This window comes from Arsenophonus endosymbiont of Aleurodicus floccissimus (genome assembly GCF_900343025.1).
Classification (GTDB): Bacteria; Pseudomonadota; Gammaproteobacteria; order Enterobacterales; family Enterobacteriaceae; genus Arsenophonus.
The window spans coordinates 1,209,849-1,267,519 of the sequence record NZ_OUND01000001.1 but is presented as its reverse complement, the minus strand read 5'-3'; the positions used below and the strand labels follow the sequence as shown (position 1 = coordinate 1,267,519).

57 protein-coding genes and 18 pseudogenes (2 of these 75 cut by a window edge) are annotated in these 57,671 nt (G+C 40.1%); 60 read left to right on the top strand and 15 right to left on the bottom strand.

The window, feature by feature from the left end:
• The 5 genes and pseudogenes from ARADI_RS07135 to ARADI_RS19575 all read right to left on the bottom strand — a co-directional run.
• On the bottom strand, positions 1-376 hold the 5' portion of the coding sequence (locus ARADI_RS07135) for a DUF2815 family protein (protein WP_119711565.1). The gene continues 179 nt to the left of window position 1, outside the view; the window shows 376 of its 555 coding nt (coding positions 1-376); it begins with the start codon at positions 374-376; the stop codon falls past the left edge of the window.
• Between the two features lie 15 nt (positions 377-391).
• Positions 392-1,714 (bottom strand): annotated as a pseudogene (locus ARADI_RS22150) (DUF2800 domain-containing protein).
• Complete coding sequence (locus ARADI_RS17655) at positions 1,686-2,168, bottom strand: hypothetical protein (RefSeq protein ID WP_238149197.1); 483 nt, start codon at positions 2,166-2,168, stop codon at positions 1,686-1,688. The pseudogene ARADI_RS22150 and the gene ARADI_RS17655 overlap by 29 nt, the downstream one beginning before the upstream one ends.
• 67 nt (positions 2,169-2,235) lie before the next feature.
• On the bottom strand, positions 2,236-2,562 hold the full coding sequence (locus ARADI_RS17650) for a hypothetical protein (RefSeq protein ID WP_238149196.1): 327 nt from the start codon (positions 2,560-2,562) through the stop codon (positions 2,236-2,238).
• A 31-nt stretch (positions 2,563-2,593) separates the two neighbouring features.
• Positions 2,594-2,728, bottom strand: a complete 135-nt coding sequence (locus ARADI_RS19575; RefSeq protein WP_255420625.1) for a hypothetical protein — start codon at positions 2,726-2,728, stop codon at positions 2,594-2,596.
• A 105-nt stretch (positions 2,729-2,833) separates the two neighbouring features.
• Between ARADI_RS19575 and ARADI_RS07120 the strand changes: the two genes are divergently transcribed.
• Positions 2,834-2,980, top strand: coding sequence for a hypothetical protein (locus ARADI_RS07120; protein ID WP_182853139.1), 147 nt, complete (start codon positions 2,834-2,836; stop codon positions 2,978-2,980).
• Between the two features lie 359 nt (positions 2,981-3,339).
• Complete coding sequence (locus ARADI_RS07115; protein WP_147392385.1) at positions 3,340-3,639, top strand: hypothetical protein; 300 nt, start codon at positions 3,340-3,342, stop codon at positions 3,637-3,639.
• A gap of 142 nt (positions 3,640-3,781) precedes the next feature.
• Here ARADI_RS07115 and ARADI_RS07110 read toward each other — a convergent pair whose 3' ends face one another.
• Positions 3,782-4,069, bottom strand: a complete 288-nt coding sequence (locus tag ARADI_RS07110; protein WP_119711563.1) for a hypothetical protein — start codon at positions 4,067-4,069, stop codon at positions 3,782-3,784.
• A 224-nt stretch (positions 4,070-4,293) separates the two neighbouring features.
• Here ARADI_RS07110 and ARADI_RS07105 point away from each other — a divergent pair, with 224 nt between their 5' ends.
• Positions 4,294-4,503 (top strand): hypothetical protein, encoded by a 210-nt coding sequence (locus ARADI_RS07105; RefSeq protein WP_119711562.1) that lies wholly within the window; start codon positions 4,294-4,296, stop codon positions 4,501-4,503.
• Here the strand turns inward: ARADI_RS07105 and ARADI_RS07100 are convergent.
• Both ARADI_RS07100 and ARADI_RS07095 read right to left on the bottom strand, forming a co-directional pair.
• A complete protein-coding gene (locus tag ARADI_RS07100) occupies positions 4,500-4,712 on the bottom strand; it encodes a hypothetical protein (protein ID WP_119711561.1) in 213 nt (70 codons plus the stop codon). The genes ARADI_RS07105 and ARADI_RS07100 overlap by 4 nt on opposite strands.
• Before the next feature lie 763 nt (positions 4,713-5,475).
• Positions 5,476-5,874 (bottom strand): helix-turn-helix domain-containing protein, encoded by a 399-nt coding sequence (locus ARADI_RS07095; RefSeq protein ID WP_182853138.1) that lies wholly within the window; start codon positions 5,872-5,874, stop codon positions 5,476-5,478.
• 75 nt (positions 5,875-5,949) lie between these two features.
• Here ARADI_RS07095 and ARADI_RS07090 point away from each other — a divergent pair, with 75 nt between their 5' ends.
• From ARADI_RS07090 to ARADI_RS06945, 35 genes and pseudogenes are all read left to right on the top strand, one after another.
• Positions 5,950-6,165 carry a Cro/CI family transcriptional regulator gene (locus tag ARADI_RS07090; RefSeq protein WP_119711558.1) on the top strand — a complete coding sequence of 72 codons (216 nt, stop codon included), beginning with the start codon at positions 5,950-5,952 and terminating at the stop codon, positions 6,163-6,165.
• A 139-nt stretch (positions 6,166-6,304) separates the two neighbouring features.
• Positions 6,305-6,691: a hypothetical protein gene (locus ARADI_RS07085; RefSeq protein WP_238149195.1), complete on the top strand. Its 387-nt coding sequence runs from the start codon at positions 6,305-6,307 to the stop codon at positions 6,689-6,691.
• A 13-nt stretch (positions 6,692-6,704) separates the two neighbouring features.
• Positions 6,705-7,457, top strand: a complete 753-nt coding sequence (locus tag ARADI_RS07080; protein WP_182853136.1) for a hypothetical protein — start codon at positions 6,705-6,707, stop codon at positions 7,455-7,457.
• Positions 7,447-7,833: a hypothetical protein gene (locus tag ARADI_RS07075; protein WP_182853135.1), complete on the top strand. Its 387-nt coding sequence runs from the start codon at positions 7,447-7,449 to the stop codon at positions 7,831-7,833. The genes ARADI_RS07080 and ARADI_RS07075 overlap by 11 nt, the downstream gene beginning before the upstream one ends.
• Complete coding sequence (locus ARADI_RS07070; protein ID WP_238149194.1) at positions 7,802-8,611, top strand: primase-helicase family protein; 810 nt, start codon at positions 7,802-7,804, stop codon at positions 8,609-8,611. The genes ARADI_RS07075 and ARADI_RS07070 overlap by 32 nt, the downstream gene beginning before the upstream one ends.
• 132 nt (positions 8,612-8,743) lie before the next feature.
• The gene (locus tag ARADI_RS07065; RefSeq protein WP_182853133.1) at positions 8,744-9,178 is read left to right on the top strand and encodes an antiterminator Q family protein; all 435 of its coding nucleotides are present in this window, start codon (positions 8,744-8,746) and stop codon (positions 9,176-9,178) included.
• An 82-nt stretch (positions 9,179-9,260) separates the two neighbouring features.
• A complete protein-coding gene (locus tag ARADI_RS07060; protein ID WP_238149193.1) occupies positions 9,261-9,587 on the top strand; it encodes a phage holin family protein in 327 nt (108 codons plus the stop codon).
• A 69-nt stretch (positions 9,588-9,656) separates the two neighbouring features.
• Positions 9,657-10,023 (top strand): annotated as a pseudogene (locus ARADI_RS07055) (lysozyme).
• On the top strand, positions 9,951-10,385 hold the full coding sequence (locus ARADI_RS07050) for a lysis system spanin subunit (RefSeq protein ID WP_238149263.1): 435 nt from the start codon (positions 9,951-9,953) through the stop codon (positions 10,383-10,385). Before ARADI_RS07055 ends, ARADI_RS07050 begins: the two are co-directional and overlap by 73 nt.
• Positions 10,382-10,450, top strand: coding sequence for a hypothetical protein (locus tag ARADI_RS20840; RefSeq protein ID WP_439647092.1), 69 nt, complete (start codon positions 10,382-10,384; stop codon positions 10,448-10,450). Before ARADI_RS07050 ends, ARADI_RS20840 begins: the two co-directional genes overlap by 4 nt.
• Positions 10,451-10,607: 157 nt before the next feature.
• Positions 10,608-10,907, top strand: coding sequence for a hypothetical protein (locus ARADI_RS07040; protein WP_119711555.1), 300 nt, complete (start codon positions 10,608-10,610; stop codon positions 10,905-10,907).
• A 606-nt stretch (positions 10,908-11,513) separates the two neighbouring features.
• Positions 11,514-12,058 (top strand): annotated as a pseudogene (locus tag ARADI_RS07035) (terminase small subunit).
• 382 nt (positions 12,059-12,440) lie between these two features.
• Positions 12,441-13,900, top strand: a pseudogene (locus tag ARADI_RS07030) (terminase large subunit).
• 70 nt (positions 13,901-13,970) lie between these two features.
• Positions 13,971-15,297, top strand: a pseudogene (locus tag ARADI_RS07025) (DUF1073 domain-containing protein).
• The gene (locus ARADI_RS20835) at positions 15,287-15,622 is read left to right on the top strand and encodes a hypothetical protein (protein ID WP_369406955.1); all 336 of its coding nucleotides are present in this window, start codon (positions 15,287-15,289) and stop codon (positions 15,620-15,622) included. Before ARADI_RS07025 ends, ARADI_RS20835 begins: the two are co-directional and overlap by 11 nt.
• Positions 15,583-15,804, top strand: coding sequence for a putative phage head morphogenesis protein (locus ARADI_RS20830; RefSeq protein WP_369406954.1), 222 nt, complete (start codon positions 15,583-15,585; stop codon positions 15,802-15,804). The genes ARADI_RS20835 and ARADI_RS20830 overlap by 40 nt, the downstream gene beginning before the upstream one ends.
• A gap of 163 nt (positions 15,805-15,967) precedes the next feature.
• Positions 15,968-17,173: pseudogene (locus ARADI_RS07015) on the top strand (DUF2213 domain-containing protein).
• A 3-nt stretch (positions 17,174-17,176) separates the two neighbouring features.
• A complete protein-coding gene (locus ARADI_RS07010; RefSeq protein WP_439647083.1) occupies positions 17,177-17,698 on the top strand; it encodes a structural cement protein Gp24 in 522 nt (173 codons plus the stop codon).
• Between the two features lie 9 nt (positions 17,699-17,707).
• Positions 17,708-18,650 (top strand): annotated as a pseudogene (locus ARADI_RS07005) (DUF2184 domain-containing protein).
• A 95-nt stretch (positions 18,651-18,745) separates the two neighbouring features.
• Positions 18,746-19,009, top strand: coding sequence for a hypothetical protein (locus ARADI_RS07000; protein WP_147392383.1), 264 nt, complete (start codon positions 18,746-18,748; stop codon positions 19,007-19,009).
• Positions 18,960-19,337: a DUF4054 domain-containing protein gene (locus tag ARADI_RS06995; protein WP_119711644.1), complete on the top strand. Its 378-nt coding sequence runs from the start codon at positions 18,960-18,962 to the stop codon at positions 19,335-19,337. The genes ARADI_RS07000 and ARADI_RS06995 overlap by 50 nt, the downstream gene beginning before the upstream one ends.
• A 74-nt stretch (positions 19,338-19,411) precedes the next feature.
• Positions 19,412-19,880 (top strand): annotated as a pseudogene (locus ARADI_RS06990) (hypothetical protein).
• A pseudogene (locus ARADI_RS06985) lies at positions 19,867-20,238 on the top strand (head-tail adaptor); the annotation flags it as partial. The pseudogenes ARADI_RS06990 and ARADI_RS06985, both read left to right, overlap by 14 nt.
• Positions 20,239-20,473: 235 nt before the next feature.
• On the top strand, positions 20,474-20,791 hold the full coding sequence (locus ARADI_RS21630; RefSeq protein ID WP_439647082.1) for a phage neck terminator protein: 318 nt from the start codon (positions 20,474-20,476) through the stop codon (positions 20,789-20,791).
• Positions 20,791-22,267: pseudogene (locus ARADI_RS06970) on the top strand (DUF3383 domain-containing protein). Before ARADI_RS21630 ends, ARADI_RS06970 begins: the two are co-directional and overlap by 1 nt.
• Positions 22,268-22,276: 9 nt before the next feature.
• Positions 22,277-22,714, top strand: a pseudogene (locus tag ARADI_RS06965) (tail tube family protein); the annotation flags it as partial.
• Positions 22,715-22,858: 144 nt separating this feature from the next.
• Positions 22,859-22,993 (top strand): phage tail assembly chaperone, encoded by a 135-nt coding sequence (locus tag ARADI_RS19570; RefSeq protein WP_255420624.1) that lies wholly within the window; start codon positions 22,859-22,861, stop codon positions 22,991-22,993.
• A gap of 36 nt (positions 22,994-23,029) precedes the next feature.
• Positions 23,030-23,251: a DUF6889 family protein gene (locus ARADI_RS17645; protein ID WP_238149192.1), complete on the top strand. Its 222-nt coding sequence runs from the start codon at positions 23,030-23,032 to the stop codon at positions 23,249-23,251.
• A 48-nt stretch (positions 23,252-23,299) separates the two neighbouring features.
• Positions 23,300-23,446 carry a hypothetical protein gene (locus ARADI_RS20825; protein ID WP_369406953.1) on the top strand — a complete coding sequence of 49 codons (147 nt, stop codon included), beginning with the start codon at positions 23,300-23,302 and terminating at the stop codon, positions 23,444-23,446.
• 125 nt (positions 23,447-23,571) lie between these two features.
• Entirely contained in the window at positions 23,572-23,775 is a 204-nt protein-coding gene (locus ARADI_RS20820) for a hypothetical protein (protein WP_369406952.1), read from the top strand.
• Between the two features lie 309 nt (positions 23,776-24,084).
• Positions 24,085-24,447 carry a hypothetical protein gene (locus ARADI_RS20815; RefSeq protein ID WP_369406951.1) on the top strand — a complete coding sequence of 121 codons (363 nt, stop codon included), beginning with the start codon at positions 24,085-24,087 and terminating at the stop codon, positions 24,445-24,447.
• Positions 24,383-24,778 carry a hypothetical protein gene (locus ARADI_RS20810; protein WP_369406950.1) on the top strand — a complete coding sequence of 132 codons (396 nt, stop codon included), beginning with the start codon at positions 24,383-24,385 and terminating at the stop codon, positions 24,776-24,778. Before ARADI_RS20815 ends, ARADI_RS20810 begins: the two co-directional genes overlap by 65 nt.
• A 220-nt stretch (positions 24,779-24,998) precedes the next feature.
• Complete coding sequence (locus ARADI_RS20805) at positions 24,999-25,139, top strand: hypothetical protein (RefSeq protein ID WP_369406949.1); 141 nt, start codon at positions 24,999-25,001, stop codon at positions 25,137-25,139.
• Positions 25,139-25,723 (top strand): phage baseplate protein, encoded by a 585-nt coding sequence (locus tag ARADI_RS06950; RefSeq protein ID WP_119711554.1) that lies wholly within the window; start codon positions 25,139-25,141, stop codon positions 25,721-25,723. The genes ARADI_RS20805 and ARADI_RS06950 overlap by 1 nt, the downstream gene beginning before the upstream one ends.
• 107 nt (positions 25,724-25,830) lie before the next feature.
• The gene (locus ARADI_RS06945; RefSeq protein WP_119711643.1) at positions 25,831-26,010 is read left to right on the top strand and encodes a phage baseplate plug family protein; all 180 of its coding nucleotides are present in this window, start codon (positions 25,831-25,833) and stop codon (positions 26,008-26,010) included.
• Here ARADI_RS06945 and ARADI_RS06940 read toward each other — a convergent pair.
• Positions 25,993-26,400, bottom strand: a complete 408-nt coding sequence (locus tag ARADI_RS06940) for a type II toxin-antitoxin system HicB family antitoxin (protein WP_119711553.1) — start codon at positions 26,398-26,400, stop codon at positions 25,993-25,995. The two genes, ARADI_RS06945 and ARADI_RS06940, sit on opposite strands and share 18 nt — an antisense overlap.
• Positions 26,401-26,419: 19 nt before the next feature.
• Entirely contained in the window at positions 26,420-26,599 is a 180-nt protein-coding gene (locus ARADI_RS06935; protein WP_202864182.1) for a type II toxin-antitoxin system HicA family toxin, read from the bottom strand.
• An 81-nt stretch (positions 26,600-26,680) separates the two neighbouring features.
• On the opposite strand from ARADI_RS06935, the pseudogene ARADI_RS06930 reads away from it, so the two are divergent.
• From ARADI_RS06930 to ARADI_RS06890, 10 genes and pseudogenes are all read left to right on the top strand, one after another.
• Positions 26,681-27,616, top strand: a pseudogene (locus tag ARADI_RS06930) (phage protein).
• 38 nt (positions 27,617-27,654) lie between these two features.
• The gene (locus ARADI_RS06925; protein ID WP_119711552.1) at positions 27,655-28,407 is read left to right on the top strand and encodes a Gp138 family membrane-puncturing spike protein; all 753 of its coding nucleotides are present in this window, start codon (positions 27,655-27,657) and stop codon (positions 28,405-28,407) included.
• Positions 28,408-28,513: 106 nt separating this feature from the next.
• Complete coding sequence (locus ARADI_RS06920; protein ID WP_439647081.1) at positions 28,514-28,759, top strand: contractile injection system sheath initiator; 246 nt, start codon at positions 28,514-28,516, stop codon at positions 28,757-28,759.
• A pseudogene (locus tag ARADI_RS06915) lies at positions 28,759-29,958 on the top strand (baseplate J/gp47 family protein). Before ARADI_RS06920 ends, ARADI_RS06915 begins: the two are co-directional and overlap by 1 nt.
• Complete coding sequence (locus ARADI_RS19565) at positions 29,955-30,200, top strand: baseplate wedge 1 family protein (protein WP_255420623.1); 246 nt, start codon at positions 29,955-29,957, stop codon at positions 30,198-30,200. Before ARADI_RS06915 ends, ARADI_RS19565 begins: the two are co-directional and overlap by 4 nt.
• Positions 30,201-30,280: 80 nt before the next feature.
• Entirely contained in the window at positions 30,281-30,607 is a 327-nt protein-coding gene (locus ARADI_RS19560; RefSeq protein WP_369406981.1) for a baseplate wedge 1 family protein, read from the top strand.
• 163 nt (positions 30,608-30,770) lie between these two features.
• A complete protein-coding gene (locus ARADI_RS06905) occupies positions 30,771-31,265 on the top strand; it encodes a tail fiber protein (protein ID WP_119711551.1) in 495 nt (164 codons plus the stop codon).
• Complete coding sequence (locus tag ARADI_RS06900) at positions 31,226-31,657, top strand: phage tail protein (protein ID WP_119711550.1); 432 nt, start codon at positions 31,226-31,228, stop codon at positions 31,655-31,657. The genes ARADI_RS06905 and ARADI_RS06900 overlap by 40 nt, the downstream gene beginning before the upstream one ends.
• Positions 31,657-31,872 (top strand): hypothetical protein, encoded by a 216-nt coding sequence (locus ARADI_RS06895; protein ID WP_119711549.1) that lies wholly within the window; start codon positions 31,657-31,659, stop codon positions 31,870-31,872. The genes ARADI_RS06900 and ARADI_RS06895 overlap by 1 nt, the downstream gene beginning before the upstream one ends.
• A gap of 27 nt (positions 31,873-31,899) precedes the next feature.
• Positions 31,900-32,277, top strand: coding sequence for a tail fiber assembly protein (locus ARADI_RS06890; RefSeq protein WP_119711548.1), 378 nt, complete (start codon positions 31,900-31,902; stop codon positions 32,275-32,277).
• Positions 32,278-33,696: 1,419 nt separating this feature from the next.
• Here the strand turns inward: ARADI_RS06890 and ARADI_RS06885 are convergent.
• Positions 33,697-34,344, bottom strand: a complete 648-nt coding sequence (locus ARADI_RS06885; protein ID WP_238149258.1) for a sulfatase-like hydrolase/transferase — start codon at positions 34,342-34,344, stop codon at positions 33,697-33,699.
• Positions 34,345-36,133: 1,789 nt separating this feature from the next.
• Complete coding sequence (locus tag ARADI_RS06880; protein WP_182853130.1) at positions 36,134-37,027, bottom strand: sulfatase-like hydrolase/transferase; 894 nt, start codon at positions 37,025-37,027, stop codon at positions 36,134-36,136.
• A gap of 224 nt (positions 37,028-37,251) precedes the next feature.
• On the opposite strand from ARADI_RS06880, the gene tadA reads away from it, so the two are divergent.
• Positions 37,252-37,752, top strand: coding sequence for a tRNA adenosine(34) deaminase TadA (tadA, locus tag ARADI_RS06875; protein WP_119711542.1), 501 nt, complete (start codon positions 37,252-37,254; stop codon positions 37,750-37,752).
• A gap of 74 nt (positions 37,753-37,826) precedes the next feature.
• Here the strand turns inward: tadA and mltF are convergent, their stop codons facing one another.
• Complete coding sequence (mltF, locus tag ARADI_RS06870; protein ID WP_119711541.1) at positions 37,827-39,278, bottom strand: membrane-bound lytic murein transglycosylase MltF; 1,452 nt, start codon at positions 39,276-39,278, stop codon at positions 37,827-37,829.
• A gap of 266 nt (positions 39,279-39,544) precedes the next feature.
• Between mltF and purL the strand changes: the two genes are divergently transcribed.
• The 6 genes and pseudogenes from purL (at position 39,545) to glnB (ending at position 49,939) form a co-directional block, all read left to right on the top strand.
• Positions 39,545-43,435, top strand: a complete 3,891-nt coding sequence (purL, locus tag ARADI_RS06865; RefSeq protein ID WP_119711540.1) for a phosphoribosylformylglycinamidine synthase — start codon at positions 39,545-39,547, stop codon at positions 43,433-43,435.
• A gap of 871 nt (positions 43,436-44,306) precedes the next feature.
• Positions 44,307-45,748 (top strand): annotated as a pseudogene (locus ARADI_RS06860) (sensor histidine kinase).
• Positions 45,748-46,569, top strand: coding sequence for a two-component system QseEF-associated lipoprotein QseG (gene qseG, locus ARADI_RS06855; protein ID WP_119711539.1), 822 nt, complete (start codon positions 45,748-45,750; stop codon positions 46,567-46,569). The pseudogene ARADI_RS06860 and the gene qseG overlap by 1 nt, the downstream one beginning before the upstream one ends.
• A gap of 26 nt (positions 46,570-46,595) precedes the next feature.
• Entirely contained in the window at positions 46,596-47,933 is a 1,338-nt protein-coding gene (gene glrR / locus ARADI_RS06850; RefSeq protein ID WP_119711538.1) for a two-component system response regulator GlrR, read from the top strand.
• 29 nt (positions 47,934-47,962) lie between these two features.
• On the top strand, positions 47,963-49,585 hold the full coding sequence (locus tag ARADI_RS06845; RefSeq protein WP_119711537.1) for an NAD+ synthase: 1,623 nt from the start codon (positions 47,963-47,965) through the stop codon (positions 49,583-49,585).
• A 15-nt stretch (positions 49,586-49,600) separates the two neighbouring features.
• Positions 49,601-49,939 (top strand): annotated as a pseudogene (gene glnB, locus ARADI_RS06840) (nitrogen regulatory protein P-II).
• A 109-nt stretch (positions 49,940-50,048) separates the two neighbouring features.
• Here glnB and hmpA read toward each other — a convergent pair.
• Positions 50,049-51,257 (bottom strand): annotated as a pseudogene (hmpA, locus tag ARADI_RS06835) (NO-inducible flavohemoprotein).
• A gap of 289 nt (positions 51,258-51,546) precedes the next feature.
• On the opposite strand from hmpA, the gene glyA reads away from it, so the two are divergent.
• Both glyA and ARADI_RS06825 read left to right on the top strand, forming a co-directional pair.
• Positions 51,547-52,800 (top strand): serine hydroxymethyltransferase, encoded by a 1,254-nt coding sequence (gene glyA, locus ARADI_RS06830; RefSeq protein ID WP_119711536.1) that lies wholly within the window; start codon positions 51,547-51,549, stop codon positions 52,798-52,800.
• Positions 52,801-52,889: 89 nt separating this feature from the next.
• Positions 52,890-54,034, top strand: a pseudogene (locus tag ARADI_RS06825) (3-phenylpropionate MFS transporter).
• Positions 54,035-54,395: 361 nt separating this feature from the next.
• Here the strand turns inward: ARADI_RS06825 and suhB are convergent.
• Positions 54,396-55,199: an inositol-1-monophosphatase gene (gene suhB, locus ARADI_RS06820; protein WP_119711535.1), complete on the bottom strand. Its 804-nt coding sequence runs from the start codon at positions 55,197-55,199 to the stop codon at positions 54,396-54,398.
• A 125-nt stretch (positions 55,200-55,324) separates the two neighbouring features.
• On the opposite strand from suhB, the gene trmJ reads away from it, so the two are divergent.
• The 3 genes and pseudogenes from trmJ to ARADI_RS06805 form a co-directional block, all read left to right on the top strand.
• Positions 55,325-56,053, top strand: a complete 729-nt coding sequence (gene trmJ, locus ARADI_RS06815; RefSeq protein ID WP_119711534.1) for a tRNA (cytosine(32)/uridine(32)-2'-O)-methyltransferase TrmJ — start codon at positions 55,325-55,327, stop codon at positions 56,051-56,053.
• A gap of 87 nt (positions 56,054-56,140) precedes the next feature.
• Entirely contained in the window at positions 56,141-56,635 is a 495-nt protein-coding gene (gene iscR / locus ARADI_RS06810; RefSeq protein WP_119711533.1) for a Fe-S cluster assembly transcriptional regulator IscR, read from the top strand.
• Positions 56,636-56,716: 81 nt separating this feature from the next.
• Positions 56,717-57,671: pseudogene (locus ARADI_RS06805) on the top strand (IscS subfamily cysteine desulfurase); it runs 260 nt beyond the window's last position.

Genomic DNA, 57,671 nt, shown 5'->3' with positions numbered 1-57,671 from the left:
AGCAGCCAGAATAGGGGCGACCATCTTGTGCCGTCAGGGGTGAAGTATTGCGGTCAATCACTAACGGACGAGATTTGTTACTAGCACCGATATACATGTTTCCGGCGTAGCCGTCGTATTCTTTGTAATCGCCATCACGTAAGCAAAAACGGTTAGCATTATTGCAAATACTGTTATAGATTTTTTCGATATTCTTAGTACCCCATTTTTCGCCAATCACACGTTTGATACCGGCTTTAATTTCATCAATCAGGTCAGTACGATTTTTGGCGATAAGTAAAGTGGCACGGTATTTGAATTCACTCTGACCACTAAACTGAGAAGGTTCAAATAAATCGCGAAAAGCCAAACGTACGTTGTTCAATTTGATTTTCATAAATTTACCTTTTGATTAAATGGATTTATCAGCGAGTGACGCTTCGGTCACATCGTTAAAGTCGTTTAAGGGGTTAGTAATAATGGCAGGGCGTGGGTTAAATTCCGGTGCGATAATGGGTTTACCGTCTGCTCGCTCAATAAGTGCTTCCAGTTTTGTCCAGCGACTCGGTTTGTCTTTTTTAAGCAGTTTTTCAGCTTGTGGTGGGCTGATAATTTTCTTGTGGTAGATTTGTTCCTATTTAAGTTTGGCATTTTTTAACAACGTTTCGGCTTCACGTTCATCACCCCAGGCGCGATTACCCTGTTTGCCAGTAACCAGTTTAAAGCCAGGTACCGATTACCCGTTGTGTAATGCTTCGGCGATCCGATTTCGCAGGGCTTTACAAAAGCTCTCTATCAAATTGACATGCTGGTAGAGTTTTGCCATTTGCGTAAGTGTTAGTAGCGTAATGCGTGTTGGTTCATCGCTTAGTTGGGGTGTCAACGGCTGTGTTAAATCAACAAAATCGCCTCTGACTTCATTATGGACAAATTGCGCCTGGGTAAAACACAATCCTCCTTTTGCTTTACAGAACTGGCATTGCTTGATACCCGGTGAAAAGGCACTATCCGGTAGGGCATCAAGCCCGTTGCGTTCAGCAAGGGGTTGCCATCTCCATGGCTTTTTGCGCCCCTGATTTAACCTGTTCGCCAAATTTTTTTAAGTCCTCAATCGATAGCACCCACTCAGGCAGATGGTTAGGGCGATGTTGATGAATAAAAAGCCGAAACGTTTTAAAATCATAAATAAGGTCAAACTAATGTAACGCCCCTAGCGCATAGAGCATGAGCTGCTCATTGTTCGGGGCATCCACTTTAACGCCTTTGTCATATTTCAAGTCATGGATTTGCAGTTCACCATCGCTGACAATAATCGCATCGGCGGGACCAAACGAATTCTCTACGCCAATGACAGCTGAAAAGTCAACTCGCTCCTCAACCTGTAAGATTTTCCCGTCCGCAAGCTGCCAGACGGTATCAACATAGGTCTGGACGTGCTCAATCATCTCTTCATTCACTTGTGGTGAGTTGGCTTTTAGCAACGGATACGTGCCAATATAATCCTTCCCATCAAAGCTAGATGTTCGCTTCCGCCCTTCACTAAACGGGTTTTGACGCATTGTTAAGATACTTTCCGCTAAGGCATATGCGCCACGCTACCTTCTTCAGCAAACGGCGATGTTTTATCCGGTAAGGTGGATTCTACTGCGAGACTGGCGCTACATCTAATCCATCTATGTGCTGAGGAGGGAGCAAGTTTTGCATGTTCAGCCATCACTACCCTCGGTGCTATCATCGGCTAAAACGCTTTTGGCTTTCTCGATAAATTGGACTAAATTGCCATCAGTAACGTCACCCATTTTTTTAGCGTTGAATGAGGCGATAATATCCAGCGTTTCATTGCGATATCCGCCTTTGACCAGTTGAATGATGTAGGCCGAAGCCTCACTACGAAGTGCCTTAAAATCAATCGGTTTGGCTTCTGCAGGAGTAGGCAATTCACGCAATAATGACAAGGCAAATTCTCGACGATCGGTAATACCAAGGAGATTATCCCAATTAGCTAGTATTTTTAGGCATATGTCGAAGGTTTTGATGTTGGAAAATGTTTGTAATTGCGCTACGCCATTTAAGGCGCAATAGAATGCATCAATTTGCCCAGTGAGTGACGCTATCAGCTTTTTCGGATGCAAGCATTGCGCTGGCGCTAGCCAATTACGTACTGTCAGGTTTAAGCGCTTTATCCCCAAACAGGACAGACAGGGCGACTACGTGACGTAAGTCAAGCGATTCAATATCAACCGGTTCACGTTTATGCTATACTTTAGGCGCTTCAATAATTGGTTTAACGGCTTTAGTAGGTTTCGTTTCTACCTTAGGGGCTTGAACCTTTTTCTCGGCAACAACCGGTGCTGGCTTGTCTTCGGCTCTAGCGGGCACTTCGATAGTAATTTCATGCTTAATTGTTTCTTGAGGTTCAATGGTACCTGAAGTTGCAACGGGTTGTGGCTTAACATCCGGTATGAAAGGTTTCGGCTTTTTCACCCCTGTCGGTTCGTTTGGGTCACTGGGGTCATTTTCAGTATGTCCGACTAACTGACTGATTAACATTTTATGGGCTTCGGCTAGTTGATTGTGAGCCATGATCATTTGCGGTAAGCATTATGCGGCGACCTCAACGGTATACAGTGACAGGGAATTGGTGATTGACATTGCGTTTTAACGCTTCTAATTTTTGTAAATAGCGTAAACGTCGAACGTTGTTATTCATCGGAAATCGCTCCGATGACAGAATTTTTGCTTTTTGCATGGTGGTTTTTCCGATGGAATGGGCTAGATATGGGATGCCTGACTGTTTATAGGCAACAAATCTTACTTCAAGTTATAGGCACAAATATTACTTCAAGAACTTTTGATGATGGCAAAGAATCGCATCATTGAACTTGAAAAAGAGGTTAATAACAAAGAGCAATGGTTGATTGCAAAATCCAATTATGAACTTTATTACCCTCAACCGGGTACGGTAGTCCACCGTAGTAAAACACCTGAAAATACTGAGTAAAAACCTTATTATTTTTGTATTCAATGCTATGAATCTGGCGTGAAATCGATACTTTAGTATGCTGTCACTAAACCAGTTACTACTTCTCTTCATGCTACGCTTTTCTATTGCCATAGATGCAATGCCTATTATGATTTCCCTTATGAATATGTCAGGGATTACAGGTGATCAACTATTTATTGAGTTGCCTGATATTTCTGGCGCGTCAGGATCGCTCCCTTTTGTGTATTCCCACAACACACAAAATAGGTTACTATGTGTTTCCCACAGCACATAAAAAAGGAATAAAACTTGTAATGAGGGCAATTAAAGAGAGACATCTCATGATAATTTGAGCACTAAATAATCCTGATAGACCTATGGAGCCAATTAATAGAGAACAGTTGAATACCTTGGCAGATAAATTAGGTTGGGAACAGTTGGCAGCAGATACCAGCTATTTGATGAAAATAGGATTAATTGAACCTAAAGCTGTTTCTTTCAGTATTGATCGACAACCTTTTTTTAATATCGATTGCATAGCGCTGACCGCCAAAGGTTTTGATTACGCCAATACCGATACCATCGGCAGTGAAGTAAACGTCGTCACTATTAAAATTCACAAAAATACCCTTAAGCAACTAGAAACCATTATCAATAACACGAATTTGCCACAATGAGAAAAGAAAACACTATTAAAACTATTAAAAGAGAAAGGCGCAGAATTTGTTGTAGGTAAATGTGTTGATACTTTATTTGCTAATACAGGGGCAGTCACTCAAATTCTTTCAGAATTAGCTAAAAGTATTAACTAGAGGTTAATCATTTGCCTTTCAAAGATAAGATAGTCCTACTTTTGCTTGCTGCAGTTTGTTGCCTCTGTTTCCAGCGCAATGAAACCGTCTCTGATAGCCGATGCAAGCGCTTTCGCCCTGATATTATCAAATAAGAGCGATTTGAATCCATTTCCGCCTGTAATGCATACAGTAAAGCTTCACTGGCTTTCTCTTGAGATTTTTCACTCAATTCTTCAAATTTCATCATTTCTCCTAAATACCAATGGGTTTTGGCGGTGTGTGCCAGAGCTATCCGGTTTATATTTACAGCCATATTGGGTAGTACCCTGGTGTTGGTTTTTAACTTAATGACTGTATTTTGGTTATTTCACACACCCCAAAACCGACTGTTTTGGTGTTTTATGGTTCGCTTTTTCAGCGAAAGGGTGTTAAAGAGCAGTACTGCTTGGTTAAGTCGCAATTTATTCATTGCATGCTTTTAACAACGTCAGGCGAGATGGTATCCTTACGGTTCTATTAACTTATAAGGAGAATCTAATGTCTAATAAAAATGAAAAACTTGTATGCTATAAATACGATGCTCGCGCTTTAACAGTTGAATATCTGAGACGTTGTGGTAAAATATGTACCCCTGAAGAATATCTTATTGAAGTTCTTGGATTAGAAGCAGTTTATCAAACAATCATCAAAGATGCTGACAGCAAGAAGTCTTTAGATGTTTGGAAGAAGCTAGGTCAAAAAGATTAAAAACCATTCCAACTACCTATCGCCTCAGCGGTAGTTTTTGCAGCATTAATAACGTCTTCTTTTTCAGCACCCTTTTTTACTAAATGTGTCACAACATCCAGAACTGCTTGCTCAACCTTATCTATGCAGTGGTGAACAATTTCTTTATCAATTTCCTTCCCGTCAACAATTACGGTTTTCTTACTTAACTTTAACTGTTCGTTATCCATGTTTGACCTCCTGTATTTAACGTAATTTAGAGCTATAGCTTACTGTCATCACTTACCATAGGCCACTTCGCAAAATGACCTATAATTAGTGTTTTTTGCGTTTGTACAGTCCATTATGGCTGCCTGTCCTTTGACATTGCTGTCTTGCAAAGAACGGATCGCACTTAATGCAACGTGCATTACTGTACTCATACAGACATAACGCGCTGTACATTCGGATTTTCTAAATTGTTAAAGAGCGTGTTAGTAGTTATTTGTTTGTCTTACACTGTACATATATCCATTTGCATAAATAACGTATTTTTTTAATAGAATGTTTAATGGCATTTTTTTATTTTCTCTAGTGTTAAAATACTCTATAAATTTCTTTTGTTTTTCTGTATATGCTTTGTTTGTTGCGTTGATGATTTCTGAGTCAGTGAGCATCGTTTGTTAACTCGATCTGGTCACGCACTTTCACTGAAAGTGATTTTAATTCGATTGCTTTATCTAGAACCAATGCATTCAAAACATCTCTTTCCTCGCCGGAAAGACTAAAAGAAATTCTTTGTAGTAATTTTATTTGCTCTGATATATCAATAATTTTAGCGAGTAATGTAAAGTCGTTGCCCGTTAGTAAGTCTCCTTACTGATTTTAATAAATCTTAGTTTTCATAAATATTAATATCAAGATGTAAGGTAAATTTTATTGTACCTTACATCTTGATATGGATAATTTTAGTGAAAAGATTTAGATATATGCTGTGCAGTTTTATCTAACAGCTTATTTTTGAGGCGAAAGTTTTTGAGTGAGTTCGGTGTATAATTTTCTATAATATTCGATTTTGTCTTCAAGCATTTTTATTAGATTATCTTTCTCAGTTTCAGGTAGTTGCTGAGCAAGTCTAAGTATTTTAATATCAGATGCTTCAATGTTTAGGTCTAGGTCTTGTATTTTCTCCAAATGATCTGTACCAGCAATGATCCATTCAGGAGAGCATTTCAAGGCTTCGGCTATATTCATTAATTTATCCCCACCTAAAACGCTTAGTCCTCTTTCCCATTGAGACACCGCTACGCGACTGACCCCGATTAGGTCAGCTAAATCTATTGCTCTTAGACCTAATTCAGTTCGTCTTTCGTAAATTCTACGGCCTATTGCTTCCCTATCATATTCAGCCACTTGTAAACTCCTCTTTATTATGTAAAATATTATTTATAAAAGGTAAACTTTAATTTATAATTTTGAGGTTTCTGAATGTTAAAAGCAATTGTTGTTAGTTATTTTCGCTCAAAAAGGAATTTTGCTAAGGTTTTGGGGATATCTCCACAGGCTGTTGGACAATGGAGGGATGTTATCCCTGAAAAATCTGCATTACTTATTGAAAAAATAACCAATGGATCACTTAAGTATAGTCCTGAGTTATACAGAAAATACCATACAGAAAATTCACAACATAATAATACCGACTAAGTCAAAGGCCAAATAACCCATGCAAATCAATTATTCTGTCGGGCGTAGTGTTAGTGATCAGCGCGCGAGTCCTGCTGTTGCTGGCTCTTATGACGAGCTTGATCACTTAAAAAAATGAGGTGCGTTACCTGATGAATTGGTGCACTTCGATTTAATCCTCGGTTATACCGATAGATTATTATCTGTGGTTTGTAATGCTGAGGCTGCTATTTCGCCTTCCAGTAAAATGAAAGCACTAGGCAAAACGCCCTCTATGTATAATTCTCAGCGACAGGTTATTGGGATAGCAGAATGGACTAGCAAATCTTCCTCAGGGGCAGATATCGAAAAATGGATGATGGAGCCTGATTACGGTATCTGTGTCAAAACAGACTCTGGTATACTAGCACTGGATTGTGATAGTGACGATGCTGATATGCAAGCCCGTATCCAAGCCTTTATGCTACAGTCTTTTGGTCAAATTCCGCCTCGCCGTTTTCGAGATAACAGTAACATAATGCCTTTACCTCATCGCAGTAGAAGGTGAGTATTCTAAACGTGTGCATCGTTTAAAAACCGATTTGGGGATCGTTGAACTTCTCGCTAAAGGGCAACAATTTGTTGCCATGGTCGCACATCCTACTGTTGCGCGAATTCGTTGGGATAATGATTTACCCTCTGAACGTTTTATGATTACGGAAAATCAGTTAAATGATTTCTGGCAGGCATTAGCTGTCGAGTTACCCGTTTTATCTTCATCTGAATCGAGTCGTTTAGGTAAAGTAAGAGACTGTTCGATCGCAACGCTTAATGCAACTGATGAGGTCGCTGAGTACTTGGACAGTCATGGGCTAATACTGGACTGTGGTCGTAATGGAGAACACTATATCACTTGCCCTTTTGAAAGTGGACATAGTACTGATAGTGGGGTCACCAGTACAGCGTATTTCCCTAAAAATACAGCCGGTTTTGAAGTAGGCTATTTTAAATGTCTGCATGCCAGTTGTGCACACCGAAACGATGGCGATTTCTTGCACGCTATTGGGTTTAGTAAAGATGATTTTGACGATCTGTCGGATAATAAGACTGAAGAGGGTTTTACCGATATCAATATGGATATGACAAGCCACTTCCTTGAACGTTTCATTTATGTAGTCAAAGGTGATCAGATGTGTGATTTATCACGACCCCCTTATAATTGTGTCATCGAAATGAAATCATTTAAAAATCTGATGGCGCCTTATCAAATACCGTCAATAAGTAAAAAAAGGTCAACTAATTCCAGCAGCGAAATATTGGATAGTGCATCCTAAAAAACGCGTTGCTGAAAGTATTGGATACCAACCAGGTGAAGGGCGTTTAATTAAACGGCATGATGGGCGCTTCGATATTAATGAGTTTTATCTCCCTGACCATGCAACGGTTTCTAATTTTGATAAGTCAGATAACGTATTTCGTAAACACATGGAATATCTTTTGCTTAAAAAAGAGCAAATGGACTTTTTTATTGCGCGTTTAGCCTGGATAGTTCAACGCCCCGATCGTCGATGCCTTATTACTATGGCTTCATATATCTACGTTACACGGAACCAGGTGAGGATGGGTGATTCAAATGATGGAGAAAATTCTAGGCTCTTGGAATTGTACAAGGGTGAAAATGGATGTTATTTGCAAAAATCAATATCATGACTATTTACATCATTCTCTACTATATACCGTCGATGAAGTAAGAGAAAATACGGATAAAAAGTATTCAATTAGTGATCAATTACGTGACATTCTTACCGAGCCTAGATTTGAAGTTAATAATAAATATGGAAAGAAAATAACTGAAGATATTTTTACTAGCTTTCTGTTTTTATCTAACCATATAGATGCCATTATTATCCCTGAAGAGGATAGACCTATTGCGGTCTTTAGAGGGCCTGATCATTTAAAAGATGTCAAGTATTATGAAAACCTTTATCAACATTTACATGACGCTAATTTTATATCACAGGTATTTTGGTATTTAAAATCCATTGATTTGAATCAATTCGATTGGCAAAGAGCGCCTGATACTGAAGAACGGCAAATTATGAAAGAAAGCGGTCGTTCAGATGTTGCCAAAACTTTGCATGATTTGATTGATGCGCCTATTTCTCCCGTTATGACCTATCAGCAGATAGTTAATTTTATTATTAGTGATATGGGTACAGCAGTGGAGATCAACGTTAAACAAATTACGGCGATTTTAAGAGCAAAAGGGTTGACGCAATATGCAAAATTAAAACTCAAAGGTAAAACTGTTCGTCCTTGGGTACTTGTAAAAAAAAGAAATTTAACAAACGAAGAAGTACGTATAGCGTTAGAAAAATGCGAAGAACTACAAGAAAAGGTGGGAGGTGGCATATGTTTTAATATATTACGGGCGAGATATTGTAATATTTTATTACATAATATACGTATTTTATATATATATGTTTAAAGTATCTGCCACCTCCTACCTTTTTTGTAAAGATGCAGATAAGGTAACGCTTAGTAAGTAGGCAGATAGGTATTTTAAGCGCCACCCAGTGCCACCTCCATGTTTTCACACTTCTAGCGGAGCGAAAAGATCATGAGCAGAGACATAAAGAAAATACTTTTACATTGGGGTGGTTGGTGTACGGGTAATCTATATGCATCGGTGAGCTGGCTACCAGGGGTATCAGGTTTTAATCGCTTCATGCCGTTTACAGGAGCAAATCGCTTATCGTGCAGTGATGCAGATGGGCTAGTGATTGATGTGTGCGTCAGTCGCCTTAACACGGTGGGTATGGCACGAGAATTGAATTACATTGAGGATTATTACATCAGAGGCATCTCCAAGCGTGCCATTGAGCGAAAGTTCAAAGTGCGTGACGGTGAAATCAGAGAAAGAATGCAAATTGCGGAAGGATTTATCCTAGGATGCTTAGAAGCCCTTGATATTCAATTAGATATCGACATATCATACAAACAGGTATCAATCACTAGTGCGCGCGCAAAAGGTATGTTAAAGTGCTCAGGGTGAATTTTTGCGTCCAGCAGAAATGTAGGCTGATAAAAAAACCTCGATTGCTTAAATTTTGCTTACCTTGCTTTTGCGAGGTTTTTTGTTTTTACGGCACGCAATACTCACAAATCCAGAAACCCATATCAGTAAGGCGGCTGTCTCCCTTTTTAATTTAAAGCAACGGAACCCTCAACGGGAGGGTATATGCGTATGTCTGAAAAATACTCAACACCTACCCGCCTATCTCTGGGGCATTATGACGACCATTTTAGGTTTCTTTACCCTTGAAGAGTGGATCGCTGTGGTAGGTATTGTCTGCGCGATAGGGACATTTTTAATTAACGTCTACTACCGCAAAAAGGAGTACAGGCTCAAGGAACGTCAGTATGAAAATACCGAAAAAGATATTGATGGCAACGGGTGGTAGTGCGCTGTTTTTAGCCTCAAGCATGATAACGCATTTCGAAGGGTTGAGACTTAGCCCTATTTTGACACGGTGGCGGTATTCTTTCTGTTTGCTACGGGCATACAGGCAGCGATATTGAGCGCAACAAGACGTACAACCAAAGCGGAATGTGATAAGTGGCTTAATGACGATTTGAAAGCCGTTAAGTGTTATGTTGACCGGTTGATTAAGGTCAGTATCAATACGTTGACTCAATCCGCCCTTTACTCATTTGCCTATAACGTTGGCGTGGGTAATTTTGCCAAATCAACCTTACTCAAAAAGCTCAACGCGAATGACCGCTTGTGATGAGATGAGGCGGTGGGTTTATGTGAAAGGCGAAGTGTGGAAAGGGCTAATGACTCGTCGAGAAATAGAGAGCGTAATATGTTATGGCGACCTTACGCATTTGTCGTAGTGATTATTGTTGGCTTGATGTTATCATTCGTTTTCATCAACGCCCATTATCAAACCGTCAAGCAAAACTATCAAACGCTAAAACAGCAATATCACGCTCAACTCGAAGCCGCGAAATTAAAGCAGCAAAAGATAGATGCCTTGTATCATCAACTCGATATTCAACACCCCGAGGAACTAAGTGATGCCAAAGCTAAAATTACCAAGCTCAATGATGCTGTGCGTGCTAGCACAATAAGCGGTTTCGCGTCAACGCCATTTGTTAGGCATCCAAAACCGTTACTCCACAGAGCTGACATGATGAAGTCACCCCAAGACTTAGCGAAACAGCTAGAAAAGATTATTTCCGTCTACGAGAGATGATAGTAGAGAACCAAAAGCAGACCGAATATTTACAGCAGTACATTAAAATCCAGTGTCAAATGTAGCTTCTAATAAAATTAGATAATTATCTTAATATCTTTATATTATATAACACAAGTATTTTTACATATAATGCAGCAATATTTTTTTGAAATAAGTGAAAAGGTATAAAAATAGAAAATGGAGTGATTATGATAAAAATTAAACCTGGTTCAAAGAGTTTTGAAAAAACAAATGATAGTTTTGATGCTATCGTTGGATATTATTGTCGAAGCTCCTTTAATCGAAAAAGAAAATTTTAAAAGTTTCAAAATTTCCTGGGTAGTCCCATCCAATCCAAATACAGAAGAAACATTGTTTCCATGGAATGGCATGCAATCAAAAGATCTTTTTTTCAGCCTGTTCTTGCTTGGGGAAGCCATTTTTAAGAGATTCCAGGTGAAAGTGAAGGCGGTCAATTTTGGGAGGTATATAATGTTTATACAAGTAATGATGGTGAATATCATTCCAGTAAAACAATAAAAGTTAATCCTGCTGATGAACTAGAAGGTTTTATTAGAATAGAATGTATAGAAGATAAATATTACAATTATTTCTTTGGCTTTACTGGAAGTAAATTTGAAGAAATTACTTTAAATGTAAAAAGTGTTAATTCTTTTGACCGTATTATAGAGTGTTTTGAGCCATATACAGAAAATTACGTTGATTTTCCACCGGATGAATATGTCAGCATGAAAAATATAAGTATAGTTTATGATAAACTGACATCTCCACCAAAATCGATAGATTGGAAGTTTGATCAACAAAAGCCTACTCCATCAGGAAAAAATGGCGAAATTATGTCTAATAGTTCTCAAAATGGTAAAATTAGATTTTATTTTCGATAAACTAGATATATTAATCAAATAATTACTACAGTTGTTAACTATAAAATTTTTTTATGAAGCCGAGTTAATCAAGCTCGGCTTTTCTATATCTGTAACAAGTTTAGTCACAACTGAAGCTATCCGCTATTACCGCAAATAAGCCGCAAGTAGAAGAGGAAAGATGATGGAAGATTGTTTGAATCAGGCTAAACGATGGGCGAAATTAACAAAAATACGATAATTATTAATTGAGGTAGATATTATGACTCTCACAAACAAGCAGGAAGCATTTTGTCGAGAGTACCTGATTGATTTAAATGCAACGCAGGCGGTAATAAGAGCCCGGCTATAGCGAAAAAACAGGCCGTATGATAGGGGGACGAGAAAGTAATAAAACCAGACATTCAAAAACGCATTCAAGCGCTTATGGAAGCGCGCAAGAATCGCATTGAGGTTAACGCTGACTACGTTCTCAAGCGACTGGTTGATATCGACTAGATGGATGTATTGGATATTCTCAACGAATCAGGTGATTTAAAACCGATCAAAGACTGGCCTAAAATATGGCGAACAACATTAAGCGGCTTGGATATTGCAGCTATTCAGGTAAAAGGCAAAGAGGCGTTGCTTAAGAAGATAAAGTGGCCGTACAAAATTAAAAACCTCAATCTATTGGGCAAGCATATTGCTGTTCAGGCTTTTCGCGAACAGATCAGTAATGAGCACACAGGCAAAGCAGGTAATCCTATCGGGCATATTACCCATGATATGACACCTGAACAGGTGGCAGAAGCCTACCAAAATTGATGGGTTAAATTGCAAAAATAAGGCTTTCATAATGAAAATTTCCTGAACGGTAATAGCGGTTATTTGTTAACAATATGTTATATTCAAAAATGTCAGTTTTTCGCTGAGAAAACGTCTCTTTTTTAAGCCTTTCGCGGAGTTTTTTTGTCTGAGTGCTAAAACCCCCAAGTGCACATAAGTGTCATTATGTTAAATAGAGGCGATTTTTCGTAAATTTCCTATGCCATTACCGTTTCCTTTTAATTTTTAAAAGCCGGATTATGTCCAGGTGTTTGAGTGGCGTGCTGAGCGATTAAAGCGTCTTCGTGAACAGCCGGAAATCCTTAAAATATTAACCCGATTTTATAAAGATAATCCCGCGCAGTTTATTATTGACTGGCGTATGACCACAGACCCATGCAACATTGATTATGGACTACCGGTGACTATTATTTTTTGCTTTTCCCGAAACAGGAAGCCTGGATTGAGTGGATAATGACCCGCTGGCGTGGACGTGAAAATGGCATTACCGAAAAAGCCGTGAGATGGGCTTAAGCTGGACGTCAATTGCACTCGCCTGCGCTTTATGTCTCTTTAACAAAGAGATGATAATTGGCTTTGGTTCACGCAAAGAAGAGTATGTTGACAGCACAGGTAACCCAAAAGCGCTTTTTTGGAAAGCGCGCAAATTTGTGGAAACGTTACCTCAAGAGTTTAGGGGTGGCGGGGAAGCGAAAAAACACGCCCCCTACATGCAGGTCAATTTCCCAAATACAGGCGCCATTATCAAGGGTGAAGCGGGGGATAATATCGGGCGTGGCGACCGCACGACACTCTATTTTGTCGATGAAGCCGCGTTTTTACCGCGTCCGTTACTGATTGATGCCCGCCCTATCGCAAACGACTCGCTGTCCCATTGATTTGAGCTCGGTTAACGGCATGGCTAATCAGTTTGCCCAAAAACGCCATAGCGGACGCATTCCGGTGTTTACCTTTCACTGGCGCAGTGACCCCCGTAAAGACGATGCGTGGTACGAAAAAGAGTGCTTGAAAATTGATAATCCGGTCATTGTGGCGCAAGAGCTGGATTTGAACTATCAGGCGTCGGTTGAAGGCGTCTTAATTCCGACTGAATGGGTACAGGCAGCAATTGATGCCCACACGAAACTTGGCATTAACCCAACGGGTATACGTCTCGGCACATTTGATGCTGCAGATGAGGGTAGATACAATAATGCCTTTTCTTGGCGCCATGGCTTTTTACTTGAAGGTATTGAGGAATGGTCGTGAAAAGGCAGTGATATTTTTGGCAGCGTTGAATAGGTGTTCAATTTAGCCGATAAATATCAGCTTGAAAGTTTTCGCTTTGATGAAGATGGATTAAGGGTAGGTGTGCGAGGGGACGCTAGAATTATCAATGACCAGCGCAGACAAAAAAGAGCCGCACGTATTGACGCCGTGCCGTTTCGCGGTAGTGGTGGGGTGTTTGACCCAGACAAAGAAACGATCGCCGGATTTGACGGCCAAAATGCGCGATTGAACAAAGATTTTTTCGCCAATGCCAAAGCACAAAGTTAGTGGCATTTACGAAAACGCTTTCAAAATGTGTATCGTGTGGTGGTGGAAAAATAACCCTTCAAACCGGCTGAACTCATTGCAATTAATAGCGCAATGAGACTCAAAGACAAACTCATCGTTGAATTATCACAGCCGACTTATTCCATTAATGCCGTGGGGAAAATCGTAATAGATAAATAACCCGATGGGACAAAATCTCCCAATTTGGCCGATTCAGTGATGATTAATTTCGCCCCAATGAACACGGCACTTAAAATTTGGACACTGCTGGGCAGGAGCGCATGAAAAAAAAAAGAAAAAATCACACTCTCAAAAAACCGTTGATGGGTATGAGAATTTTACCGCCCGGATCGGGATGCAAACGCCCAATCAACATACGGATTCAACCTATCGTCCTGACTGGACAAGTCGAAACCGGTTATTACTGGAATATGCCTACCGCTCATTGTGGATCATTGGTGCTGCGGTCGATACCGTCGCCGATGATATGACCCGAAAAGGCGTGTGGATCACCTAGCAAATGGAGTCGAGCGATAAAGGTGCAATCGAATCCTTATTTGATGAACTGGAATTATGGGGAAGTCTGAATAATGCAATTAAGTGGTCACGGCTCTACGGCGGCGCATTAGGGTTTATTATGATAGAAGTGCAAGCGCCTTTTACACCCTTACGCGTCGAGACGATAGGACAAGGTAAATTCAAAGGTATTTTACCGCTTGCCCGTTGGCAGGTTAACCCGGATTTGAATCGTCGTATCAAAACGTTAAGCAAGGACTTAGGCAAGCCAGAATTCTACGACATTGTGACCGTTGAGAACGGCATCCCCGCCTGGAAAGTACATCATAGCCGCCTGATCCGTTTTGATGGGGCGACGCTCCCTTATCAGCAAGCCAAAACAGAAAATGAGTGCGACATGTCCGTGATTGAACGTATCTTTGACCGGTTAACCGCCTTTGATAGCACCACAACCGGTATTGCGCAATTAGTCTATAAAGCGTATTTACGAACATTCAAAGTGAATAAGCTCCGTGAAATCATCGGTTTTGGCGGCAAGCCATACGAATCGCTGATGAAGCACATGGACATGATACGTCAGTACCAGAGCAACGAAGGGATGACGCTCATGGATACGGACGGTGACTTTGAAACGCATAGCTATTTCTTTTCAGGATTAGATAGTGTGCTGGCGCGGTTTGCTGAACAAATTAGCGGGGCGACAGGTATTCCCTTAGTCCGGTTGTTTAGACAGTCGCCATCAGGCTTTAATACCAGCGATGCAGATTTAGCTAACTATTATGACAATATCGCGACACAACAATCAAGACGATTGAAGCAACCGCTACGAAAGCTATTTGAGATAGTGCATCAATCTGCCTTGGGTAAACCGTTGCCAGTATGATTTTAGTTTTGCATTTAATCTCCTTTGGCAAATGTCAGACATGGATAAGTCCACCGTCGCGGTTAATATGATTAATGCGCTCAATGCCGCCCAGGATGGCGGCATGCTGTCAGTGAAAGCGGCCATGTTCTCGCTACGAGATTTGTCCGATGTTATCAGTATTGGCAGTACCATCACCGATGATGATATCAATCATGCGGAAGACGAAGCACCGCCAAGGCTCAGTGCTGTCCACGCACCAACGGTCAAAACGGGCGGAAACCCAGTATCGAATGAGCCTTAGTCAAGTTGCCCGCGAAATTGGTGCTATCATCAATTCGCGCTACGACGGCTCAAATGCGTCAGTACTGAACATTCAGCAAGTATTAGAGGATTACAGCGAACTTATTGAGCGTTGGGCAAAGCGGGTAGTGACAAAATTTGTCGAAACGGTATCACAGGATAATGCGAAATTATGGCAGCAAACTAGCCGCGAAATGAGTCGAGAGCTTAAACAGTTAATTGCCCAACCTCAGTGGAGCATGTCATGCAATCCCTTATCCATGAGCAAATCACGTATATTAAATCGTTGCCGATTGAGGCCGCCGATAGGGTCTATGATACCCTAAACAGAGCGATTGAAGCGATGGTGAACGGCGAGCGGCCTGAGTATTTCGCTGAAATGATAGCGCAATCAGGAAAAATAACAGCTTCACGGGCAAAGATGATAGCCCGAACCGAATCAGGTCGAGCAATACAAGCCCTAACGCAAGCTAGAGCGCTCGCAATCGGTTCAACCGGATATATCTAGCGGACCGCTAATGATGGGGATGTACGACATTCTCACAAACAACTGGAAGGGCAATTTGTCAATTGGCTCAACCCACCTACCCTGGAGGGTATAACCGGGCACGCGGGGGCATTACCCAATTGCCGTTGCTACTGCGGAGTCTCTTTTTCTGACAGATAAAATCATGAAATATTTTTTTAAAACACGCCTCGGTAACACCCGTTACCAAATGGCGGATGGCTCGCTATTGTGTAAAAACGTACCGATTGCCCGAACGGGCACGCAAGTTTATTCCGCCTTGGATTTACCGAAGGTCAAACCGGATAGCCGCGGACAAATCTTGGTAGAAAGAGAGGAAAGTGACGTCTTTCGTCCCGAAACGCTGGCCTCTTTTGAATGGATGAACGTCACACTACTACATCCCGAAGATGAGCAAGGCAATCCTGTTTTCGTTGATACCATCAACTGGCGCGATTTGGCTCAGGGGCATGTGCAAAATGTGAGGCGTGGAGAAGGGGAACAGGCGGACTTGGTAATCGCGGATTTAATTATCAAAGATGCGCTCGCAATCGAGGAAATTAATCACGGCAACGACGAAGTCTCGTGTGGCTATGACGCGCAGTATGAACAGATTGCGCCTGGCATCGCACGTCAGTATGAAATCGTTGGCAATCATGTCGCTCTGGTACCTAAAGGCAGAGCGGGAATACGATGTGCAATTGGAGACAGTATGTCAAACAAAACACAAACCTGGTTCAAGCGGCTATTAAGAGCCCATCGCACGAAAGATGCCGTAGCCATGGAATCCGTTTTAAACAATCCACCCGAATCACTCACCGGTGATGAAGGCACGGGTGAATTACCCAAGGCAATCAACATTAATATTAGTCCGCAACATCCGATGCTAGCGGAAAAACCCGAAGAAGTGATTCGTAATGAGGGAGTACCGGATTACATTCAAGCCATTTTGACAAGGTTAGATGCCCTTAAGGGTAAAACCGCTGATAGTAGTGATAAAACAGTGGGCGCGGTTGATGACGAGGAAAAAAACGAAAAGGCAGAAACCATTACCGGCGATGCGGTGTAGGCGTATAAAGCAGAGTTGATTATGCTTGGGGTAGCTTTATCCACACCGGTAAAACCCACGGCTTTTAAACGTCAGTTGTTAGCCAACGCAGACCAAACTATTGTCCGCTCTATTGTTGGCGATGCGAAAATTAACCGATTACCCAAGCGCACTGTGGATATGGCGTTTAATGCGGTCGCAGAACTGGCGAAAAACCGCAACACCGCAAACACCTTCACGACTGATTCCATCCGAAAATCAGGTAATGATATCGCGGCTTTAAACAAAGCGAATGCCGAATTTTGGGCAACACGAGGAAAATAAAAAATGATGAAACCCTATTTATACTGGATGCCAGTTGGTATCGCAGGTGCAATCTCATGTTATCGGGATTTAACGACTGAAATGGTGTTACTGAAATCTAAAGACGGTTTTCCCGCCTATGGCTTGGCGGGTAAATATGACGGCGATTACTTTGTGCCGCTTAGTGAGGGTGATACCGCAGACGTCATCAAAGGCATTTATATTCGCCCGTACCCCACCCCGCAAACGCAAGATTTCATTCGGCAAGTTGGCACTGAAAAGAACTTTACTGGTGGGGATGCGCTAAAACGCGGTTATGTGACCGTGAATGTCGGTGTGTATAGTCAACAGGTTAAAAAAGGGGGCAAGGTCTATGTGCGAGTGGCAGGGGCAATGGATAAAAGCCCACTGGGTGCTATTTTGATTGTCGAAGAAAAAACGGGGTCAGGGGCGTCAAAAACAATCAATACCGTGATATTGGCGAATGCTGAGTTTATAGGTCAGGGTGATGCCGATGGCAACGTTGAAATCTCGTACAAAATTTAAGGAATGACTATGTTAACTTTTGACCAACGCACGATTGACTCAATCGGCGCTTTTCTTATCGGTGAACTTGAGCGTTTAGACCAAAGCATCAATTTGCCTTTAGTGCAATATACCTATAGTCGTGATGTTCAATTACGCGAAGATGTTTCGATTGCGGATGATATTTCAAGTTTTACCCGTACTGGATTTTCCGCCGCGGGGACAGGTGCTAACCCTAACGGCAAAAACTGGATAGGCAAAGATTCTACTGCCATTGTTGGTGTGAATATTGATATTCAAAAAGAAGGATTCCCACTGCAACTTTGGGGGATGGAGATTGGTTGGACAGTCATTGAATTAGACGCCGCAAGACAAGTTGGTCGTCCGGTAGACTCACAAAAATATGATGGTATGCGCCTTGAAATGGAATATGGACACAGAAGAGCAAGTCTATGTCGGTGATACGGCAATGAATGTCAAAGGATTGTTAAAGCTTGCTAATATCAAGACTAACAATGCCGCCAAAACCTGGAGCCAGTCCACCGCAGATGAAATCCGTGACAGTATCAACAAAATCTTAAGCGATGCATGGGCAGCATCGGCGTATTCGATGGTACCAATGGATTTACTCATTCCGCCTGAACAGTTTGCTTTGTTATCCACTATCTTAGTATCCAGTGCGGGTAATCAGTCATTACTGACGTACTTAAAAACCAATACGATTGACTATCACCAAAACGGTATTCCGCTTAATATTCGCGCAGCTAAATGGCTGAAAGGCCGTGGAGTAGGCAATAAAGGTAGAATGGTGGCCTATACCAATGAAAAACAATACGTACGCTTCTCAATGGTTCCCCTACAAAGTATCCCTATTCAGTACCACGGATTATATCAACTGACCACCTATTACGGTCGTCTGGGTGCGGTTGAGCCGGTTTATCGTGAAACGCTTGCTTACTGCGATGGCATTTAAGCCCCTATAGGGGGTCATTTAACGAAAGGGAAATTAAAGTATGGTAACCTTTGGAATCGGCAATAACTGCCTGAATCCGCCTTTCTCTACCCGCTTTGCTGTTTCCAAGCATAGTCTCCCGTCAAATTGATATGGTTCCAGTGAATCGGGGTAATGTGCTTGAGCAACGCATCATCAATGAAATACATTGGTTTACACAGTCGCATAGTATTATGCTTATTCCCGTTAAAGCGCAAACCAACGAAAACGGGAATGCCAAGACCGAGAAAAAAGGGAAAGAAAAACAAGAAACTGAAAAAGAGATTACGGATGAGCCCGAGAAACAAATCACTACCCACGATCCAACAATTTCGCAATGATTTTCCCCCGTTTCAGGATGAGGTTAAATTCCCCGATGCGCAAATTCAGTTTCGCTTGAATTTAGCCGACAAATTTTTGAGCGAAAATGTTTCAGGGAATGAGGTCTTTCCTTGCTGGGTGTGGTTGTTTGTCGCCCATTATCTCACGCTTTATGCCATGGATGCACAGTATTTAAAGGTTGGTGTCCTTAGTGGTTCAAGTTCAGCGGTCACTGCTTCGGAATCGTTCGATAAGGTGAGTGTCAGTTACGATAACAGCATGACATTAAACCCCAGCGCAGGATTTTGGAACAACACCCGATTTGGTGCAGAGGGACGGCAATTATGAAAAGTGGCGTCACCTTACGCATTGACAACACGGGTAAATTATTTGATACCCTCACTTAACTTAGCAAACAGGACGTGCTAGTCGGTATTCCGGCTGAAAATAGTGAACGGGAGGATATTTCCTTTAGCAATGCGGCTATCGGTTATATTAATGAGTTTGGCTCACCGGCTAAAAATATCCCCGCCAGACCCTATTTGATACCGGGTATTTGTTCAGTTGAAGCCAAAACTACCGCGGAACTTAAAATAGCCGCTAAAGCTATTTTGGATGCTCAACCGGATAAAGTAGATCAAGCCTTAAATCGAGCAGGGGAAATCGCCGTACAAGGTATGCAACCCGTCATTACTCAAAGCAATTTTGTGCCCCTTTCGACAGTACATTAGCTGCCAGAGCACGACGAGGGCGTAAAGGCGCAACGAAAGAGCTTGAGAATCGAAAAGCCGGTTTACCGCCAGATAATAGCAAGCTAGACCGTTGATTGACACCGGTACTTATCGGCGTGCAATCACCTATGTAGTGAGAAAGAAAAATGCCAATCCTTGATGTTACCCGAGTATTACTCAACCCCCGTTTTAACGACTTTACACTCACTTATACGCGAAGAGAAATTTTGATTGATGATGACGGCATTACCTCAACAAAAGAAAGCACTTTTCCTTTTTCAGGTGTCGTTACTGTAGATAGTTCAATTGAAGCCCAAATACGCACTTCCGGACAACTCGTCAGTGGGCGAATATTGGTTGTCACCACAACGCGATTAATTGCCGGTGAAACACATTATATTGGTGATATTGTCACCTATCAGGAGCGCAAATATCTGGTGAAATCCGTCGATCCTTACACCGCTTATGGTGCGCGATTTCTTCAGGCGCATTGTGAACTGATGCCGTTTGACGGAGGCATCTCTCATGAGCACAGCAGTGCTAAGATAGGTTGGCTAACGCCCTTTGATGAGAATGCACAATATAATGAAAGTCTAAATCGTCGGTTAAGTCTTTGGGTTGTTGGCGTTTCTGGCTTACCAGCGAAACACGTTACTCCGCTGGCAACGCGATCCGGCACCGTTGTCACCGCCTGATACTAACTGGTGTGCCTTTGGGCTCCTCGATATTACCAGTTAGGCGAATCCCGCTTTAGTGAAGCAGAATGATGAATATACCGAGCTTTGGCAGCACGAAACATTAACATGTATAGCCTCTTTCTACGGAAAAAACGACATGGTTTACGTCGCACGTTTTCGTGATGGCATCATGCTCAGTCAAAACAATGCTGAACTGAATAAGTCCAATCTTACTTTAGGTAGTTACAGTCAAATTAATGCTTTTCTTGAGCTTATCAACAATCAGTGGGTGAACCGGTTTGATATAATCGTTCATCTACGTCGTAAAGTGGTGTGTCGCTATCACATAAAATCAGTGACAGATGCCCACGTTACGTTTTTTAGAGATAAATAATGTCAACAGGTTTACCCGTTTCAAGGGTGGTTAAGGTCACGCTTGATATGTCACCGCGTGCTGCAAGTAGCCGTAATTTTGGTTCACTGCTCATTATAGGTGATTCACCCGTTATCGATCCGCCCGCTTGAGCGATTACGGGCATATTCCAATATTGAGTAAGTCGCCAATGATTTTGGTACAACCGCACCCGAGTATCAGGCGGCTTCACTCTATTACCAGCAGTCACCAAAGCCTGTCGATTTATACGTGAGTCGCTGGGTGAAATCTGGCTCATCCGCATTGTTGTGCGGTGGCATATTAATCAAGGAAGAGGCAAAAATTAGTCATTTTACGTCCATTACTGACGGCGCAATGATTATCAGCGTAAATAACAAAAATGTTAAATTAAATGGGCTGGATTTTTCACGAAAAACTAACCTTAACGGTGTTGCCGCCCGAATTGGTGAAAAAATAAACACATCTACAATGACGTGGAATACTAACGAAAGTTGCTTTGTGGTGACATCGAATACGGCAGGTAAAACAAGCGCAGTGGGTTTTGCTTCCGCACCAGAATCCGGCACTGACCTATCAGGGTTGTTGAAGTTGACGCAGGAAAGTGGTGCAACCCCTGTTTCAGGTATGGACAGTGAAATTATCGTTGATGCGGTTTCAACGTTGGCAGATTTTTCGAGCAACTGGTATGGACTGGTGGTGACTTCTGCCCTTTCTAATGATGAAGTGAAAGACGTTGCAAACTTTATCGGTGCAGTCGGCAATTTACGCGTTTTTGGGGTTACCACCCAATATACCGCCGTACTGGATAGAACGAAAGAGGATGATATTGCCTCTATTTTAAAAAAGGCGAAATATCAACGGGTTTTTACACAATACTCATCTTCAACACCTTACGCAGCCGCATTGGCTTTTGGTCGGGCGTTTTCAGTCAACTTCAACGGCAATAATACCACGATCACCCTCAAATTCAAACAGGAACCCGGTGTTAAAGCGGAGACCTTGACCACTTCACATGCTAATACGCTGGTGGCTAAAAATTGCAACGTGTTTGTCAATTAGGATAACGAACACTGCCATCATACAAGAAGGCGTGATGGCTAATGGTGATTTTTTTGATAAACGCTACGGGTTGGACTGTTTGCAAAACTTTGTGCAAACGAACTTGTACAATCTGCTATATACCAGCACGACAAAAGTCTCCCAAACGGAGCAAGGCAGCACGCCGCTTTTAACCAATGTTGAGCAATCCTTAGCACAGGCGGTCACTAATGGATTGCTGGCACCAGGCATGGCGAGGTGATCGGTCAATTATCAAACTGTGATATGCTCACCAAAGGGTATTACTTCTATATTCAACCGCTTGCGGAGCAGGCACAATCTGAGCGCGAAAAACGTAAAGCGCCGCCGATTCAGGTTGTCTGTAAGTTAGCCGGTGCGGTGCATTTCGCGGATGTCTTCATCACCATTGTTCGATAAGGAGAGAAAATGGCCGCTTATAGTTTTGTTGATGTTTCCGCCATGCTAACCGGCCCCACGGAGGTGATAGATTTGGGCTCTGGCTCGGCGAACTCGGAAGAAGGAATAGTGGTGACAATGACCTACGCCAAAAACACCCTGACCATTGGTGCCGATGGAGACGGGATGCACACACTACACGGGGGGAAGTCAGGCACGGTAACCGTAAGCCTCATTAAAGCTTCGCACGTTAACAAAAAACTGATGATCGCCTATAACGCGCAAAGCAAGTCATCGGCGCTTTGGGGTAATAATGTGATTGTGATACGTAATCCGGTATCTGGCGATATCATTACCGTGCGTAGTTGTGCCTTTCAGAAAATACCGGATTTGCAAAATGCAAAAGAGGCGAATGTCTTATCGTGGGTCTTTGACTGCATTAAGATCGACGCCTTATTAGGAGAATTCTCGTGGAAATTGAAATTAACGGTCATGAGTATCGAAGTCAAAAACTCAATGTGTTTGACTAGCTTAAAGGTAACGCAAAAGTTATTGCCGGTGCTATCCGGTTTAACCGGCGAATTACAAAAGTTGCGATAAGGGGAAATGTCAATGGCAGCGGTGTTACCCGTTATGGCAAATTCTATTGCCCAAATGAGCGATGAAGATTGTAATGCGATTTTGCGCCCTTGTTTAGCCGTGGTTTCATGCAAAAATGCTAAGACATGGACGCCGATTTTTCGCTAGGGCGAATTGATGTTTGATGATATTGACTGAAAAACAATGCTTGAGATTGTAGCGCATGTGATTGGAGACCCCTCGGTAATTTTTCACGCACCCCAAGGCGACGAGACAGCTAGCCTCCCCCTCACAGGATTAACTCTGGATTCAATGCCGGATGGTAAGGACTTTTTCCGCCTTCCTGTTAAGTATGACTACATTAAATTCGATAAATTAAAAGACGGCTCAATCGATTTGGCAGATTTGGCCGAGATGAATGGATAGACATCGAATAGGATAACGAAGCGCGAATTGCGCGTTGGAGAAACCACCATGACTCATGCTGAAACGTTGCGGGATTTTCTCATCAGCTTAGGTTTTAAGGTCGATGACAGTGGCATGAGAAAATTTCAGTCCATTGTTACGGCGGTGAGTGTCAATATTATCAAACTGGGGGCGCCAGTCTCACTGGCAGAGTAGCCCAGAAGCGGTAAGAGGTTCACTTGAAAATCTGGTGCGATTTTTAAGAAACAGTCCAGGTGCGGAGGGATTTTTAAATCGGCTTGGGGTAACAGACCCGTGATGCCTATGGCAATTTTCAGGATATGAGCGCTATTTTTACCCGTGTGAAGGATAAACTGGCCTCCATGCCCTATTATCGCGCCAATCAATACGCTCAACTACTCGGCATTGATGAAAATACGCTAATGGCAATGCACAGAGGGTTGAATAAATTTTCGGCTGATTACCAGCGTGTGCTTAAGCAGACCGGATTTAACGCCGATATTGCTGCCAAACAGTCAAACTAGTTTATGACCTCGATGAAAGGATTGACGGGGTTGTTTGATATTTTGCGGGATAAAATTGGATCTCATCTAGCGGGGGGACTGAGCAGAGAGATAGATAATCACCGAAAGGACTGCTGGATAATTTCCCGAAAATTGAGAGGGTATTAACCCGCCTCATTAAGGGCATCATTCGAGATGGTGAAATGGTGGGGCGCGTTATCTGGCGAATCAGCCAGGTGATCGGGCAGATTTTTAATCGGTGGCGCAATTTAGACGAAAAATCTAAAAAACTCATCACTACCTTTAGCGGATTGGCAGTGGCTATCCTGGGTGCTTAATCAGGCATTTTTTGCCTCGCCCATCGGCATTATTAGCGGTCTTGTTGCTGTTTTATTGTTACTTTGGGAAGACTACCAGACGTGGAAAGAGGGCGGGAAATCTTTTATCTATTGGTCGAAGTGCGAAGGTGACATAAGTCTTGCGAAAGCCGCCTTCACCGGGTTAGGCGATAAACTGAATTCACTCGCCCAATTGGTGGGGGGGGCGCAAAATGCGCTTGAGCTATTAGCCATTTTTATTGCCGGCGCGTGGGTAAGCAAAATATTAGGGGGCCTTTGGCAAAATTGCTATGTTGCCTATCCCACCCTGGCTGAAATTATGGCGGCTCTATGCAGGGTATCTGATTTCAGATAAAGACAATATCAGCGATAGCTCAAGTGCATCATGGGATTACAACACCCGTCAAGTCAAGCGCGCTATTGGTAACGGTTTGGGTTTTTTCGGCATTGATAATAGCTGGGCAAACAAAAATCAAGGCGGCAATATACCGAATAATATCGCCGATGTGCTTACCGGCGACATTCCACGGGGTATTCGTAACAATAACCCGGGTAATCTGAATTTTGCTGGGCAACGCGGTGCAGTACGTGAATCACCTAACGGAAGATTCGCCAAATTCAATACCGCATTTGAGGGCTTACAAGCCCTTTCTTCACAGCTTAATCGCTACGCTGAAAGGGGCTAAATACCGTTGAAAAAATTATTAGCACCTGGGATCCCGCCAGTAAAAACAATACCCAGGCTTATATTGATAAAATCTCCGGTAAATTAGGGGTGTCCCCTGACACCGTGTTGAATCTGTCCAATCCGGCGGTCATGACATCGCTGATGTCTAGCATCGTTGAGCACGAAAATGGCAGACAGCCGTATAACCAGGTAATGCTCTATCAAGCAGCGAATGCAGTATGGGAAATAATATAGACCAGAATATCACGATTAATGTTGAAGGTGCATTAGATCCCCACGCTACTGCCAATGCGATTGCTGATAAACAAACGCGCGTTAACGCCAGACTGATTGGACAGTTAACCCAGCGAGCCTACTGATGGACATGCTTTCTACGCTTTTTTCACAACGATCGCGCAAAATTGGTTTGCTGGTGCCGGATGTCATTATCTCAGAAAAATCTCAGGATACGTTAAAAATCACAGAACACCCGATTGAATTGGGAGCGGAAATTGCCGATCACGCTTACAAGCGGCCAGCAGAAGTCATGATGGAGGTGGGTTTTTCAAGTGGTGGATCGCTGCTGGATTTTTGGGACACGGCAAAAGTGGGTATTCGTGCCGGCTTGAGCGCACAGGAAATCTACCAGCAAATTTTAGCGCTTCAAGCCAGCCGTCAACCGTTTGATGTCATAACAGGTAAGCGCAAATACCAGAATATGCTCATTCTCGCTATTGAGGTGACCACCGCTAAACACACGGAAATAGTGTTGATGGCGATATTAACCTTACGGGAACTGAATATCACCCAAACCCAAAAGGCCAGGATAACAGCGGTTGAACCCCAAAATATGCGGGAAGGGAATACAAACAGAGGTATGTCAAACACAGGGCTGAAAACACCAAAAACCGTTGATAATCGAAGCCTTTTAGACCGAGGTTTAGGATTTCTAAATGGAAATTAACGAAATACCGCTTACCCCAACCAACCAGCAATTTACGATTAAGCTATCTGATACCGTGTAGCAATTTCGCCTTATCTGGCGTGATAGCGCTGGCTGGTGTGCTGGATATGCTCACGGTTGACAATCAACCCGTGATTCAGGGTATTCCGCTGATCGTGAGTGAAAATTTACTTGCCCAATATAGCCATCTTATTAGTGAAGGGAAGCTGGTTTTGCTATCGGATGAGGAAAGCGACATCAACGCGGATGCCTTGGGTATCACCGTAAAACTATACTGGATTATTTAAAATATTATCCGCGGCAACCTTAGCGAGAAAACCAGATCGACTACCATATTCAGGGTGACTTAAAACATATTGATCAATACGGTGAATTAATAATGATGGCAAAGTAACGTTAATTTTTTCTGTTTTTCCCATTAGGCGAGTGACATCAATGTCAACCATTGCCCAAATTACATTTTGGTATTCATCATCAGCAAAATATTTATCAATGCTATTAGCTGTAGGCAATGATTCATTGTCTTGAAGTAATAATTCAAGATGTGCCTCAATTGCTTCTTTCGCGTTTTTTACTGCCTTATTTAATGTTTCACCACCAGAGAAGCAACCTTGAATATCAGGAATTCTAATTCCGAATGATGATTCACTTTTGTCAATTGCAATTGGATATAACATTTTACTCCCCCAAATAGAATTACATTCCAGCTTGTTTTTTAATACTACTAAAAGTAGGTAGTGGTATATCTTTTTGAGGGTGTTTTACTGTGACAAGTCCTTTTTTATTTGGGTGCTTGAATTGATGATGACTACCTTTTACACGAACTAAAAACCAGCCATCCTTTTCAAGCAGTGTTATTACTGTCCTGTTATCCACAGTATTCACCTTCATTAATCTCAATTAAGGGTTATTATAACTCCATTGGTAATTAAAGTGCAACTATTTTGAGATTTATTCATGACTAAAAACTGGATAAGAAAATGCTCCCTGATTGTTTCCGATGAAAAGGGTGAAGGCATTGAGCTGTCGGATTTTCACGCCACCTTCAATATTACCTGGCCGGATACACGCTATCCTCGCACTGGCGTTTTTAAAGTCTGGAATCTGAAAAAAGAAACCGTAAGTCAAATTCAGGCAAGGGAATTTGTTAACATTCAGCTCATGGCGGGCTATCAGGATAACACGGGGCTGATATTCACGGGAAAAATCCGCTATACGATTTCAGGCAGTGATAATCCCACCGATACGTTTGTGATTATTCAGGCGATTGATTCGCGCGAGGCTCATGACTACGTCACGTTGAATACCACGCTAAGCGCAGGGCATACTCAGGCAGAGCAACACAATGCGTTACTCACAGGCCTTGCCGATTACGGGATTGTCAAAGGGGTGACGCCTGAGTTTGATAATACCCGCTTTCCCCGGGGTAAAGTTTATTTTGGTATGGTTCGAGATGCCGCTGATAATCTGGCGTGGTAATGCCTTGCCTCTTGGCAATGCATTAACGGTCAGTTAGTCATGGTGCCAGAAAACAAATACGTTTAGGAGGCAATTGTGCTTAATAGTGCAACGGGCTTGATTGGATTACCGCAACAAACGATTGAAGCAGGCGTTAATGTGCGTTGTTTGATTAACCCAAACATTCAAGTCAACGGGCTTATTCGTCTTGATCATGCGTTAATCTATCGCACGATGTTACCCAACAGCGATATCGCCTTAGGGATACAGCAAATTACTGAAACTAATGATGGTAGCTTACGGCAAACGCAAGGCACTGTCTCACAACTGGCCAGCCTTTCCATGGATGGGGATTATATCGTGAAAAACATCACTTATACTGGCGATACGCATGGTAAGCCGTGGTATATGGACCCGGTCTGTATTGCTGCCTAAGGGGCAAATGACCGAATCGATATCAAGAAGGTGCGATAATGACAATTTCGATATCAGAGCGTATCGGTGACCAGCAACAACTGTTTAAAGTCTTTAGTCATGCGATTTTTTCTCAACTTCGTGTAGCAATGCCAGGTATTATTCAGTCATTCGATGCTAGCAAAGTCACTTGTGTTGTACAGCCAGCGATTAAAGGAACATTGACAGATAGCAAAGGAAATGCGCAGTCGATGAATTTACCGCTGCTGGTTGATGTATCGGTTGTTTTCCCTCGCGGTGGCGGTGTCACAATGACCTTCCCCATCAAAAGCGGTGATGAATGTTTGGTGGTCTTTGCAGACAGGTGCATTGACTTCTGGTGGCAAAATGGCGGAATTCAAGAAGTGATTGACCCAAGACAGCATGATTTATCAGATGCTTTCGCTTTCATAGGGGCGCAATCGCAAAAACAGAAAATAAGTAGCATGATTACGGATGCCATGCAGTTAAGAAGCGACGATGGCGCCACGTATTTTGAATTAAATCCATCAACGCAACAAATTAAAATTGTTGCCCCTGGGGGCCTTGAAATCGTGACACCCGAAGCCATTTTTTCGGAGAGAGTGACCATCAAAGGATTACTAAGTTGGTTAGGGGGTATGGTAGGTTCGACGGCCTCCGGTGTGGCTGCAAAAATCACCGGTGCGATTAAATTTTTGGGCACATTAACCGCCAACGGCAAACGAATTGATGAAACACATACCCACAAAGGTGTCAAAGCCGGTGGGGATAGTTCAGGCGAGGTGAATTGATGCGTTATCGACGAGAAGCGGGTAAAGGCGACTACAGCTTTGGTCAAGGGATAACGCGTTTTTAACCAATTCACCGGATGCCGTCGCCCTGGCGATTTAAACACGCTTGTCCCTCTGGCAGGGACAATGGTTTTTAGACCGTGAAGAAGGCACACACTGGTTGCAATCCGTATTAGGCAAACCTTATCTTGACGCTTACGGTATGACCGTCAAACAGCGCATACTGGATACGCAGGGCGTAACCATGTTAATCGATTTTAATGTCAGCCAAAATCCAACGACGCGAAAACTGACTATCAGCGCAACAGTACAAACCCAATACGGCGAAACTTCCTTTACCCAAGAGGTCTAATCTTGAATCTCACTACTTTAGGGTTGTCAGCGAAAGTGACTGACGACGGCATCAGTGCACCGGATTATCAGAGCATACTGATGCGATTAACCGATTTTTTTCATGAAATTTATGGGCGGGATGCGTATTTAACGCGCCGGATAGCAAAGACGGCCAGATGATAGCGATTTACGCGCTCGCCATCCATGATGCCAATAATGCGTTTATCGCCACCTACAACAGTTTTAGCCCCAGTACTAGTACCAGTATAGGGAGGCGCTGCACTTTCAAATAATATGGCGATTAACGGCATTTCACGCCACGCATCTGGCTACTCTAATGTTGATGTCGTATTAACGGGTCAGGTGGGGGTACGGTGATTAAAAAAGGCCGTGTACGCGATAAAGACGACAATATCTGGCGGTTACCAGACACCGTCACATTGAATACGCACGGCAAAGCCGACCGTCACGGCGGTTTGTCTGGTTGCGGGGAGTGTTACCGTATTGACCAGTGAAATTAGCGAGATAGCCACGCCTACGCGAGGCTGGCAAACAGTCAATAATCCAAAACCCGCAACACAAGGCAGGCCGATTGAAACAGGATAACCAATTGCGTGAAAGACAACGAAAATCGGTATCACTGCCGTCACGCACCGTACTGGAAGGCATCCAGGGTGCAATTAGTCTCATCTCAGGGTTGACAAGGCAGCGCGGCTTTGAAAATGATATCAGTGAAACTGATAAAAACGGCATTCCTCCTAATTCTATTGCATGATTGTGGATGGAGGTGATGTCAACACGATTGCTAACGCGCTATTGCACAAAAGAAAACCCCGGGCGCTGGCACGTATGGCGATACCGCCGTGACAGTGAAAGACCGTTACGATATGCCAATCACAATTTGTTTTTCGAGACCAAAAACGGTTTATGTACACGTTGAAATCAACTTAACCGCGTTTTTGGGTTTTACCACGCTCACCGGCGATAAAATTCGGAAGAAAGTATCAGAATATATCAACCAGCGATAATCTCTATCTGACCCGTCTCTATTCACCGGCGAATCTGCTGCCCGGTGATAAAAAAGGGAAAACATTTGATATCACGGCAATAAAAATCGGACGGACAGAAGAAACGGTCAAAGAAGAAAACTTGATTGTGGCTTTTAATGAAGCAGTCAGTTGTCGTGAGAGTAACGTCAAACTGGTGGTGATCTCATGAGAGATTACACCGAATATATTACCCCGCAGCATCGCCAAGCGGAAAAGATTACGCAACATATTGAATTGATGACCCGCGCGTTGGTTGATATTTCAGCCTTATCCGCAAAGCTTAATGCGTTTTTCAGTATCGATAGCGGAATGGGTAAACAAGTAGATGCCGTCGGCGAATGGATAGGCTTATCACGATTTGTCAAAACGCCAATTAAAGGTGTTTATTTTCATTGGATACCGAAAAGGTAGGCTTTGACCAGGGAAGCTGGAAATGACGCTTTGATGCCGATAGTGGCTTTACCGAACTCGATGATGAGACTTATCGCTTTATCTTAATAGCAAAAATACGCGCGAATCACTGGGATGGCACAAGTGCGATGCTCTCAGAAATTTACCAGGGAGTTATTCCTGATGAAACGGTAAAAATCTTTTTTATCGATAATCAGAATATGTCAATGGATGTGTATCTGACCGGTGGGGTGATACTGGAAGTCACAAAAGCGGTTATCAAACAGGGATATCTCAATATCAAACCCGAAGGGGTAAGACTCAACGCCTATACCGGTTCAGAAGGCAATAACGGTATTTTGGGGTTTGATGTCAACAATCGTTATATCGACTGCTTTGATACAGGAAGCTGGGCAGTCAAATTATAGGAAATAGTATGGCAAAAAATGAAATTTTACCGTTTGGTATCGCAGACTGGGCTAACGTATTGCCGCCAGAGGAGTATCAGAAACTCACCGCCCGCAGTAACGGTTTTAGTGTGGGGGTGGAGAGCGCTCGCAGGAACTTAACACCGTCTGGTGGCAGGCATCCATGATAGCGTACGTGGTGGCACAATTTATTGCGGAAACCAATAACAGTGATGTGCTGGACGACGGCCACGTCGATAAACTGAAAGCCGGACTCATCAGTGCCTTATCGAAAAACGTGAATAACACCGTACCCGCTGCCACAAAAACCGTGGCAGGGATAACGAAACTCAGTAGTGCGAAGAATAGCGATGATGAGACACAGGCTGCCACCCCAAAAGCCGTCAAAGCCGCTTATGACCTGGCGAAAACGGTGAGTATTGATGAAATCAACAAAAAACTCGATAAAGCAAGCGTCCTGCAAACTACGGGTAATGCTACCGACAAAGTGATAAGCCAAAAAGCCGATGCTAAAGGCAACAATAAAGCCGTCGTCACTATTCCGTCAAATAAAAATGGCACGCTAGCATTAACCTCTGATGTTGAAGCAATTAACAATTATCCGGTCGGTGCACCCCTATTCCCTGGCCACACGAAACTGCACCGACAGGCTATTTAATTTGTAACGGTCAAACGTTTACTAAAGCCGACTACCCCAAATTAGCCCTCGCTTATCCTTCTGGAAAATTACCGAATTTGTACGGTGAATTTATTCGTGGGATGGATTTAGGCGGCAAGGTCGATCCACGTAGAAAAATTTTAACTAATCAGGGGGACGCTATTCGCAATATTACTGGACGTATTGGATACGTGCGACAGGGAGCGAGTGCACCGCCTGTTTGGGCTGATGGGGTTTTTAGGCAAGACACATATTTCAACGCGAATGTGAAGTCTGTAGAAAACGATAGTTGGGGATCCGTTTCTTCTTTTGATGTTTCTCGTGTCGTTCCGACTGCAAACGAGAACAGACCACGAAATGTCGCATTTTTATACATAGTGAGGGCCGCATAGTGAAATGCAGTACAGAAATACCAAAAGCCGAAATTAGTGAAAACGGGTTATATAAAAACAGAGGTTGGATAAAAACCTATATGTCGAGGAATGAACCGCCGTATGAATATTTTGGAGCGATAATGGAATTGATATATAAAGGCGTTAGTGTCGGTCAATATTCCTATATCGACCCCCCTAAAATATCGAGCAATGACGAAATTGCCATTGTGTGAAGTCTTGATGGCAAACAGTGGCTATATATGCTAGACCACCGAGGCAAGACGGTATACGATACCAATAATCGTGCTTCCTGTACCGTTGATTACCTCGGCGAGATAAAAACCGGCTTCACTTTATTAGCGCCCTCAACACAATTTGATAAACGGGATGGCAAAAAATGGGTAACGGATAATCAGGCGGTGAAAGCAGACCAAATCAACAACGCAAATCAAACAAAATTACAGTTAATTGACGAAGCGCAATCAAAAATTACCCTACTTGACCGTAAAGTGCGATTAGGGATGGCGACCAATAGCGAAAAAACTGCGCTGCGTGCTTGGGAAATGTATAGCGTGAAACTTAATAATATTGATACCACCACCGCGCTAGATATAGAATGGCCGAAAAAACCGCATTAATTAACACTTTACTATGGCACATAACCTAGATGGTGAGTGCTTAAAATGATTCTTTCGGACAATTGAAGCTTTCCAACGATTTAAGATAGCTGTTTATTGCAGGGCCTATCCTCTTGTAGAAAACTTCGTATCTGTCATTTTGTCAGTTATTTTCTCTGGACTTATATCGTAGCAATTGCCGAGACCTTTCTGGCATGCTAACTGAATCACGGCATCTGAATAGCCATGGCAGTATGATACATGGTTATTATCTTTAGAATGACATGATATATACAATTCTGCGTCACCTGGATCATTAATATCATGTCCGAAAATATTTGGTTTTAGGCGCACAAAATTCACTGGTATTATAACATTAATAGTAATTATATAGCTTACAGCGTAACCGATAGTGAAAAACGCAAAAGCTATACATATTTGTTGCATTATTTTCTTTATTAATCTTTCCTGTTAGTTTAGTACCATATAACAACCCCCTAAGGGGCATCATATTAGCAGCGTTAGAGGAAGTTGTTAACTATTAGTTGTTGGTTGCATATAAGTGGTTTTGTGTGAGACGGTGGTTTTATTATTGATTAATGGTTTCTAGTGATAGCTGAGTATTTCCATGTCAGTATGTAGTTTATCAATAAGTTAATGTTTTTGTTGGTATTTTTAGTGTTACTAAACTGAACAAAATTAATGACAAGCATTAGTAATTTAAAAAGCAAAAGATAACACAAAATTATAATGCATTGTTTTAACTATTAAAATATTCAAGGTTCATACATATCACAATTGATACAGCGTTGAGTAATTAATAAAGACATAGCAATATGTTATAAGTAATTTGAGTAAATAAAAGTAAATTAAGCATTAAAAACATAATGTTATCTGTAACTGATAATTTTGTACAGTATATTTTCTATTGAAAAACCCAATTCAGTAATACAAAGCTGCAACCCAGATCGATTTTACTATCTTAACAATGATAAAGGTATGAACATTACGTTGACTGTTTGTTCAAAAAGCAGCTAGAACAGTACACAGACAAAAAAAACTAAGTGTTGGTTTTGATGTAAATCTTTTATGTAAACTCATAGCTAAAATCTGCGTTAGCAGCAGCTAAATCTATTTTAAAACACTTTGCTAAATCGTGTCGATCTAAAAACCCAAAAGAATGTAATCTAAGGCTGGATTTTAAATTGGAATCTAGTAATATTCTTGCTAAGTGATTGTTATTCTATCAAGGAAAAAGGTAAAATATTTTTATTAGCTGTTAGCACTCGATCATATTCCCTTTCGTTTCTAAGAATATTTTTATCAATGTCATAGCCAAGCAGTTCGGATAAAATATACTTATTCATCAAATCGCTCAAGTATCCGTTTTTATTACGAAAAGATTCGATGAAAGCACAATTAAAATGTTTATTGGTCGATTTATACATAAAGGGGATCAAATATTGTTCTCTTCCTTTTTCCAATCCATGACCAACATTGACTATATCGCCTTGATCTGCGGTATAAATTAAATTCTATTTTTGCATTAATGACACTCAGTATATCATTTACGATCCTGTCAGTATGATGAATAGTGAGATCATAATCTGTTGCTTTTGGCAAAGCTTTTTTATCTATTGTATCATAGTTGTCATAGGGTAAATGATTACCATAAAGATGAATAATGATAAATCTCTTTTGTGCATTATCAGATAACACTTTTGCTAGCAGGTTGGCCAATTTATTATCGTTATAATTGGTTAGCCTTAAATCATCACTTTTTTGAGCGATGAAACCATATTTAGAACCATATGGACCTTGTATGTCTTGGAAACCTAACCAATATGTTTTATATCCATTGGCTTTTGCCATTTCAATAATAGATTTATTGTTGAACAGATTTTCTTCATTTTCCGGTGTGTGAAAGGCTAGTGTCATTGACACTGAATCTCGGGTTATTGGTGAACTGGAATGGGCATTATTTAAGACGCAGCTATCTTCGGTTGAAAATATTTTTGTCATATGTGGCGTTGTATCCAAATGATAGCCATATGCACTATAGCGGGAGTAGAGTGAGGCTTCCCCAATGATTAATATAATATTTTTATTATTTTCTTTTTTAGATAATATTGCATGATTAAATTTTTCAATTTTGGCTGTATTTGCATATTTATTATTTTCATATAATAAATAAATAAATAAATAAATAAATAAATAAATAAATAAATAAATAAATAAATAAATAAATAAATAAATAAATAAATAAATAAATAAATAAATAAATAAATAAATAAATAAATAAATAAATCACGTCACCAAATACTAAAGGGACTTTATGATGAAAAAAAATCCCGAGTTTTTTTTATCTTCTTTGATATTAGAAATTAATCTGTTTTCATCTTTTATATCTAAACCAACCAGGAACATCGAAAGTGCTGTAAATGATAATGCTGAATACAATAATAGAGAGGTATTTTCTAAATTTTTCTTAATTCTTGTTATTAGATAAAATAAAAAAGCAGGAAAAATCAATGTAGGAAAAATTAACTTCAGTAGTAAACTGCCTGACATAAATAGAGCTTCATTTATGTTAGTTTCAAGGATGGAATGGAGAACGGAAATTATTATATTTCCGTTAAAATTTAATGAACATATAACTTTTATATTTATAAAGAATAAAAAAGTAATCCAATTAGTTTTGGTAATTTATTCTTAATAAGAAAGTAATTAAGAGAATAGTAAAACTAGATACATGTGGTAGTCTTGAATCTTCTTTAAAAACAAAAACATTTAATAAAATTGAGAATATAAATAATAATATTATATAGTTAAGGCGTATTTTTGCGGTTTTCATATAATTAATTTATTAATAGGCAATAAGAAATGAAGATATATAAATTTCAGCTAGCGGTATTGAATATATCTTTAATTTATTTTAATAGCCGGTTGGTATTCCTATGTATGCTTGGTATTTTTTTTGTGTTACTAAATAGAGCGAAATTGCTAATAAGTAACGCTAATTTAAAAAATTAAAAGATAATATAAAACTATATTACAACTATTTTAAAACTATTTAAATTTATTTAATATCACAATTGATACAGCGATAAGTAATTAATAATGACATTTTAATCTCTATTTAAAATATTACTTATATCATTAAATTAGTAAAAAATCGCATTTATTATTAGACTAAAGCCGAGAATAAACGCAGTATATTTTATGCCTCAGATAACAAATTATCACGCTATAACCACAATATTTACCTTATTCGCTGTTTGCTATTTTTCATAATGTCATGGCGCCATATCTGACGGAATTTTGTATAGTCAATTCTGTTTATTATTAAAGTCAATAACACTATTTTGTTGATGACAAATATCGTTTGAAATCATATGACAGGAATGGTTAATACTGGGATCGTCAATGTCTGACCATTCAGAAAATAGAGTTAAAAAGTTAATTCCACTTCTGGCAGCCGTAATGTACTGCCGGTCGTTAGAATTATAAGAACTAATAAATAGTGGTACTTCAAATCCTGACAGTATTGATCATTATGGGTAAGTTTTAGGTCACTCGGGTTATTTTTATTGACAAAACCGAGTCCATGATCAGAAAAATAGATCATTGTCCATTTTGATTGGCTGTCGGTTAAATATTAATGAATTGTTGCTAACAGTTGATCAGTATTTTTTTATGCTCTTTATATAGCATGAAATCTCTTCACTTTTGTAAAAAGTTTCATAGTGATCATTAGTCCTTGCGCAAGCGCGAGGATGACTACCAATTAAATGAACAATAATGAATTTTGGCCTGAGGAAATTTGATTGTTGTTGCGATTTGTGGCAGTAATTCATCATCATTGGTCTCTTTACTATTATAACTTGCTCTTTTCAGAAAAAACGAATGATCTGTTTTTTTTTTCCATAGAGGCAATCGGTGTGTTGTAGATACCAACAGCTCCCTGATTTGATAACCAATAGGTAGTAAATCCCCATTTTTTTGCCAGCGCAATAACGCTATTGGCTAATTTGGGCGCTTGAGTTAGGGAACTGGTTAATGATGGAATAGTTGATGAAGCGGCTGAAATATAATGGTTGAATAGAATACCATTAGCGCTATCCATAAATGGGGTATTATTAATTGGAAAGCCATAAACGTGCATAAAATCACGTCTAGCGCTTTCACCAATCACCATAACATAGGTATCAAATGGCGTGGCACTATTGTTTGGCTGGAAGTCATCTGTTTGCGCAAGTAAACTAAAAAGTTTATTGGTTTCTTCTTTGGCACTATTGAAGTCATTGACAAATTTGATTTCTGGATAACCGCTATTTAAAATATCGAATTCACCTGTTTCTTTATAATCTTTTATTGGGCCATATATAAGAAACGCCAAAAAGGTAATAAAAGCACCAATCTTTGTTTTGTTACTGATTTTAAGCTTAAATGTTGTACAGAAAAAGCCGAACAGTAAAATAAATAATGATCCAGCATAAAGATAGTATGGAATATTACTAATAAATTCTATGGCTTCATTTAAATTGGTATAAGTAACTGATATTGCTATGGTTAGGGGAGGAGTACCATAGAGTAGCCTAATCGGAAAGTATAGCGCTGCAATAATGGTGAATATAATAATGAATCCACTATATATTATTCGTAACTGATTGATAACGATTAGTAATGCGACGATACCTGCTGTATAGTTTAGTCTTGGTGAGTAACCCATGGCGTAATGAATTAGGCTGAATAATATAATAAGTAGCAATATTTTCAGCAAAAAATTTCGATTATCATTTATTAATTTTTTTATCATTTGTTATATCCGATTTAGATCAGTGACTATCCTTAATGCAATAATACACAAAGTTAAATTAGTTAATTTTATTAATAACATAAGTGATTTTTGGGTGGTTTATTGATGTGATTTATTAGTTGATATTATATTATAACTATTTTTGCGATTTAAATTAATATTTTAGGTTTTTATTCGTGGATCAAGCTAAAAAAGATGTTTATTGGATGCGAAAAGCTATTTTACTAGCCAAAAATGCTCAAGAAAAAGGTGAAATTCCTGTTGGCGCGGTATTAGTACATGAAGATGAATTGATTGCCGAAGGCTGGAATCATCCTATTTTGTCTCATGATCCATCCGCTCATGCGGAAATTTTAGCTTTGCGGGTAGCAGGTCAATCTTTACAAAATTATCGCTTACTTAATACGACGCTTTATGTGACACTAGAACCTTGTATTATGTGTGCCGGAGCTATGATCCATGGGCGTATCGGTCGTTTAGTATATGGTGCCTCTGATCAAAAAACTGGAGCTGCTGGTTCAATTATTGACGTTTTTAATCATCCGGATATGAATCATCGTATTCTGGTATTGGGAGGGGTTTTGGCCGATGAATGTTCGACGATGTTAAGTGGTTTTTTTCAACAGCGGCGAGCAGAAAAAAAATTGGCCAAGAAAAGGGCACCGTTGATAAATTAAATCTGCCTAAGTCGCTTAGTAAGGCGGCTTAGGCAGAAATAGAAGCTATTACTGTTTAGTAATGATTAACTAAATCAGTTACTACTTTTTTCTTTGCTACTAGTTATAGAGAATAATAGTGGATCCCTTGCAGCGAGCTGCATATTTTGATTCATTTCCTTATTCTGTAGGTAACCCACCAAACTTTGGTGATAACGGCGGATATTTTCCACATAGCGATAGGCTTCATAGCCACGCGCATAACCGTAGGTTAATTTAGCAAAATATTTTTTCTTGCTAAGTAGCGGCAGTCTGGCTTTTACATCTAACCAACTGTCTGGATCTCCGCCTTGTATGCGCGTCAGTTTCCTGGCATCAAGCATATGTCCCAACCCCATATTATAGGCCGATAAGGCAAACCAAATGCGATCATCAGGCGCAATAGTGGTTGGTAAGCGCGAAATTAGATATTGCAAGTAAGCGGCGCCACCTTTAATACTTTCCTCTGGGTCCAGCCTATCTAACACACCCATAGTTTGTGCAGTAGGTACTGTTAGCATCATTAAACCACGAACACCGGTGGGTGATGTGGCTAGTGGCTCCCAGTGTGATTCCTGCCAGGAAATTGCTGCTAGTAGACGCCAATCTATATCTTCTGCATATTTTTTAAACAGATGCTTATAGGTTGGCAAAGTTTTATTAATTGCAGTAATAAAAGAAAGCGTATCAAAATAGTCAAAAGTAGCAACATGGCCAAAATATTTTTCATCTAAACGTGTTAAAAGTTCTTCTTCATTACTTTTATTGAAGAAATCTAACATTGCTGCATTTAGACTATTATCTTTTGAGCGTTTCATATACCAATTAAGGCTATGATCGTCGCTAACATTAAAAGCGACAGCAATGTTTGGATGAATACGTTGCTGCATAGCGACGACAATAGAATTTTCTAAGGTATAATCAATTTTCCCTTCAGCTAGCAGTTGTAATAACTCAGTCAAATTATAATGACTGGTTTCTTCCCATTGAAGATTTGGATATTTTTGCTTCAACTGTTGCAGCGTATTAGCGTTTACTGAATCAGTGGCAACGACAAACTTTCCTTTTACATCGTTCAAAGAGCGTGGACGATTTACCCCTTTGCGATAAATTAGCTGCTGGGAAACGGTATAGTAGGCAGGGCCAGGCTGTGCTTTATTGAGGCGCTTCTCATTATAAAGAAGTCCTGCAGTAATAAAGTCACTATTACCGTTTTCAAGGTCATTAAAAAGTTGATTGATATTTGAACGTACATTGATACGTAGCTTTACGCCAAGGTAATCGGCAAAGCGTTTAGTCAGTTCGTAATCAAATCCGCTTGCTTCTTGCTTATCGTTAAAGGGCATAAGGGGTGAATTAATGGTACTTATACGTAATTCACCGAGAGAAATAATTCTCTTCACCTGGTCTTGCTGCTGGTTGGGACACTCAATATTAAGTGTAATGACACCAACAGAAATTATAGAGACAATAACGATAACAAGATAATTAATTCTAATATTAATCAAATGGTTATATCTCATTAGTTAAACATATTTTCTTAATTAAAATGACCAAATTATAGCTAATTTTTTAATAGTTAAATATTATACTTAATAAAAGTATAATTTACAACTTAATTTAATCTATTTTACATATCTTTGACATTTGCAGGCGCGTGATAAATGTGCACGCAAACAGTTTCGTAACGGTTCATGATGCTTTATAATAGCCTTCCAGTTTTCCTGAAACATATCCTTCAGGCCAGCTTTATAAGTTAAGAGAATCTATTACTATGGAAATTCTGCGTGGCTCACCTGCTTTATCGACATTTCGTATTACTAAACTTCTTTCCCTATGCCATCCGCAGCAACTACCAGTTACTGACATTTATGCTGAATATGTACACTTTGCTGAACTTGGTGCGCCATTAAATCAAGATGATCGACAAAAACTAAGTCAATTACTTCATTATGGTTCTTCATTAACTGAGCAACAGCCTGCTGGCCAGTTACTCTTGGTTACTCCACGGCTAGGCACTATTTCACCCTGGTCTTCAAAGGCAACGGATATTGCTCATAATTGTGGATTACAGCAGATTATCCGGCTTGAGCGTGGAATTGCTTATTATATTATTCATTCCTCGCCATTGGATATATCACAATTGGATGATTTATCTATCATTTTGCATGATCGGATGGTTGAAACTGTTTGGACTTCTTTCGAACAAACAAAATCACTCTTTATGCACCATAAGCCGGCACCGATGGTGACGATAGAAATATTAAAAAACGGTCGTCGTGCACTTGAATTAGCAAATATTGAATTAGGGTTAGCGTTAGCCACAGATGAAATTGATTATTTAATGGATGCCTTCCAAACATTAGAACGAGACCCAACGGATGTTGAGCTCTATATGTTTGCGCAAGCTAATTCAGAACATTGTCGGCATAAAATATTTAATGCCAGTTGGATTATTGATGGCAAGTCACAACCTAATTCTTTGTTTAGTATGATAAAAAATACTTATCAACAAACGCCAGATTATATTTTATCAGCTTATAAAGATAACGCTGCCGTAATGGAAGGATCTAATATCGGGCGTTTTTTTCCTGATCCAGTAACCGGAAAGTATGATTATCATAATGAAAATGCTCATATTTTGATGAAAGTAGAGACCCATAACCACCCAACAGCTATTTCTCCTTGGCCCGGTGCTGCCACCGGTTCAGGTGGAGAGATACGTGATGAAGGGGCAACAGGGCGAGGTACAAAGCCTAAAGCCGGTTTAGTTGGATTTGCTGTTTCTAACTTACGTATTCCAGGTTTTAAACAACCTTGGGAACAAAATTTTGGCAAACCACAGCGTATTGTTAGTGCGCTTAATATTATGCTTGATGGGCCATTGGGTAGCGCCGCTTTTAATAATGAATTTGGCCGACCCGCTTTATTGGGTTATTTTCGCACTTATGAAGAGCTAGTGAATAGTCATAATGGAGCAGAATTACGCGGTTACCACAAACCGATTATGTTAGCAGGTGGTATAGGTAATATTCGCGCAGAACATATTAAAAAGAGCAATATTCCAGTTGGCGCTAAATTAATTGTATTAGGTGGTCCATCGATGAATATTGGGCTGGGCGGTGGAGCAGCTTCATCGATGACTTCAGGGCAGTCTGATATTGATCTTGATTTCGCTTCGGTGCAACGTGATAACCCTGAAATGGAGCGTCGTTGTCAAGAGGTTATTGATCGGTGCTGGCAGTTGGGTACTGATAATCCGATCCTATTTATTCATGATGTTGGCGCTGGTGGGCTTTCTAATGCTATGCCTGAGTTAGTGAATGATGCTAATCGTGGCGGAATATTTGAACTGCGTCAAATATTGAATGATGAACCAGGCATGGATCCTCGTGAGATTTGGTGTAATGAATCTCAAGAGCGCTATGTATTAGCTGTTTTACCTGAACAACTTCCCTTATTTGAGTCTATCTGTCGTCGCGAACGCGCGCCATATGCTGTTGTTGGTGAAACGACGGAAAATCGGGATCTTGTTCTTAATGATAGTTATTTTACTAACCAGCCTATTCGCATGCCGCTAGATATTTTATTAGGTAAAACACCTAAAATGCTACGTGATGTTAGTTCTCAATTTGCTGCCGGTAAGCCGATTAAACGAGAAATGATAAGCTCAGCCGAAGCAGTTAAACGGGTATTACATTTGCCAGCAGTAGCAGAGAAAACTTTTCTGATTACTATTGGTGATCGCAGTGTTACCGGAATGGTCGCACGCGATCAAATGGTTGGCCCTTGGCAGATCCCGGTTGCTGATTGTGCGGTCACGACAGCTAGTTTAGAAAGTTATTATGGCGAAGCTATGTCGATCGGTGAGCGCTCACCCATTGCGCTATTGGACTATGCGGCATCTAGCCGGATGGCGGTTGGAGAAGCGTTGACCAATATTGTTGCTGTTTATATTCAGGACTTAAAACGGGTGAAGCTTTCCGCTAATTGGATGGTAGCAGCGGGACATCCTGGTGAAGATGCCGGTTTGTATCAAGCGGTGAAGGCTATTGGTGAAGAGCTATGTCCGGCATTAGGTTTAACAATCCCGGTTGGTAAAGATTCTATGTCAATGAAGACCACCTGGCATGATGGCGAACAGATTTTTGAAATGACGGCGCCGCTTTCTGTGGTTATTACCGCTTTTTCTCGGGTTGAGGATGTTCGTCTAACGGTTACACCTGAATTGAAAAGTGATCAAGATAATGCACTGTTATTAATTGATCTCGGGCAAGGTCATAATGCATTGGGAGGTTCAGCACTTGCACAGGTATATCGGCAAATAGGTGATCATGCCCCTGATGTCCGTGATGCTAAGTTATTAACCGGTTTCTTTAATGCAATTCAGGCGGTTATAAAAGAACAAAAATTATTAGCTTACCATGATCGTTCTGATGGTGGCCTGTTTGTTACATTAGCAGAAATGGCATTTGCCGGTCATTGTGGTTTAGATATTGATATCGGTCATTATGATAAAGATATTCTTGCTGCTTTATTCAGCGAAGAATTAGGGGCAGTCATCCAGGTTAAGCAAGCGGACAGGGAAATGGTGGAAGCATGTTTGGCCGAGCATGGGTTGGCTGGATGTGTACAGTATCTTGGTACGGCAATTAAAGACGATATTGTTACTATCAATAGTCACGGTAGAGAAATTTATCGTGAAAAACGTAGCCAATTGCGTTTATGGTGGGCTGAGACTACCTGGCAAATGCAACGTTTACGTGATAATCCTGCGTGTGCAGATCAAGAACATCAGGCTAAACAAGATCTGACAGATCCTGGATTGAATGTAAAAATAAACTTTGACCCCGCAGATGATATTGCAGCGCCTTATATTATGACAACACCGTCACCTAAAGTGGCTGTTTTACGTGAACAGGGTGTCAATTCCCATGTTGAAATGGCGGCCGCATTTCACCGTGCAAGTTTTACTGCCATTGATGTGCATATGAGTGATTTGTTAGCAGGCAGAGTAGCACTCGCTGATTTTCAGCTATTAGTTGCCTGTGGCGGCTTTTCTTATGGTGATGTATTGGGGGCGGGAGAAGGCTGGGCAAAATTAGTTTTATTCAATTCACGCGTACGTGACGAATTTGCGGGCTTCTTTACTCGTTCTGATACTTTATCTTTAGGCATATGTAATGGCTGTCAAATGATGTCTAATCTCAATCAGTTGATTCCAGGTGCTAAACATTGGCCACGATTTGTACATAATCGTTCAGAACGCTTTGAAGCGCGTTTTAGTTTGGTAAAAGTGATGGAAAGTCCTTCAATATTTTTACAAGATATGGCTGATTGTCAGCTACCAATAGTGGTATCTCATGGTGAAGGTCAAGTTGAAATGCGAGACATTGCGCATCTTGACCAGTTGGAAAAAAATCATTTAGTTGCACTACGTTTTGTTGATAATTATGGTCAGGTTACCCAACAGTATCCAGCAAATCCAAATGGATCGATTAATGGTATTACTGCAGTGACCAGCTTAGATGGACGGGCGACTATCATGATGCCGCATCCGGAACGAGTATTTCGTACCGTTACCCATTCATGGCATCCGCCAGAATGGGGCGAAGATAGCCCTTGGATGCGTATTTTCCGTAATGCGCGGCGGCAGCTGGGTTAATATTGATATAAATATTTTTCCCTATGGCCTAACTAAAGTGATAAAAAATTGGTTAGTCATAGGAGATAAAATGTAGTTTTTGCGCTGTTGATTGAAAATAAGTAAAAATGAATTTCATTATGAGCTAAATTTAGCTGAAATTTGATGTTGATTATTATTAAAATTGTTTAAATATGCTTATTGAATCCTATAATTGTCGTTAATTAGCTAAGTGAACAAAATAAGCCGTCTCTAAATGGAGATATTTAATTGTATGATTTTTTGTTAGTATTTTATTCACCCAATGAAATGTCGCTAATAGGCGACATTTTTATTAAAATCATGGTATTAAATTTAATGAAAAACCATTTTAAATGCTTAAGAAATTTATTTTATATTAAATTTCATTAAGTTAATGAAAATTTTAAAAAGTTGACATATAAGGTGCATATTATATTGAGTAGTCGCTCATTCAACTTTTTATGTTGGTCCCAATATAGAGGGATCCACACCACATAAGCCAGGAATGATGCCAAAAGTCAGGTGCCTACCGTCCAGCAGCATGATATTTGCTTATAAACAAGCTTTATCAAACATCGGGCGACACGTGGAGTGAGGCACTATCTATTAAAAATTCACTGCTCTCCTCGACAAAATCGGTGGGGCACAGTGAATTATTTAATAAAGTATTTATTGTTGCTGCTTAAGCGTATGAATATTATTTACTCTCCTTGCCTTATTCCCTTATTAATTAAAATGTTACCCTCGATTTTGGTGATTAAAAGACTATTTTTTACATAACAATCAAATTAGAAATTTTTTATTAAATAGGCAGGCAAATTCACTATCGAATACAAGTTCTGTTACCATAATAGTATGAATAGGTAATGAGATGATTTCTTTGAATAAGTGGCATTCTTTTCCGCGTTCACTACGCCAACTGGTGGTGATGGCTTTTTTATTGGTTCTTTTGCCATTATTAATATTGGCATACCAGGCCTATCAAAGTTTAGATCAATTGAGTAATCAAGCGGCTGATATCAACCGTACAACTTTGCTTGATGCGTGGCGCAGCGAAATCATGACGAGTACTGCGCTTGAAATGGAGCGTAGTTATCGTCAATATTGTGTGTTAAACGATCAAACTTTTGCTGCTCTATATAAGAAAAACGGCAAGAATATAGTGAGATGCTAGCTCGTCAAATGACTATTTTGCCTGATAAAAACCAAATTGCGACTATTCAAACCTTACTGGAAGATCTCTCCGATTTAAAATGCGAAAATAACTCACCTATCCCGGCAATGGCTACGGCACTTGAACGTTTTTCGGTTACCAATAATCAGTTAGTACAATTAACACGTGATGTTGTATTTGGTCGTGGTACGCAATTGCAGAATACAATTGCTGAAAAAGGTCAATATTTTGGTTGGCAAACGCTAATTGTGTTTTTATTGAGTGTATTATTAGTTGTGTTGTTTACTAGAATGATTATTGGTCCGGTTAAAGCTATTGAGCGTATGATTAATCATCTTGGGGGGCAGGAGGAACATTTTTCACCAGATTTGAACGTTTTAAGGGTCCTAGTGAGTTACGTTCATTAGCTCAGCGTATTGTTTGGTTAAGTGAGCGACTGAGTTGGTTGGAATCACAACGGCATGAATTTTTACGTCATATTTCTCATGAATTAAAGACACCTTTAGCCAGTATGCGTGAAGGGGCTGAACTATTAGCTGATGAAGTAGCAGGGCCTTTGACTTTAGACCAACGAGACGTTGTCGCTATTTTGGATAATAGTAGTAAACATTTGCAACAACTCATTGAGCAATTATTAGATTATAATCGTCAGTTAGCCGATGGGCCAGCACAAATTCAGCAAATTGATTTAACCAAGTTAGTGGCAAATGTCGTTTCCTCACATAATCTAACGGCTAGAGCTAAAAATATTCAAACTGAAATTGAGTTAAATATTATTCATTGTGTGCAGAGCCAACTTTTTTGGCAAGAGTAATCGATAATCTCTACTCTAATGCAGTGCACTATGGCTCTAAATCGGATAAGATCTGGATAATAAGCAATGAAACTGATGATAAACTCCAAATCGATATCGCTAATACAGAAACACCTATCCCAAAATCTGAACAAAAAATATGATTTATGAATCTTTTTTTCAAGGATCTTTATTGCGTAAAGGGGCAGTAAAAGGAAGCGGGTTAGGATTAAGTATTGCCCAAGATTATATTAAAAGAATGAATGGTCAATTGTTGCTTATTGATTATCAGGTTGCTGATGTCTGTTTTCGTATTGAGCTACCACTAACCACAGAGTATGAATAATGCCAAATTGGTTTAATTACAACACCCTAATAGCCGCAGGGATAATGCGGAAAACATGGCATATTGCATCTGCGAGGCTAAGTTGTGGGGGATTGTTTTCCACTAAATGGAAAATAAAGTTAACAGCACTTTTTTTTTTACCTTTTTTATTAATAGCTTGTACTAAATATCACCATCCATTACCACTGGATATGATAAATGAATCGATACCAATAGAAGAACGTATAACAGATTATCGCTATGTTACTTGTGAAAAAATATGGAATATAGATAGTGAGAATGCTTCAGATAACCCGCTTTACTGGTTGAGAATTGTTGACTGTGCTAATCGATTGAATAAAGAGCAAGTGGCTTTGATGGTTAAAACAATTCAGTTAATTAATTGGCAAAATGTTTTTCGACATAGTATTTTACTCGATGTCGTAGAGCCAACCATCGCCGCCCGGCGTAAAATAATTGATAATTTGAATAGTTATAGTTTGCAGTTCGCTTCACCTATTCGTCCACTATTGGAATTATGGCGTGAAAAGCAAATCCAGATTGTTAATGTTAAAGAAGCAAATGCTAAATATTTACGTTTACAACAAGAGAGCGATAATAAACTAGATCGTTTAGCTGAACAAAACGCTCATCTAACCTATGAATTAAATATTGTCTCACGTAAGTTGGAAAATCTGACCGATATTGAACGACAACTTTCTTCACGCAAACAGCAGGAACAAGCTGTTTCAAGCGGAAAAATGGATAAAAGCAGTACCAATTCAACAGCAAATAATAGCGTGGAGCCGAAAACGACAGATGTGACTAAAGAGTCTTATTAGGTTGATAAAAGGGGATAAAATCCCCAATGACAGTGTATAAATCAGCCAATCTATTATTAGTAGATGATAATCCCGGGCTGTTAAAATTATTGGGTATGCGTTTGACTAGTGAAGGATTTAAGGTGGTTACCACAGAAAATGGTGTGGATGCCTTGAAAATTCTAGCAAAAGATAAAATTGATCTGGTTATTAGTGATTTGCGTATGGATGAAATGAATGGCATGGCAATTTTTACGGAGATACAGAAACAGCAACCAGGCATGCCGGTCATTATTTTAACGGCACATGGTTCAATCCCTGATGCGGTAGCGGCAACACAAAGAGGGGTATCGAGTTTTCTCACTAAGCCGGTTGATCGTGATGCCCTCTATAAAGCGATTGGTGAAGCCTTGGCTATGTCAATTTCCGTTTCTGATGAAAATTGGAGTGAGGAGATTGTCACTCGTAGCCCGATAATGCTTCGTTTATTAGAACAAGCACGTATGGTGGCGCAATCTGATGTTAGTATATTAATAAATGGACAAAGTGGTACTGGTAAAGAAGTGTTGGCACGAGCGATTCATCGTGCTAGTCCTAGAGCTAAAAAACCCTTTATTGCAATTAACTGTGGGGCTTTACCTGAGCAGCTTTTAGAATCGGAGCTGTTTGGTCATACCAAGGGCGCTTTTACCGGCGCGGTTACACATCGTGAAGGTCTATTTCTCGCTGCGCAAGGTGGGACACTATTTCTCGATGAAATTGGTGATATGCCTTTGTCTCTTCAAGTGAAACTATTGCGGGTTTTGCAAGAACGTAAAGTGCGGCCTTTAGGCAGTAACCGTGATTTGGATATTGATGTTCGAATTATTTCAGCAACCCATCGTGATTTACCAAAGGCAATGGAAAAAAATGAATTTCGGAAAGATCTCTATTACCATTTGAATGTGGTAAATATCAAAATCCCTACTCTTAATGAGGGTTCGGAGGATATTTCTTTATTAGCAAATCATTTGTTAAGGGAATCAATAAAGCGTCATAAACCTTTTGTGCGTAGCCTATCAAAGGATGCAATGAAATGTTTAATGGCGGCAAGCTGGCCGGGTAATGTAAGGCAATTAGTGAATGTTATTGAGCAGTGTGTTGCATTAACAACCGCGCCGGTTATTAGTGAAGCATTAGTCATTCAAGCGCTGCAAGGCGAGAATACTGTATTACCTACTTTTGTTGAGGCTCGCAATCAATTTGAGCTTAATTATTTGCGTAAATTGTTACAAATGACAAAAGGTAATGTTACCCATGCCGCGCGTATGGCAGGTCGAAACCGAACGGAGTTTTATAAGTTATTAGCCAGGCATAAACTGGATGCTAATAATTTTAAAGAATAATTTTTATTATGTCTGGAGAATGAAATTTTATGAACCGAACGCTGAATATTGCACTAGCACAATTAAATTGGCTGGTAGGTGATATTGAAGGCAACTGTGAACGCATGTTGCAGGAAGCTAAGGCTCAACAGTTACAGGGTGCAGATCTTATTCTGTTTTCGGAATTAGCTTTAACTGGCTATCCGCCCGAGGATTTACTTTTTCGGCCGGATTTTTACCAACGCTGTAGCAAACAACTTGATCGTCTGAAAGATGCTAGTCAAAATATCGCCATTGTTGTTGGTCATCCATGCTGGCAAAACGAAAAGTGTTATAATGCATTGTCATTTTTCTGGCAGGGGCAGCTAGTGGCGCAATATTTTAAGCAACAATTGCCTAATTATGGTGTTTTTGATGAAAAACGTTATTTTCATTCAGCTAACGAAACTTGCGTAATACCTTTTAAAGGTTACAAATTAGGTTTTTTAATTTGTGAAGATGTCTGGTTTAATGAGCCAGTTGATGCAATTAAAGCCAAAGGTGCTGATGTCCTAATTATCATTAATGCTTCACCTTACAATCGTGAAAAGCCGCATATTCGTTCAACATTATTAAAATCACACTGTCAAAGAACACAATTGCCAATTGTCTATTTAAACCAGGTTGGTGGACAAGATGAACTCATCTTTGATGGCGGTTCAAAAGTATTCAATGGCAAGGGTGAGATAACGCATTATTTAGCACAGTTTGCTGAGCAAGTTCTCCAGTGTAAATTTAATGATGATGAACCACTGCCAGTGACTAATTCAGCAAAAATTTTATCACCAATAGCCCAGGTTTATGAAGCATTAGTCATGGCAATCCGTGACTATATTAATAAAAATAGATTCTCTGGCGTTATTTTGGGATTATCTGGCGGAATTGATTCAGCTTTAACCTTGGCTATTGCAGTAGATGCTTTAGGTAAAGATAAAGTTCAGGCAGTAATGATGCCTTTCAAATATACGGCTGAAATGAGTATCCACGATGCCAAAGAGCAGGCAACATTGTTAGATATTAAACTTGTGATAATATCTATTGAAGCCATGTATGATGCATTTATGGCAGGTTTGTCACCATTATTTAACGGCATGGCGCCCGACACAACCGAAGAGAATTTGCAGGCCCGCTGTCGGGCTATCATTCTGATGGCAATATCGAATAAGCATCGCCGTTTAGTATTAACGACCAGTAACAAAAGTGAGTCCACCGTTGGTTATACCACTCTTTATGGTGATATGGCCGGCGGGTTTGCGGTGCTTAAAGATGTACCAAAGATGTTAGTATTTGAGCTAGCAAAGTATCGAAATACGATTTCACCAATCATCCCTCAGCGAGTGATCGAACGTCAGCCTTCTGCTGAGCTAGCGCCAGGGCAGCTCGATCAGGATAATTTACCCCCTTATCTTGTGTTGGATGCGATCCTGGAAGGTTATGTTGAACAGGATAAATCGGTTAGTGAATTAGTTGCGGCTGGATTTGATGAAGTAACAGTTCGTAAAGTGATTAAGTTAGTTGATGTTAATGAATATAAACGGCGTCAGGCACCGATAGGTCCGCGCGTTACAATGCGAAATTTCAATAAGGATAGGCGTTACCCAATTACTTCGGCTTTTGGTCGTAAAAACTGGTGATAATAGGATAATTTGATGAAAAAAATTGATGCAATTATCAAACCTTTCAAGTTGGATGATGTAAGAGAGGCTTTAGCTGATGTCGGTATAACCGGAATGACAGTGGCGGAAGTAAAAGGGTTTGGACGCCAAAAAGGTCATACAGAACTTTATCGTGGTGCAGAATATATGGTTGATTTTTTTGCCTAAAGTAAAAATTGAACTTGTTGTTCCGGACGATATTGTTGACAGTTGTATTGAAACGATAATACAGACGGCACAAACGGGAAAAATTGGTGATGGCAAAATTTTTGTTTGGATATTGCTCATGTGATCCGTATTCGAACCGGCGAGCAGGATGAAGCGGCTATTTGATTTTAAAGGGTAACAGATGGTTGAAAGTTACAAAGGAGTTGATATAGAATCTGTAACTTTTTGTTCCATCTGTTACCACTTACCCTGGTTTTAGTGAGGCTTTTAATTATTATTGTTCATTTCCCTCAATAACTTTATGTGGTCCAAAACACTCATAGTGTATGTGACTGGTATTTACTCCCATGGGGGGCAACTGTTTGGCGATAAATTGCATAAAGTTGACTGAACCACAGAAGTAATAATGCATATTTTTAAGATTAAGCTGCTCTTTTACTTTTGACAGCTCCATTAACCCTTGGTATTGGTACTGTTCTTGTGGTCTGTCTTGCTCTCGTGGATTGTTATACCAAACGGCACTGAAGCCATGAGTAAAATCGGTTAATTTATTTTTTACTTCATTAGCAAAGGCGTGATGTCCACCATGCTCTGTCGCGTGTAGCCAATTCAGTGGTGCTTTATGTTGTTACTGATGTAGGTTTTCCAACATACTTATCATCGGCGTTAAGCCGACACCGGCTGAAATTAGTGTTACTGGTGTATCGGCGTTAATGGCGAGAAAAAAATCACCGCAGGGTGGTGCCAGTTTGACGATATCACCTTCTTTTATCTCATTATGAAGATAGTTTGATACACTTCCTTTTTCTTCACGTTTTACAGCGATACAATAACTTTTGCCATTAGGTGCATTGGTTAATGAATATTGCCGAATTTGTTGATTAGTGAGTTTTTCATTATCCTGTAGGTAAATAGTTAAATATTGTCCAGGGCGGAAATCGACTACTTTATTACCATCCTCTGGAATAAATTGAAAACTGGTGATCGTTTCGCTGCGCGGGATCTTTTTAGCCACTTTGAAATGACGTAAACCTCGCCAACCTCCGATACACTCTTCATTTGTTTGGTAGATCTGCTCTTCACGGTTAATAAAGATATCCGCTAGCACGTCAAAAGCTTTAGCCCAGGCATCAATAATTTCTTTTCCAGGCTGAAATAGCTCATCAATGGTATGCAATAGATGTTGACCAATAATCGAATAATGTTCAGGTTTTATATTCAGACTGGCATGTTTTTGGGCGATTTTTTCAATGGCAGGCAGTAAGGCTGAAACATTATCAATATTGCTGGCAGAGAGGCAAATGGCATTGAATAAAGCTTCTCTTTGTTCACCATTAATTTGATGACTCATGTTGAAAATATCTTTTAATTCAGGGTTATGTTGAAACATACGCTGATAAAAATGAGCGGTTAATTTAGGGCCGGTGGAGATAATAAGAGGAATAGTTGATTTGACGGTCGCGATAGTTTGAGTATCTATCATATAAAATTCCTAAGTTTTGGCCTGAGTTTATAAATTTCATTTCATATACAACTTAAGTTATTTAGTATTAAAAGTAAATAATTAATTGTAAAACTGAGATTGAATTAGCATATTTAAATTGACAATAAAATCGCTATTGAGAAATGTTTTATTTGATAATTCGGATGTGGCAATCGTTTGCGTAATTTTTTTATTTTTGGGCTATCTCAGTGAGCTAAAAGAGTTTACATTGTGTGATATTCATTTAGTTGAATAAAGATTTAAAATGTGGCTGAGTCAGGAGAAGTAAATGTTAAAGCGTGAAATGAATATTGCAGATTATGATCAAGAACTATGGCAGGCAATGGAAAATGAAGTTAAGCGTCAGGAAGAGCATATTGAGTTAATCGCTTCAGAAAATTATACCAGTCCAAGAGTTATGCAGGCTCAAGGTTCTCAACTTACGAATAAATACGCCGAAGGATATTCTGGAAAACGTTATTATGGTGGTTGTGAATATGTTGATATTGTTGAACAACTCGCTATAGATCGGGCAAAAACTTTATTTGCTGCGGATTTTGCTAATGTTCAGCCACACTCAGGTTCACAAGCTAATACCGCTGTTTATATGGCTTTATTGCAACCTGGTGATACGGTATTAGGCATGAATTTAGCACATGGTGGACATTTAACCCATGGCTCACCCGTCAATTTTTCCGGTAAGCTTTATAATATCGTTCCTTATGGTATCGATGAAGAGGGTAAAATTGATTACGACGATATAGCCACTCAGGCACAAAAGCATAAACCTAAAATGATCATTGGCGGTTTTTCTGCTTATTCAGGCGTGGTTGACTGGGCTAAAATACGTCGAATTGCAGATAGTATTGGTGCTTATTTATTTGTTGATATGGCACATGTCGCTGGTTTGATCGCTGCTGGAATTTATCCTAACCCTGTTCCTTATGCAAATGTCGTGACGACCACTACCCATAAGACTTTGGCTGGTCCTCGTGGTGGTTTGATCTTGGCTAAAGGTGGTGATGAGGCGTTTTACAAAAAACTAAATTCTGCCGTATTCCCTGGTGCTCAGGGTGGCCCGTTAATGCATGTTATTGCTGGTAAAGCAGTTGCATTAAAAGAAGCGATGGAGCCTGAATTTAAAACTTATCAACAGCAAGTGGCTAAAAATGCGAAAACGATGGCGGAAGTTTTCATCAAACGTGGTTACAAGGTTGTTTCTGGTGAAACTGAAAACCATTTATTTTTATTAGATTTAGTGGATAAAGGGATCACAGGTAAAGAGGCAGATGCTGCGCTGGGTCGTGCTAATATTACCGTTAATAAAAATAGTGTACCGAATGATCCTCATAGCCCATTTATTACTTCAGGTATTCGTATTGGTTCACCCGCCATTACTCGTCGTGGTTTTAAAGAAAAAGAATCGGCTGAATTGGCCAATTGGATATGTGATATTTTGGATAAGATTGATGATGAAAGCGTGATCCAAAATGTAAAACAAAAAGTATTGTTGATTTGCCAAAAGTTTCCTGTTTATGCATAAATAAGTTAAAATTTAGTCATCCGTTTCGGCACGTTTTAGTTGTTAACTGAAACGAACTTTTTACATCGATAATCAAATTGGAATAAATAATGATTATTCCATCAACACGTTGGCTTGCTTTAGATTATTTTACTTATTTTTTTGCTTATGGCATTTTTTTGCCTTTTATCGCGATTTGGCTAAATGGTGAAGGGCTTGAGGCTGATATAATCGGTATTTTGCTAGCCACCAGCCTTTACCGCTCGTTTTATTGGCTCTTTAATGATCGCACCGATAGTGAAACGAGCCTATCACCCTAATTAGTACTTTGCGTTTATTTGCTGGCTTAACGCTGATCTTTGCTGTTGGATTTACCGTAAGTTCACATTGGTTATAGTTATTATTTATTATGTTGTCTTTCAATCTCTTTTTTTCGTCAATGATACCTTTAACCGATGCGTTAGCCGCGACTTGGCAAAAACAGTTAACATTTGATTATGAAAAATTGAGGGTTTGGGGTTCGATTGCATTTATTATTAGCGCTTCTTGGATCGGTTATTTAGCGAATAGCGGGGGGACATAAAATAATTATTTACGCATTACTTGTCAGTATAATCATTATGCTGTTGACGATGTTATTACAACCTACAGTTATACCTAAAGCCACTTATCGCCAAATAACTAAACAACTATATTATTAAGCAATTATTAGCCGATAGCTCAGTCTGGTGTTTTTTACTGTGCATTAACTTTATTACAAGCTTCTCATGCTGCCTATTATGGTTTTTCTTCAATTTATTGGCAAGAAGTGGGTTATTCCGATGGTATTATTGGCCTGTTATGGTCTTTAAGTATTGTTGTTGAAGTGATTGTGTTTACCTTTAGCCATGTCCTTTTTCGTCATTGGCAGGTAAGTGGATTATGATTGTTATCAGTTAGTTGCGCGGTTGTTCGTTGAGGATTAATGGCCTATTTTACCACTTTACCAATACTGATAGTTAGCCAACTATTACATAGTGGTACTTTTACTGTTTGTCATCTGGCGGCAATGCGTTTTATTAGTGCACGTAGCGAAGGTGAAATTATTCCGCTACAAGCATTTTATTCGGTATTTCGGCTAGGAGGTGGTTTAGTAGTAGTAACAATCGTGGCGGGTTTTGTTTATGAACATTTACCTTTTCACCATAACTGGCTATTTTGGTTAATGGTATTGATTGCCATTCCAGCACTATTTATTCGTCCGAATAAAAAATAACATCATTAAATTCGATGGAATAGCCGAACAATTAAGTTAAAGTTGTTCACTTAATTTGAATAACAGATAACTATTAACCAACTATGCAGATAAAAATTTTTATATTAATACTAAACAAGCAGGCCAATCATTAGAATACCCCTTAATGCCTGAAAATGAATAGGTGTTTTATATCCAATTAAGAAATAAAGCACCGACAACAAGAGTAAATATTGAAAATATTTAGCGGGTTTATCTAACTAATAAAGCCAGGGTGAATTTCTGCCATTTGCAGCCGTCACCAATTAGTAAATGACAAATTACGCCATCAAGACATTATTAACTCAATATAACTTTGGCTATTGCTTTTTAAGCGCATTTTTTAGCATTTCAATGGATCGCTTAACTCAGTCTGCATTCCTTGCGCCATTTTTTTCACTATCTGTGGACTGCCAGCTAGCAGGTTGCCAGAAGTGAGATAATTATGTCCGCCAATGAAGTCGGTTACCATTCCGCCGGCTTCCCGCACTAATAGTTCTCCAGCCATAAAATCCCACGGTTTTAAGCCAATCTCAAAAAAGGCATCGACGCGGCCAGCAGCAACATAAGCTAAGTCCAAAGCCGCTGAACCTGTGCGGCGAAAATCAGCGCATTGTTCAAATAATTTAGCGATAATATTAATATACGCGGCTGAATGTTGTTTTGCTTTGAAAGGAAAACCCGTGGCAATAATTGTCCCTTTTAATTCATTATTATTTTTAAGACGAAGGCGGTAACCGTTTAATTGTGCACCTTGCCCACGTACCGCAGTAAATAGCTCATTAAGCATAGGATTATAAATAGCGGCTATTTCTGTTCGGTCGTTAATACGTGCTGCGATGGAGACGGCAAAATGGGGTAAGCGTTTAGTAAAATTGGTTGTGCCATCCAAAGGATCAATAACCCACTGAATATCATTTTTTTCACCAAGTATTTGATCGCTCTCTTCGGTAATAATGGTATGAGTAGGATAAGATTTTTGAATGACTTCAATAATGATTTGTTCTGTTTTTTTATCAATATTGGTCACGAAATCATTTTGGCCTTTTGCCATTATTTCGATAGAGTCAGGTTTTTCATAGCTTTTAGCAATAAAGTTACCTGCTTGGCGAGCTGCCCGTATAGCAATAGTTAGCATTGGATGCATAGGTTATTTCCACTAGAATGTTAAAGAACAAGAATTAAGCGAGTTCGCCAGTATAACAGAGATTCGTCAACATGACTATGATTGTGGTAGAATAGCCTGATTATTAACGCCAAATAAAGACAATCATGCTAGAAAATATTCGCATTATTTTGGTTGAAACCTCGCATACCGGAAATGTGGGATCAACTGCCCGTGCGATGAAAACGATGGGGCTAACTAATTTGTACTTAGTTAATCCACTCATATTGCCGGATGCGCAGGCTATTGCATTATCAGCTGGCGCCAGTGATGTTATTGGTCAAGCGACTATCGTGAAAATATTAGATCAAGCTTTGCTTGGATGCAGCTTGGTAATTGGAACGAGTGTGCGCGATCGTACGTTATCATGGCCACAGGTAACGCCTCGCGAATGTGGCGAAAAAACCGTCCGTCAGGCAATAAATTCTCCGGTGGCTATCATTTTTGGCCGTGAACGAGTTGGTTTAACAAATGAAGAACTGCAGAGATGCCAATATCATCTTCATATTCCAACCAATCCTGAATATGGTTCACTCAATTTAGCAATGGCTGTTCAATTAATCAGTTATGAAATTCGTATGGCATACCTAGCAATAAATGAAAAAAAATCCTCGGTAGATAATGAAGATAGGGTACAATATCCGCCATTTGAGGATATAGAGCGATTTTATATCCATCTTGAAGCAGTGCTAAATCTATCTGGATTTATCAGAAAGCGTCACCCTGGGCAAATCATGAATAAATTGCGACGTTTATTTACTCGAGCGCGTCCCGAAGTGCAGGAACTCCATATCTTGCGTGGTATTCTCACATCAATTGAAAAATGGCATAAATAATAGTTGAGTAAATTATTAGGTTAAATAGTTGACTAAAATACTCTGGAATGACACAATTTTTGTCACATTTAACTATGGGAATATGTTATGAGACTCACATCTAAAGGACGCTACGCAGTAACAGCCATGCTGGATATGGCATTGTATTCAAAGACAGGGCCTGTGCCATTGACTGATATATCGGAACGTCAAGGCATTTCCCTTTCTTATCTTGAGCAACTTTTTTCTCGACTTCGCAAAAACGAACTGGTTTCCAGTGTTCGTGGCCCTGGCGGCGGATATTTATTAGGTCGGGAAGCGAAAAATATTTTTATCGCTCAAGTGATTTCTGCTGTTGATGAGTCTGTTGATGTCACTCGTTGTCAGGGAAGAAAAGAAGGATGTCAAGGTGGAGAGCGTTGTTTGACCCATGCACTGTGGCGTGATTTCAGTGACCGTATTACCGGTTTTCTTAGTAATATTAGCTTAGAAGAATTGGTCAATAATCAAGAAGTACAAGAAGTTGCTGATCGTCAAGATAACGATAAATACCATGTGAGAGCGACTCATCAATCCGAACCCATTATTAATATACGAGCATAAATTGCACGGTTTTACAAAATAGAATAATTGCAAAGTGATAAAATTTTGAGGCGTTTTTCGTCTTATGGAGCTAGTGAGTTAATGAAACTACCGATTTATTTAGACTACTCGGCGACCACACCGGTTGATCCTCGTGTTGCTTAAAAAATGATCCAGTGTATGACAATGGATGGCAATTTTGGTAATCCATCATCGCGCTCTCATGGTTTTGGCTGGCGGGCTGAAGAAGCTGTTGATATTGCACGAAATCAGATTGCTGAATTAGTCAATGCGGATCCGCGTGAGATTGTTTTTACTTCAGGAGCGACTGAATCAGATAACCTGGCAGTGAAAGGGGTTGCCAATTTCTATCAGAAAAAAGGTAAACATATCATTACCAGTAAAACCGAGCATAAAGCGATTTTGGATACTTGCCGTCAACTTGAGCGTGAAAGTTTTGAAGTGACTTACCTTTCACCACAAAATAGTGGTCTTATTGATTTACATGAACTTGAAGCGGCTATGCGTGATGATACAATTTTGGTTTCTATCATGCATGTTAATAATGAGATTGGAATCATTCAAGATATTGCCTCTATCGGCAAACTTTGCTGCAATCTAGGAATTTTTTTTCATGTTGATGCGACCCAAGCGGTCGGTAAATTACCGATTGATTTGAGTAAACTAAAAGTTGATTTAATGTCTTTCTCAGCGCATAAACTGTATGGACCAATGGGAATAGGTGCACTTTATGTGCGTCGTAAACCCCGTATTCGACTTGAAGCCCAACAACATGGCGGTGGGCATGAACGAGGCATGCGCTCAGGGACATTACCTGTCCACCAAATTGTAGGAATGGGTGAAGCTTATCGGATTGCTAAAGCAGAAATGGCGGTAGAGTCTAATAGATTAAATGCTTTACGCCAACGTTTATGGAACGGCATTAAGAATATTGAAGAAGTTTATCTTAATGGCTCTCTGGTAAATGGCGCACCTCATATTCTGAATGTCAGTTTTAATTATGTAGAAGGTGAATCATTGATGATGGCACTCAAAG

Coding starts and splice junctions, on each gene's coding strand:
- ARADI_RS19570 (WP_255420624.1), top strand. CDS start 22,859: ATGGCAGCGGTGTTACCCGTTATGGCAAATTCTATTGCCCAAATGAGC.
- ARADI_RS20805 (WP_369406949.1), top strand. CDS start 24,999: ATGGGAAATAATATAGACCAGAATATCACGATTAATGTTGAAGGTGCA.
- ARADI_RS07090 (WP_119711558.1), top strand. CDS start 5,950: ATGTTAAAAGCAATTGTTGTTAGTTATTTTCGCTCAAAAAGGAATTTT.
- ARADI_RS06905 (WP_119711551.1), top strand. CDS start 30,771: ATGATAGCGTACGTGGTGGCACAATTTATTGCGGAAACCAATAACAGT.
- ARADI_RS06890 (WP_119711548.1), top strand. CDS start 31,900: ATGCTAGACCACCGAGGCAAGACGGTATACGATACCAATAATCGTGCT.
- ARADI_RS06940 (WP_119711553.1), bottom strand. CDS start 26,400: ATGTTATATCCAATTGCAATTGACAAAAGTGAATCATCATTCGGAATT.
- ARADI_RS19565 (WP_255420623.1), top strand. CDS start 29,955: ATGAGAGATTACACCGAATATATTACCCCGCAGCATCGCCAAGCGGAA.
- trmJ (WP_119711534.1), top strand. CDS start 55,325: ATGCTAGAAAATATTCGCATTATTTTGGTTGAAACCTCGCATACCGGA.
- ARADI_RS07120 (WP_182853139.1), top strand. CDS start 2,834: ATGATGGCAAAGAATCGCATCATTGAACTTGAAAAAGAGGTTAATAAC.
- ARADI_RS20825 (WP_369406953.1), top strand. CDS start 23,300: ATGACTCATGCTGAAACGTTGCGGGATTTTCTCATCAGCTTAGGTTTT.
- ARADI_RS07070 (WP_238149194.1), top strand. CDS start 7,802: ATGGATGTTATTTGCAAAAATCAATATCATGACTATTTACATCATTCT.
- ARADI_RS07110 (WP_119711563.1), bottom strand. CDS start 4,069: ATGGCTGTAAATATAAACCGGATAGCTCTGGCACACACCGCCAAAACC.
- purL (WP_119711540.1), top strand. CDS start 39,545: ATGGAAATTCTGCGTGGCTCACCTGCTTTATCGACATTTCGTATTACT.
- ARADI_RS06995 (WP_119711644.1), top strand. CDS start 18,960: ATGAGCCCGAGAAACAAATCACTACCCACGATCCAACAATTTCGCAAT.
- ARADI_RS07065 (WP_182853133.1), top strand. CDS start 8,744: ATGAGCAGAGACATAAAGAAAATACTTTTACATTGGGGTGGTTGGTGT.
- ARADI_RS06950 (WP_119711554.1), top strand. CDS start 25,139: ATGGACATGCTTTCTACGCTTTTTTCACAACGATCGCGCAAAATTGGT.
- ARADI_RS20820 (WP_369406952.1), top strand. CDS start 23,572: ATGAGCGCTATTTTTACCCGTGTGAAGGATAAACTGGCCTCCATGCCC.
- ARADI_RS07115 (WP_147392385.1), top strand. CDS start 3,340: ATGGAGCCAATTAATAGAGAACAGTTGAATACCTTGGCAGATAAATTA.
- suhB (WP_119711535.1), bottom strand. CDS start 55,199: ATGCATCCAATGCTAACTATTGCTATACGGGCAGCTCGCCAAGCAGGT.
- iscR (WP_119711533.1), top strand. CDS start 56,141: ATGAGACTCACATCTAAAGGACGCTACGCAGTAACAGCCATGCTGGAT.
- glrR (WP_119711538.1), top strand. CDS start 46,596: ATGACAGTGTATAAATCAGCCAATCTATTATTAGTAGATGATAATCCC.
- ARADI_RS20810 (WP_369406950.1), top strand. CDS start 24,383: ATGTTGCCTATCCCACCCTGGCTGAAATTATGGCGGCTCTATGCAGGG.
- ARADI_RS17650 (WP_238149196.1), bottom strand. CDS start 2,562: ATGGCTCACAATCAACTAGCCGAAGCCCATAAAATGTTAATCAGTCAG.
- ARADI_RS06925 (WP_119711552.1), top strand. CDS start 27,655: ATGACAATTTCGATATCAGAGCGTATCGGTGACCAGCAACAACTGTTT.
- ARADI_RS07105 (WP_119711562.1), top strand. CDS start 4,294: ATGTCTAATAAAAATGAAAAACTTGTATGCTATAAATACGATGCTCGC.
- ARADI_RS07100 (WP_119711561.1), bottom strand. CDS start 4,712: ATGGATAACGAACAGTTAAAGTTAAGTAAGAAAACCGTAATTGTTGAC.
- ARADI_RS19575 (WP_255420625.1), bottom strand. CDS start 2,728: ATGCAAAAAGCAAAAATTCTGTCATCGGAGCGATTTCCGATGAATAAC.
- ARADI_RS07010 (WP_439647083.1), top strand. CDS start 17,177: ATGATGAAACCCTATTTATACTGGATGCCAGTTGGTATCGCAGGTGCA.
- ARADI_RS06845 (WP_119711537.1), top strand. CDS start 47,963: ATGAACCGAACGCTGAATATTGCACTAGCACAATTAAATTGGCTGGTA.
- ARADI_RS20835 (WP_369406955.1), top strand. CDS start 15,287: ATGAGCCTTAGTCAAGTTGCCCGCGAAATTGGTGCTATCATCAATTCG.
- ARADI_RS17645 (WP_238149192.1), top strand. CDS start 23,030: ATGCTTGAGATTGTAGCGCATGTGATTGGAGACCCCTCGGTAATTTTT.
- ARADI_RS06945 (WP_119711643.1), top strand. CDS start 25,831: ATGCTCACGGTTGACAATCAACCCGTGATTCAGGGTATTCCGCTGATC.
- qseG (WP_119711539.1), top strand. CDS start 45,748: ATGCCAAATTGGTTTAATTACAACACCCTAATAGCCGCAGGGATAATG.
- glyA (WP_119711536.1), top strand. CDS start 51,547: ATGTTAAAGCGTGAAATGAATATTGCAGATTATGATCAAGAACTATGG.